This window comes from Actinoplanes solisilvae (assembly GCF_003999975.1).
GTDB lineage: Bacteria > Actinomycetota > Actinomycetes > Mycobacteriales > Micromonosporaceae > Actinoplanes > Actinoplanes solisilvae.
The window spans coordinates 1-55,672 of the sequence record NZ_RJAC01000029.1 but is presented as its reverse complement, the minus strand read 5'-3'; the positions used below and the strand labels follow the sequence as shown (position 1 = coordinate 55,672).

The following is a 55,672-nucleotide window of genomic DNA, read 5'->3' as shown; positions in this document are numbered from 1 at the left end:
CAACGTCTCGAAGGGCCGCGAAGTCGCCTTCGTCCACTCGGTGCTTGGGCTAGCGGTGAATGTGACAAAAGAGCCGCTTGACTGGGGCGGCGGGCACCATATGAACATTCGGTCGGCGTTGCCGAACGACGACGGTCATGACTGCCGGCCGGGAGCCGTACCGGGCACCTGTACTGGGTCAAGCGGATCTGGACACCGGTGTCACCAGGATGGAGCAGTTGCGTCGCCAACGGCCGCCTCATCACTATCGGGCCGCCCGAGACCGCCACGAGCCGTCGCCTGATCGCCCTCGACCCGGCATGCGCTGCACGAGTATCCGCGGCGCATTCATCTGCCGCGATCCGAGCGCGGGCATAGGGACTCTGCGGCCTGCGGCGACCCGCGCCTGCTTCGCGAACCCGCAGATGTGGCGCGATGTTCTCGTCTTGCGCAACCTTTGGGACCAGCTGGAAAGTTAGTCGGTATGGCCGTTCGATTGTCCGCCGTGGAGACGGTTGTCTCGCCCTCCTTCCGTACCTTCTGGCTGCATGCGCGAGCCGACGGGTACCTCGCCGATATGCAGGCGGCCGGCCAGATGGCCGACGCCGACGACGTCGGTTTCGCCGGTTCGGCGGTGGCCGTGCGCACGGTGGCCGATCCGGGCAGCGTACGCGCCGCGGTCGAGATCTGGTCGCGTCGGCCGCTGCTCACCGGCGACGAGGCGCCGTTCGACTATGCGGTGGAGGGTGAGATCGACCTGAGCACCGGGCAATGGTGCATCGACGAGTCGCAGGACTCGGCGGTCCAGGCCGGGATGCCGCTGCCTTCTGGGGCCGGGGAGTATGGCGTCCGGGTCACCGCCTATCACGAGCCGGGCGAACAGTACCGCCTGCAGATCTGGCCATCGGGGCGACGCCGTTGACGGCGCCGCCCCACGAAGGCGTTGAAAGATCGGTCCCCCGCTGTCCCGGGCTGACCGCGAAGCGGCTGGGCCGCGGACCCACGCTGCTGGCTGTCCGGGCCGGTTGATCAGCGGCAAAGCCGCCGGTCCCGCCCGGCCTGCTGACCCGACCCGGCCCGGTGCGCTGTCCGGGCCGGGCCGGGCCGGGCGGTCAGCGGTCGACGCGGACCAGGAACTGGTCTTGGTCGAGGACGCGGTTCGTCTTGTAGAAATTGTTTTCCAACAGATCCCGGCCGACGTGGACGTTGTCGTTGCCGTCGATCACCCGCACCGAATAACGCTGCAGGTCGCTGGGATTCGGGGCGCCGGTCGCGGCGCCCTGGTAGGTGCTGGCGAATGGGTATTCGTCGCACTGCTGGACCGAGCCGTCGTAATCACCCCAGACGTTCTTGCACATCGCGATGGACTTGGTCCGGTTGGATTCCTTCAACTGGCCGTCCGGGGTGTAGAGGCGGGTCAGCGGTTCCGTCTTGCCCGGCACGCTCTTGCCCACCCAGCTCGGGAAGGTGCGTTCTGGGTGCTCCTGCGCGTCCAGGATGTGCCGGGCGCTCTCGTCCTGCGTCGGATCGTTGAGGTCCACCGGGAACACCATCTGGTAGTCGGTGAACACCGCGCCCCGCGACGCACCGACGTAGGTGGCCGAGTCGTATCGCGACCGTGAGGTGCTGGAGTCGAACGGCGGGTCGAAGACAAAGTCGGGCTGCGGGCTGTGCGCCCACAACCGCAGGTAGAGCGTCTGCGGCACCCGCTGCTCGCCACCACCAGCCACCTCCGGCGAGGTGAAGCTGACCGACCAGTCGTCCTGCAGCCTCCATGCCGTGACCGGCGCGTCCCGCCCGGTCAGCAGCGGGCAGTCGACCTGGGGCGAGGAGCATCCGGCGAAGTTGACCTGTATCTGCAGGGTCTCCAGGATCAAATTCGGCGCGGCGGTCTTCTTGATGTCGTCGACGTACACGACGTAGCGGATCTCCCGGGACCCGTTACTGCCGTACCCCAGCATGGTTATCTTGGAGGTGACGTCGCCGACCGGTACGCCGTTGAGCAGAACCAAGATGATCCAGGTACGGCGGGTGCATTGCGAGAAACGGTCACGGAACCAGCCGGACTCGTCGAGCGCGGCGTCCTGGCCCTCGCACTGTTGCTTGAACGCCTCGTCCTCCGGGGTGTCGCGACGCTGCGGGGCCGATTGCTGCGGCGCCGGCGGGGTGGAGCTCTGGCGACTCTTCCCGGGCACGTAGGTAGCTGTCGACCGCACCACTCCCCGCTCCGGGGAGGCCGGCTCGGCGTCGGCCGGCAGGGCTGGGACGGACAACGCCGCCGCTGCGGTCAGCACGACGATCACGGCTCGGAACAATCGCATCAGCGGTTCCCCCTTCACTGCGCGGCCGGGCAGTCGCGGCCCAGGCAGGCGTAGACGAGCGCCCCTGTGGCGCCGTCGAGGACGGTCAGATGGCCCTGGTAGACGCGGTCCTTGCCGGCGCTGAGCCCGTGCACCTCACCGTTGCCGGTGACCACGGTGACCGGCGCGGTGGTGGCGAGCGTCGCGGGCAGCTTCGCGCGTAACGCGGAGGGAAGATCAGAAGCTCGATTTGCGGCTGAGGAAATCTTCGTACGGTCGGTGAGCCGCAGCCGAGTCGCCACCCTTTCCTTGGCCTGTCCGCCGGTGATCCGCCCGGCCGTGGCATCGCCGACCGCAGCCGCCGCCGCGTTGCAAACCAGGCGCGCGTCCACACAGGCCCGTAGTCCCGGCACCTGATCGAAGCAGGGCGACTCGCCCTGGGCCACACAGGCACGCAGTTTTGCCTGATCGACGCCGTTGAGGACGTCCGGAGCGGAGGACGGCACCGGGGCGGCAACCGCCGGCGCCTTGGCCAGACTGGTGTTCGGCTTGGACACCCGCATGTACTGCACCTCGTTGCCGGTCACACCGAGCGATGTCGTCAGGCACCACGGGGCGACATTGATCTCATCCCAGAGCGGGTCAACGTCGGTCGGCAGCGCGCCGCAGGTCTTCGGCTCGGAGCGGCTGACCTGGCCGGTGCCGGGTTTGAAATAGATTCCGTTGCCGTTCTGCATCTGGAGCCGGTTCTCGAACGCGGCGGGGAACGAGACCGTGTTCGGGTTCTGCACGGTCGTCATCGCGAACGCGTCGCGATACCGGCCACCCTCCTGCAGCCGGGTAGTGCCGACCGGGTTGTAGTCATAGAGCACGTCGTACTGCCCGCTCCCGCCCGAGGTGGTGACCAGCACATAGTGGTGCTGACGGTCGTCGGGCAGCGTGCCGTATGGCGTGTTCGTGATCGGATGGGTCTCCTCGGTGTCGTTTCCCCACTCCGTCCAGTACGGCAGGTAGCCCTGCGTGCCGGCCTCCGGGTCGAACGACGCCATCAGGCCGAACTCGACCCCGTCGTCGGAATGCGGTGAAGCACTCGCCGGGTGCACCGATAGACATCCGCCTCGCCATCGAGGACGATGCTCAGTGCGTCACCGTGACCACGGCCGGCGCCGTGGACGCGGACACCGCCGGTTGGTCCGGCCTGGCCCGGTTGGAGCGGCGCGCGCGAGTGCTCAACGGCGAGCTGTCCGTCAGTGGCGCCGACGGCTCGCGTGTGACGTTCGCCCGCATTCCCCTTGCTGGCTCGTCAGCTGGAAACCCGCCGATGATCGACGCTGGACCGGCGAGTCGGCGGCCTGGCACGGCGGCACTGCGCTGGATGCTCGGACCGGCGCTCGCGGTGCTCGGTATGCTCCTCGCCTTCCACACCTGGGCCCACGTACGCAACGGTGGTCGAACCGGACCGGTTCGAGAGCCTGGCGGTTGGACAGCCGGTCGCATCCGTGCAAGACCTACCGCGGCGGCAGGCCCCGATCCGCCTCATCCCGACCGGGCCGGTCGCCGCAACCTGGCATTGTCGCTACTTCACCGACGGCAACCTTCGGACGATCCTGACGAGCGACCGCGCGGTGCAGATCGTGGGCGAGGCGATCGACGGGAACCAAGCGGTCGAACAGGTGGGGCGCTGCGTACCGGATGTCGTCCTGCTCGACATCCGTATGCCCGGTGGTGACGGACTCACGGCAGCGGCCGAGATTCGTCGAAGGTGGCCGGGCCAGCGCCTTATCCTGCTCACGACCTTCGGAGAAAGCGAATACGTCCGCCGCGCTGTGAGTCTGGGCGTCAACGGGTTCCTTCTGAAAGCAGGAGATCCGCGCGACCTGCTCGCTGGTCTTCGGGCGGTCATGGCGGGCGGGGCGTGCCTCGCCTGCCGTGGCTGCCATGGTCATCGGCGACGCCCGCTCGGCCGCCGGTGAGCGCGCAACTGTCAATACCATCGGGCAAACGCTCGCAAGCTTGCCCCCCAGAGAACGCGACGTGCTTCACCTGGTCGCCGAAGGGCGGTCCAACGCGGAGATCGGGGAGGCGCTGCACCTCAGCGAAGCTACCGTGAAGGGCTATCTGACATCCGCCTTCGTACGGCTCGGCGTGCGCAATCGGGTAGAGGCGGCCCTGCTCGTCTGGAAAGCCAGGTGAGGCGACGGCCCAGCGCCGTCGATGACGACGGCGCCGCGGCCAACCAGGTCGGCCCGCGAAGCGGTACTCGGCACCGCGCCGGGCCAGCGCCGGTTCAATGGACTCTTCCGCCGGGTGCCGGGCCGACTCATCGGCAGAACAGTCATGGCAACCCCTGGTGACGCAGACGGCGACCGGGCTCCGACGAATGTGACAAAAGAACCGCTTGACTGGGGCGGCGGGCACCATTTGAACATTTGGCCGACGCCTGCACGACCGGGTCGGTGCTGGTTCCCCTGCGGCAGGCCGCGCGGAACGAGTGCAGGGTGACGTCGTACCTGATTGCTGTTCATGTCTGAGTTGGGCCTTCGGATGGGCCGTAGCCAGACCGGCCCAGGGCAAGCGACAGGATGTGCCGCAGAAGACCGAATCAAGGCCGCCGGCCAAGAGTTGTCACGTGCTGTGGCCGACCTCTTGCGCGATCGGCGACCGGATCTAGCCGATGAGAGAGCGCCACGAGTCGCAAAAATGAGGGTTGCTCTCGTCTTAGCTATGGGCGGCCGGTGCGCCGCCTTGGGAAATGCCATGAGGTCGCTGCGCGCAACCTGTAGCTTCGATGCCGTGCGGGACTGGATGCGTGAGCGTGAGCGCCTTCTCAAGCGCGCCGAAGGCAACTTCGAGCGCTCCCTCGAGCTCATGCGCAGCCGAGACCCGCAGCTCAAGGAAGATGGTTTCAGCCTTCTCGGGCCGTTGGCCTGTGCGCACGTGGAAGACCTCATGGCCGAGTATCGGCATCCCGATACCATTGACCGCTATTGGCTCCTTGAGCTGATCGCCGACTCCGCCTCCGACCAGGCTTTTGAACTGCTGGTCGAGGCGCTGGACCACGAGCGCGAGGATTTCCGGTGGCGTGCTGCGCGCGCGCTGCAAAACCTCAAAGAGGGGCGTCGGCTGCTCGTCGAGCGCGGGCTCCTGCGGGATGGACGGCTCGTGATGGACCGTGAGGGCTGGTAGCCAGCTTCTACAGGCCCGCGCATGCGACCGGTTTGGTCTTCTTCGCCAACTCGTACTCCTCCGTGACGGGTCGGCTCCCATGCCTCGTGCGGAGATATCGACCAGTTAGTTCTGTGCTCCGTCCGCCTATGTCTTGGCTTTGCAGGGCTGACGGCGATGCAGTCCGCTCCAGGCGGCCCCGCGCATGGTCAGTGCACGGATCTGCGGTCCGCGCTGAGATTGGCGTCGTGCGGAGGATGCTGGCTTGCTGTCGCGACCTCAAGACACGTCGGGTGGTCTTCCCGATCTACGATGCCTCCGTGACGTACGTCAGTGAGATGCGCGCGTTCGTGGGGCACCGGCCGATGCTACTCGCCGCGGCCGGCATCGTCGTCGTGGATGATGAGGGCCGCTGGTTGCTCCAGCGGCGCGTCGACGACGGCCTCTGGGGCCTCATCGGTGGCGTTGTGGAGCTCGGCGAGTCCTTCGAAGACGCCGCCCGTCGCGAGCTCTTCGACGAGAGCGGCCTGACCGCCGGGTCGCTCCGGCAGCTCGACGTGTATTCGGGTCCGGACTTCCGACTCACCTATCCCAACGGAGACCAGGCGTACGTCGTTGGCGTGACGTTCTTGGCCGGCAGTGTGGTCGGTATTGCTGTGCCCGACGGCGAGGAGGGGTTCGAACTGGGCTGGTTCGACCCGGACCATCTGCCCGTTCTCAGCGGATACAACGCTCTGCTGACGACTCGAGCCCTGGCGGCACTCGCGAGACCCAGGAAATGAGCTCACGCCCCGGCAACCGACATCCTCATTGCCGCGATCCGGTCGCTACGCCGCGTGGCGGTGCGTCGTGGCAGCCGGCTCACGGACATGCCGAGTTGAGTGCATCTACGCGGCTGACAAGATAACTGCCGCAGCCTCCACCCGGGGCTTTTCACGCCCCGCCGAACAGTCGAGGGATATGGGATGTCCGGACATCTTCGCGCCGACGATGTCAGTGTCGCCGCCCGGAAGGACTTGGCGAAAAAGGTCTGCGCGGCGCTTGGCTATGCCGGTGTCCGCGTCCTCGCCGGTGACCGACTGCCGGTGGAGGGCGGCGCGCTAGTCGAGGTCGACGCGGCCAACGACGAGGCCGGAGGTGTTTACGTCAACTGGGAACCGTCGCCCGAACTTTCGAAGACTGTCCGGGACAGCCTGATGGCCGGGCACCGACATGGTCCGGTGTTCGATCTCTACGGCTCGATCTCACTGTCCATGCGTAACGCACTGACGGAGGTACTTCGGCACTCAGGTTTCCGGGTCGACCCGGTCGATGACGCCGGCGGGGAACCGACAATTCTCGTGCTCGGGTTGAACAGTGAGATGCAAGATCCCCTGGCCTGAACCGACCTCGACCCAAGCGACGTGATCAGCGGCCAACATCCGGATTTGCCGCGATGCCGTCGCAACGCAGCGTCACGGTGCGCAGTGACGGCTGGCTCACGGACAGCCGATGAGCGCGCGGTGGATCAAGCAGGCCGGATATCGAGAAGGTGCGGCGAAGGGAACGTGTTTGGATTCGTCTCCCCGACGCCGACCCACTCGATGCCGCCGAGGATCTCACCTCGCTCGAGATCTTCGATCGTGTACAGGAACAGCCCGTCGTAAGAGTCCGTGACGTCCGCATTGACTCGTACGTTCATCCCGAAAACGCGACCATGCTGGAAGTCGACGGATGGGCAGCCACAGCCGCACGTGTCGACGACAACCACCTCCGACGCCTGGCACAGCAAGGCTTCGGCGCCCTCGATGTCGACGGATAGCAGTGCATCAAGCACCGCACGCTCCCGCTCAGTCAACTGCCTTGCGCGCATGCTGATCATGGTCTCATCGACGCAACGGATCCAGCATCCGATATTGCCGGCCGATCGTGCGCACCCACCAGCGGCGGCCCGTCACGCTCCGTGGTTGTCAGCGTCCCCCAGTTGACGTGCTGAACTGCCGATGAACGGATGGCTCGGTCCATCCTGCAAGTCATGATTGTCGACTGTCACGCAGGACTGAGCGGCGAATTCCATCCCCGTTAGGTGCCGCACCCGCGGCTCCGAAAGGGGGAACTATGTCTCGCACGGACAGAGACGGTCCGCATCACCCGCGAACTGGCCTGCGACTGCTCGTCGGTGGCGGTGGCCCGCCTCGCTGGTTCATCCAACATGTCTGGACCAGTCGAGAGCGGCAGGCAGCCCATGTCGCATGCCGAAATGCCATCAAGGAGCACCGCGGCGACGGAAGCGTCGACACGATCCCCACCATCCAGCAGCATCGCCACAACGCCCAGTGGCTCTGGTGGTGATCCCAAGTCCGGATCTGCCGCCGATAGTGCTCGGCGTACGAGTGCGCTTGCCTTCGCGTTCGTCAGCTCATCGATCGAGGTGGTCACGTGGCGGCGGCACGGAGGTCTGCAGTTGGGCGACTGCGATCGGTGTGGGTCACGCCATCTGGCAACCGGTGTGGTCGTCGGGCCGCACCGTCTCCGCTTGGCCGAGCTGGACGTCGAACGAACTATGCGAGTACCAGCTGTCCGAGTTCTTGGGTGCAGCGGGTGAGTGCGACGTAGAGGCCGTTCCAGCCGCGTGGTTCGGCGGTGATGCCCTCGGGGTCGACGAGGAGTGTCGCGTCCCATTCGAGGCCCTTGGACTGGGCCGCGGACAGCACCGGCACGTCGTCATCCAGTGCGGCCTGCAATTCGGCGATACGGCCGGCCGGGGTGATGACGCCGACCGTGCCGCCGTACCACCGTTCGCGCAGCTGCCGTACAGCTTCGGCGGCGGCGTCGCCGAGCTCGGCGGGCGTGACGGGGCGCACCCAGGGAGCGATGCCGGAGGCGCGTACGGCCCGCGGTGGCGCGTTGTGCCACGCTGATCCCGGGCAGCAGGGTGTCGCAGGTCGCCGCGACGACCGCGGTCTCGCCGAGCGCGGGCAGCACCTGGCCGATGTATTCGAGGAACCGCGGGGAGGGGCCGAGGACCAGGACAGCTTGGTCGGCCATCGTCTGGTGGGCGAAGAGCAGGTAGGAGACGCGGTGCAGCGCCACCACGGTCTTGCCGGTGCCGGGACCGCCCTGCACGATCAGTGGGCCGGTCGCCTCGGCCCGGATGATGTCGTCCTGTTCGCGCTGCAGCGTGGAGATCGCCGTGGACATGCGGCCGGTGCGCCGCTCGTCCAGTGCGGCCAGGAGGGCGCCTTCGCCGACGAGATCCGTCGTGATGGTCCCGTCGAGCGGCTCGTCGTCCACGCCGACGACGGCCGATCCCGTCGTGCGGATGTGCCGGCGCCGGGCCAGACCTTGAGGGTCGACGGCCGTCGCGGTGTAGAACGGCCGGGCCGCGGGAGCGCGCCAGTCCACCAGCAGCGGCTCGTCGTCCTCGTCGTCGCGGAGGCCGACCCGGCCGATGTGCCGCACGGTGCCATCGACGCCGTCGATGCGGCCGAAGACCAGCCCCTCGGTTGCCCGGAGCAGCTCCTCGTACTGCTGGCGGAGCATGCGCAGCCGCGCCCGCTCCAACGCGTCCAGAGCTTCCACCGAGAGCTCGGCCTGCAGGTGGTCGGCAAGCTTGTCGCGCCGGACCGTGGCCTGGTCGAGAAACACCTGTTCCTCGCCGATCGCGGCGACGGCCGTGCGGCTGTCCAGAGCAGAATTCCGGCGCATTCGCGAATCCTCGTATCGGGATCGGATCGTAGGTATTTCGGCGGCCAGCATAGGGGCAGTTTCTCCTGGCCGCCCGGGCTCGCTGCCGGCGGAGACAAGAGTCTCATCGCCTTGCAGTCCGGACCCGATCGTGGCCTCGCCCAATGGTGATTCACTTCCCGGCCGTACGGCGGGTGTACTGAACGGCTACCCCGATCGAGCGGCCGTTGTGGCCACTCGAACGATCTACTAATTACGTCAATCGCATGCGGAAACTTGAGCGTCAGTCGCTATTGACGGCGACCGACAGGAAGGAAGTCCCATGAGCGCGCCTGAGCACTGGTGGAGTGTGAGTAAGAGTTAAGGATCGAGATCATCTCAATGGCTACGTACCCGGTCCGACGCCCAATTAGAATGGCAATCTGCCTTCGACGCACGGCGCGACAATGACGACCGTGAGGCATTTCTGACCCGACGTCCATGGCGTGCGCCCGCCCGCATCTGCTCGACTTCGTGCAGCATCTCTCCGCGACCCGCGAACCAGCCAATACGTATCGGCGCGCACATTTGCCTCATGCACTCGGCCCTGCCGTGCGCTCCGGCGGTGCCGGACCTGCCGCCCGGCCGGCTCCAGTTGCTCATCGCCCGGGAGCTGCACCGGCTCGCCACGCGCCGCGACCGAGGACTTGTGACGCAGGCGGGCGATGGCCGCATCGCGCGATCGGCGGTCTGCGTCCGCTGACGTCTCTCCTACGCGCCCCGCACACGGTGGTTGCCGGCAGGCGCAAGGCTGTGGCTGACGTCAAGCCATGCGCGCCTCACACGATGAAGAAGCCCGGTGCACTGCCGCGATCCGCTGTTTTCGGGAGGGTTGACGTTGGCGTCACCCGTCGGCGACCAGGACCTGGACGGAGTTGAGGTCGCGGTGGGCGGCGTGGACGCGATCCACGCGACGGCCTGCGCCGGGTCGTTCTTGAAGGCATCCAGGCGGATAGCGGAGGAATCTGCCTGTGGGTCTCCGCTCTCGGATGGCAACTGCGGCAGCAACGACGTCGCGAGCTAGGACCTCGGTGCCGAATCCGCCCGGGGCAACCCGTCCTGGCGTAACGCCTCCTCGTCGTCGGCGGTGAACCATTCGATGGCCTCGATCGGCGGACTGACACGGTCGACTTCGGGGGTGGACCGGGTCAGCCGTGCCGGTCAGCAAAGCGGTCGCGACCGGGAGCATCGGCTTCAGAGCGTCGCCCAGCCTGTCAATGTCGGAGGGATGCGTCGACGGGGATCGGCCGTCGCCGGCCAGGATGGTGTGCAGAGCGTCGAGCACCGCCTGGGGGTTGCCGGTCAGTCGCAATACGGCCAGGGCGGCTCGAAGGTCACCGGTCCGCGCATTCGCCTCCCAATGGCGGACGGCTCGGGGATCGTCATGGCCCAGCGCGAGAAGGGTTTCGGCAATGCGTGGACCGGCGTGGTCGAAGGCGGCCAGCAGATCCGGAAGCAGAGGTTCGGCGTTCGCGCCCCAATGGCTCACCGATCCGGCCAGGGTTTCGGCGGTTGCTGGATCGGTCTTCAAACGGGCCTGAATCGCGTTCAACACCGCTGGCGTGAATCGGACCGCTCCGGACGAGAAACGGGGCTGGTGGCCGCGGGTGGCGGCTTCGCACACCGGGCTCACCCAGCGAGGGTCGCCGAGCCGGTGGAGGGTCTCGACCGCTCGGTATTCGACGGTGAAGCCTCGGTTTCCGGCTGTTTCCGGGAAACGGGCCGCGACGGCGGCCACCGCGTTGGCGAACTGTGCGGCTGCGGCACCCGCGCGACGCAAGACGTTCATGGCCGCCTCGTGAACGGCGGGATCCGGGTCGTCCAGGAGCGGCGTGATCAGAGGCACGAAGATCGGTGGTGCTGAACGCAGAGCGTCGCACCGGGCGCTCAAGGCCCAGAGCCCAGCCGTACGGGTTCTCGCCGCGTCAGACCGCAGCATGTGCTCGATAAGTGCGCGCGCCAGCGGGGTCGATGCCGAGACGGCGACCTCCACCGGCCACTCCGGACCCCGTACCCAGGGGTGCGCGATGGACGCGCCGATGTCGATCGCGGAGACCAGGGCGGGAACCGTGCCCGCCGGCCAGTCGAACCCCGCGCGGAGTAGTGCCACGGCGGAGGCGACACGTACGCGAGGTTCGCCTCGGACGGCGCTTTCTTCGAGCGGTTGCCGGGCGGCGGCGGGAGAGGTCTCGGCCAACGCCAAGGCCAGCGACGCCCGTACGGCCGGGTCGTTCTCCACTGGCCAGCGCCGCCACAGCACGTCGGGGGTCACACCCGCGGTCGCCGTGGCGTAGGCCGCCGCTGCGCGGACCGAAGGCTCGGGGTCGTCGAGCAGGCCGGCCAGGAGCCCAGACTGGGCTGCGACTGCGGAACGGACGTCGGCGAACTCGTCGCCGTACGCGTGGTGGTCGTCGGCCAGCATGCCCAGCATCAGGGCGAATTCGTGGCGGCGGCGGGGCGCGTGGGCGGCGAACTCGGCGAGGAAGGGCACCGCGGCCACCGTAGCCGGGTAAACCGTGCCCTGGTGGAAGAGGCTGCCGTGCAGGTCGGAGATCGCCTTGGCGGCTGTCGCGCCGTCTTCGGAGGCTGCCCGGCGGAGCAAATCGGGCGTGTCTTGGGCGCTGCCGTAGGCGTGGGACAGGTCTTTCCAGACGATCTCGTCGAGGCCGTTGAGCACGGGGGCAGCCTACGGACCGGTTCGCCGGGCTCGTTTTGCGGAATCAGCAAGGTTTCTGGTGATGCTCGACGAGGGTTGTGATGCTGGGCCGGGTCGGGTCGAGCGACCGGGAGAGGGGTGGCGACGGATGGACACGACGGCGAACGAGCGGGTTGTGCGCAGGCGACGTGCCAAGGACACCGGGCCGCCGTGGACCGGGGGTGATGAGAAGGCGACCCTGCTCGGGTTCCTCGACTATCTGCGGGAGTCGATCGCGGGCAAAGTTGTCGACGTGCCGGAACCGCAGGTGCGGGCGGGCGGCGTGGCCTCGGGAACGAACCTGCTCGGGCTGATCAAGCATTTGACGTGCGTGGAGCGCTTCTACTTTCTGGGCGAGCCGATGGGCAATATGCGCAGCAGCATGCGGCCACGGCGTGACGAGACGGCCGACGGGTTGTTGGCCGCCTATCGGGAGACAAATGAGCAGGTCAACCGGGTGATCGAGAGCTGCGTGGATCTGGCGGCGGACGCGCCTCGGGTGCCGGGGCGCGGGTTAGCACCGTCGATGCGCTGGGCGCTGGTGCACCTGATCGAGGAGACCGGGCGGCACGCGGGTCACGCCGACATTCTGCGCGAACAGATCGACGGCGCGACCGGGCGTTGAAGCGCGCCAGATCGACGGCGTCACCGGACGTTGGGGCGCGAACGCCCCGCGAGGGCGCAACGGGTACGAGCGGCTCGCAGCCGCTAGGCGAGGGCGTAGGACACCTTCGTGAGTTCCTCGGAGATCTGCCAGACGCGCTCGGCCTCCTCGGGGTCGCGCAGGCGGGAGTAGAGCTTCTGTTCGGCGGGCGGGCCGCCGAGGTGGGCCGGGCCGCTCGGGCCGTAGAACGGGGCCGCGTCGGGGGTCGTGGCTGCCAGGAGCGCGGGCAATAGAGCTGTTTCGACCGTGCCGACCAGGACGCCTAGGGACGAAAGCGCCCGAATGATTCGTACGCCCACGGTGTCTTTGGCTCGGTTGACCTCGGGACGGGCGGCCAGCAGGTTGGTGGGAGCGACGCCGGGGTGGGAGAGGTTGCTGGTGATGCCCCAGCCGTCCTCCTGGCTGCGGCGGGCCAGTTCGAGGGCGAAGAGGCCGAACGCGATCTTGGACTGGCTGTAGGCGCGGGAGCCGTTGTAGGAACGTTCCCAGTTCAGATCGGGCCAGTTGATGGCGCCCTGGTTCGCGGCGATGCTGATCTGTGAGGTGACGCGGGCGTGGCCGGCGCGCAACAGGGGGAGCAGGTGGGCGACGAGCGCGAAATGACCGAGGTGGTTGGTGCCGAACTGCAGCTCGAAGCCGTCGGCGGTCGTCTGGCGGTCGGGCGGGGTCATGACGCCGGCGTTGTTGACGAGGATGTGGATCGGGCGGCCCTCGGCGCGCAGCGTCTCGCCGAGGGCCGCCACCGAGTCGAGCGACGAGAGGTCGAGCGCTCGGAGTGACACGTTGGGGCTTCCGATGCGTTCGAGGGCCTCTTCGCCCTTTCGAGGGTTGCGAACCGGGAGCACGACGTCGGCGCCGGCCGCGGCCAGTCGCGCGGCGAGGCGCAGCCCGACGCCGTCGCTCGCGCCGGTGACGACCGCCCGCTTGCCGGACAGGTCGGGAACGGTGATGTCGAATGATCCTCGTGGCATGGGCTCGCCTCTCCTGCGCTGAACGGGTGTGTCTTCGAGGTTCGGGCTTGGCGGCGATGGCAACAACGGCCTGGTGATCCGAGGATGAGAAGGGGGGATTCTCAGGTCCTGGCTGCGGGGCTGAGCAGGGGATAGAAACGAGCCAGCACCGAAGGAAAGGGGCGTGGCGTGATCGATCGGACCGGGCTGGCGGAGTTCCTGCGACGCCGGCGAGAGGTGCTGCAACCCGAGGATGTCGGGCTTCCGCGTGGGCGCCGGCGGCGGACGGCCGGGCTGCGCCGCGAGGAGGTGGCGTCGCTGTGCCACATGTCGACCGACTACTACGCGCGGCTCGAACGCGAGCGCGGGCCGCAGCCGTCCGCGCAGATGCTGGCGTCGATCGCGCAGGGGCTGCACCTGTCACTCGACGAACGCGACCATCTGTTCCGGCTGGCCGGGCACGAGCCACCCATACGTACGGCCGTGGGGGAGCACATCAGCCCGGGGATGCTGCGGGTCTTCGACCGCCTCGACGACACGCCGGCCGAGATCGTGACCGAGCTGGGGGAGACGCTGCGGCAGAACGCGCTGAGTGTCGCGCTCACCGGCGACGCGACCCGGTTCAGTGGACCGGCCCGCAGCATCGGCTACCGGTGGTTCACCGACCCGGCGACCCGCGCGCTCTACGCGCCCGAGGACCACGCCTTCCTCTCGCGGATGTTCGCGTCGGGGGCGCGGGCGGTCGCCACCCGGCACGGGCTGGGCTCCCGGGCCGCGCACCTGGCCGACCTGCTGCTGGCGGGCAGCGACGAGTTCCGGGCGCTGTGGGAGGAGCACGAGATCGGTCTCTATCCACACGAGGTCAAACGTTTCCTGCACCCGGAGGTCGGGCTGCTGGAGCTGAACTGTCAGGCGCTGATCGACCCGGTGCAGTCGCACCTGCTGCTGGTCTACACCGCGGTGCCGGGCACCGACAGCTACGAGAAACTGCGACTGCTGTCGATCATCGGGGCGCCGGCTCTGGCATGATGGCGCGGTCAGCGAACGACGATGAGGAGGGAGGAGCGCCGTGTTCAGCTCAACGGTTTCTGCCTGGAGGTTTCGTTGTTGTTCCGCACCATGGTCGAGTCCGATCTCGACCGCGTTCTGACCTGTCTTTCCGAGCCGTCCGTCGACACCACGACCCGGGAACGGTTCGTCGACTTCCTGCGCGACGGCAGCTATCGGCACGAGTGGACGTGGCTCGCCCTCGAGGGTGACACGCTCGCCGGACTTGCCGTTTGGTGGGGATTCCCGGATGGGGAAAGGCCGTTGGCCCTCGACCGCCTGTGGGCGGCGGTTCCCGACCCGGTTCCGCTGTGGGCCGAGCTCATCCGGAAAGTGCCGCCACCGGCCGAGTACCACATCTTCACCCAGCCCGAACGCCGCCACGACCCCGCGATCACCATCCGCTTGGCGGCGGCCGCCGAGGCCGGGCTCACAACCGTCACCGAGCGTCCCCGGTACGAATGGACGAGCGCCTCGCCGTTGCCGGCACGCTCGGAACGCCTGACGTTCACGCCGGCCGACGACGAAGCGTTCGTCGACATCTTCGAGCAGATCTCGGTCGGCAGTCTCGACGTGGCCACCCGGGAAGGCGTGGCCCGGGTCGGCGCCCGCGCGCACGCCGTCGAGGATGTGGCCGGATACCGGTCGATGCCGGGTCCGCGCGAGCGGTGGCGGCTCGCCCACGACAAGACGGGCGCGCTGGTCGGGTGCGCCCTGCCATCGGCCAACGCGGGCGGGCCGGTGGTCGGTTACCTCGGCGTGGTGCCGGCACAGCGCGGGCATGGGTACTCCGACGACCTGCTCGCCGAGATCACCCATCTGCTGGCCGAGGACGGCGCGGCCACGATCCGGGCCGACACCGACAGCACGAACACGCCGATGGCGGCCGCTTTCGAACGACTCGGCTATCACCAGTTCGCCTTGCGGGTGGTCGCGTCCTGACGCGGACCGAGTTCGCCTTGCGGGTGGTCGCGTCCTGACGCGGACCGGGGCCCGTCCAACCTTTCGGTGCGGGCCCCGGTCGATTGCCCGGCCCGGAAAACGTTTGACCGCGGTGATAGACAAAGCGGGTGACGATGACGCTCGAGTTCGACGACCTACTGCGCTTGATTGACGAGAGGTCGGCCGCGTTCCGAGCTGCCATCGGCTCGGCGCCCAGCCTCGACGCGCAGGTGCCGACGTGCCCCGAGTGGACGCTGTTCGACCTGGCGGAACACCTGGGTGAAGGCCGCCGCGCCTGGGCCGCCACCGTGGCCGCCGGGCCCGCCGACGCCAAGGCCGCGCCCGTAGACGTCGCGCCCGCGCCGCGGGAACGGGAGGCGTTGCTGGCCTGGCTGGCCGAGTCGACCGAGCTGCTGCAGGACGCGTTGCGCGAGGCCGGGCCGGACCGCGGCTGCTGGACCTGGTGGGGTGGGTCGCAGTCGCCGCAGACGGCCGGCGCGGTCGCCCGCCATCAGCTTCAGCAGGTCGCGGTCCACACGTACGACGCCCAGCTCACCGCCGGCGCCCCGCAGCCGCTGCCCGAGGACGTGGCGCTCGACGGCGTCGACGAGTTCCTGTCGACGTGCTGCGCGGGGCCGTACAGATGGCCGTACGAACCTGCGGTTGTCGTCTACGACGCTGTCGAGGCGCCGTCCTGGCGGCTTTCGCTCGCCGCTGACGGGGTGCGGGTCACCCGCGGCGGCGACGAACGGGCCGACGCCTCGTTCCGTGGCACGGCCGGTGAGCTGGTACTGGCGCTCTACGGCCGGGTCCCGGCCACGTCGCTGAAAATCGAGGGTGACGCGGGCATCTTCGACCTGCTCGCGGCCTGGGAGCCCGAGGTCATCTGAGGAGAACCCGGGCCCCGAGGCCGATGGTCAGTTACGCCACGAGTCGTTCACGGTGAGGGTGCAGGCCGTGCCCGTGTTCAGGGTCCGGTTGCCGCCCGACTCCCAGGCGACCACCGAGCCGTTCTTCTTGACGTACTTGTATTCGACCGCGGTGTTCGCGGGCAGGTTCACCGTGCCGCGCCACACCGGGTAGGTGGCCGACGACAGGGCCAGGCCGCCGCTGGTGTTCCAGTTCGACAGCTCGGCGCGGTTGCCGAGGACGAAGACGTTCTCGCCCCAGACCGTGGTGGCGTTGGCGGCGAAGGTGACAGCCACTGTGGTGCAGCCGTTGCCGCCGCCGGTCGTGCGCGCGTTGATGTGCAGCGCGAGCATGCCGTTGGCCGGGACGGTCGCGGTGAACTGGCCCGACGCGTTGACCGTGTACGCCGTACCCGTGCAGGTCTGGCCGTTGACGTCGCCGTTCGCCACGTCGCAGTAGGTGCCCGCCGGCAGTGACGTGCTGAACGTGCGGCTCAGCGAACCGCCGCGGTTGAAGACGGCGTACGCGTTCGAGCCGCGCCCGAATGCGATCTGGTTCCCGCCGTTCGACCACCAGTTCGTCACGCCCGTGCCGTGTGCCGCAGTGCGGAACCCGACCAGGTTGGCCGTCGTACGCCAGCGGTGTTCGCAGGCCCAGCCGGACGAACAGTTCACCGCGGTCGTCGTGCCGTTCGAGGTCGCGGGCGGCCCCGCCTCCGGGTTGCTGAACGTGAACGACGACATGACCGCGGGCGTCCCGTACGGGTAGGCCAGCAGGAACGCCTCGGACAGCGCGTAGTTGGTGCCGTCCTTGTAGGTCAGCTTCGCCCTTCCGTTGCGCTGCGTGTCGTGGTTGTCGATGAACGCCACCGCGTCGCCGCCGGCGAGCAGCATCTGCGACGGCAGGTTGTTCAGGTTCGCCAGGTTGCCGTCACGGAACGCGGTGCCGACGACATCGCCGTACCGGAACTCGGTCACGTCACCGATTCCCGTGTACTCCGTCGGGCTCGGCTCGCCGGCGCCGCCCTCGATCGTCTCCTGGAAGACGTACGGCGTGTCGTTCAGCCGCGAGTAGATGTTCTGCAGGTCGGCGACCGGAACGTGCTTGGCCGCGTCGACCCGGAAACCGTCCACGCCGAGCGAGATCAGATCATTGAGGTACGCGACCAGCTTGCCCCGCACGTACTCGGCTTCGGTCTTGAGGTCGGAAAGGTCGACCAGTTCGCAGTTCTGGATCTCCCATCGGTCGCCCCAGTTGGCGATGTCGTCGTTGCCGTTGCGCCCGCAGTGGTGGAAATCGTTCGTCCCGAAAGGCACAGCCGGGTACGAGTAGTGGCTGTACGACGATCCGGCGGTGCCGTTGCCCGTGGACGCCCCGCCCGCCATGTGGTTGATCACCGCGTCGACGTAGATCTTCACGCCGGCCGCGTGGCAGGTGCTGACCATGTTCGCGAACGCGGCCCGGTCGCCGCGCCTGGTCACGAGCTGATAGCTGACCGGCTGATAGTCCTGCCACCACGGGTAGCCGGCGCCCGGCAGCACGACGTGCTCCTGCGGCGGCGACACCTGCACGCCGCCGAAACCCTTGGGGCCCAGCACGTTGGTGCATTCCGAGGCGATCGACGCCCACGGCCACTCGAAGAGGTGGACGATCACGTCGCGCGGCCCGGGGTTCGCGTCGGGTTTGGCGGCGGCCTGCCGGGGCGGGCCGAGGACCAGCGCCGCGAGGACCGCGGCGAGCACGGCCGACATGAGCTTTCTCATCGGTTCTCCTTGCGTCGGATGGGGGCCGTTGTCTCGGTGTGGGCTGCCGCGTGGGTAGGCCGGCTGAGAAGCGACACGCTGACGGGGACGGCGAGCAGCCGTCGTGGTGGGGGCACGGGGTTCCTCCAACGACCTGGTGTTTCTTTCAACGACAGGTTTCGCTGCATGGGAACCGCGGCACGTCAAACCACCAGGGACGAAGCCGGTGACAGGGACGTAATCCCGCGTTCACATGGGAACGGACCTTAGCAAGTACTTGCAGTGACTGGAAGGCTTTGCCGCCATCTTGCAAGTGAATGCATATACATGTATCGATCAGTTGGGGCGGGGTGGTCCGGCTGCCTGTGCCCCGCCCCCGTCGGCCGGCTCGGTCGTCCGCGGACCGGGTCTCAGGCGGCCCGGCCGGATCCGATGATCAGAAAGGTGGCGTCGGGCCAGCCGTCGCGGTTCTCCGTCGCCGGTGGTGGGCGCATCATGGTGAGCCGGACCTCGCGCGGCCACCAGCGGGTCGGCTCACGCCACGCGCACTCGACGATGCGGGCCTGGCGATCGTCGGCGCAGGAGCCGACCTGCTCCCAGTGATCGAGCTGCGTGGCGACGATCTTGCGGGACTGCAGCCACGGCGAGTCCGGCGGCAGGGCGTACGTGCGAACGGTGGGCGCACCCCGGTCGCTGCGCAGGCCGAGGGCGATGATGTGGGCCCGGTCGGCGACGACGGTCTCATATCGGCCGCCGTCGGAGAGCTGGGCGACCGCTCCCGCAGGCGGGGCGATGTCGTGGGCGGTGCCGGCGGCCCTCCACCGCACGAAGGCAGTCGCGCTCAAGGCTGAGAACGAGACCAGCAGGAGTATCGCGAGGGCGAAGCCCAGGCGCCGTCGACCGATCCGCACAGGCGGAGTGTAGGCAACGTGCACCAGGCGGTTTCGTCGTGAGGCGGGCCGAACGCAAGACGGCCGGTAGATTCGGCCGCATGCTGGATGGGGACGAGGGGCCGCGCGGGGAAGTCGCCTCCGCGATGGCCGGGGCGGCACGGGCGTGGCTGAACTCGCTCGACGCGGAGCAGCGTGACGCCGCCGTGGGGCAGGCGCCCTCGGACGCGCGGACCGACGGTGAGCGGCGGCGCTGGTTCTACACGCCGACCGATCACGGCGGGCTGACCTTTCACCAGCAGCGGCCGGCTCAGCAGCGGGCGGCGATGCGACTGGTCTCCACGGGTCTGTCGCGGGCCGGCTATGTCACGGTGGCCACGACCATCGGGCTCGAGAACGTCCTCGACCACGCCGAGGGGTTCGTGGCCCGGTTCGACCGTGAGCGCGGGCGGGACCCGGGCCTCTACTATCTGCGCGTCTTCGGGGAACCCGGTGTCGATGCCGTGTGGGGGTGGCGGTTCGGCGGGCACCACGTGTCGCTGAACAACCTGGTCGTCGACGGCTTGCTGGTCGCGACGACGCCGTGCTTCATGGGGGCGGACCCGGCGTCCTCCGAGCTTCTCGGCGGGGCGGTCAACCGGCCGCTGGCCCGCGTGGAAGACCTGGCCCGCGAACTGGTCCGGTCGCTGAGCCCGGAGCTGGCCCTCGGGGCGATCCTGTCGTCGAAGGCGCCCTCCGACCTCGTCACCGGAAACCGCAGCACGATCGCCGAGGGTGACCGGGTCATCCCGCTGGCCGGCATCTGGCGCTCGCCGTTCTCCGACTCGGCCCAGCAGAGCGCGCTGCAGGCGGCCAGCGACGCGATCGACGCGGCGGCCGGCTACGGGGAGGACGACCACGGCGCGCTGGAATACACCGGCCGGCCCAAGGGCGTCGCCGGCGCCGACCTCGACGCCGGGCAGCGTGCCCTGCTGCGCTCCTTGTTGGGCACCTACTTCGACCGGGTGCCGGAGGCCGTCGCGCCGAAGTACGACGACGCGGCCCTCGACGCCGTCCACTTCGCCTGGGCCGGCCCGACCGAGCCCGGCAGACCGCACTACTACCGCGTGCAGGGCCCCCGCTTACTCCTGGAGTGGGACAACACCCAGCGCGCCGCCAACCACGCCCATTCGGTCTGGCGCGATCCGGAGAACGACTTCGGCCTCGACGTGCTCGCCGCCCATCAGCGGCACCATCACCGGTGATCGCCGTGCGACGATGCCGCGATGACACATATCGATCTCGGTCTGGACGAGAAGATCGCGCCGGGAATTCGGGGCTTGCTCCGCTATCGGCCCGAGACCGGGCGTCCGCTCAGTGAGCTCGCCGAGGTGTTGCTGCGCGGTGACAGCAGTCTGAGCCGCGGCGAGCGCGAATACATCGCGGCCCACGTCTCCCGCTTGAACGACTGTTCCTACTGCGCCCAGTCGCACGGGGCCGTGGCCGCCGCCGAGGGCATGCCGGTCTCCGCGTCACTCGGGCCGAAGATGCGGGCCTTGCTGGAAGTGGCGGCCGCGACGCGCATCGGTGGCCACGAGGTGACTGCCACCTTGATCGAGGAGGCGCGGTCGGCGGGAGCGACCGACCTCGAGATCCACGACACGGTTCTGCTCGCCGCCGCCTTCAGCATGTTCAACCGCTACGTCGACGCTCTCGGCACGTTCGCTCCGGAAGACGCTCGGGCCTACGAGGCTGGGGCGGCTCGCATCGTCGAGCACGGTTACCTGACGCCGCCGCCGTCCTGAGACGTTGGGCGGAAACGGGCGACTGCCTCCTGGATCTCGTCGAAGGTCCGGTCCAGGTTCGCCGACATCACGGCAATCGGGGTGCCGTAGCGGGCGATGCCCGCGCGGCCCTCCGCCCGCAACCAGGGACGCGCCTGTTGGAGGACGGCCTGCGGGTCGCTCGGCACGATCAGCAGGATGTTCCCGTGAGCATCGGACGCCTGTCGTACGCGCGCGATATCGGTCCACGAGAGATGGACGCGCATCAGCGGCAGTCGCACACCGTCGGCGTTCACGACCAGTGCGGGTATCCGGCAGATTGTGCTGAACACGATCGGGATCAGGAATATGCCGAGGGCAAGGGCGGAGGGGACGCCGATGACGACCCTCAACACGGTGTTGTCGACCGTGGTGATCGCGCCGATCGCGACGACGAGGACGATGGCGGGGATGCGAAGCCAGCTGAAGGTGGGACGGAAGCGGACCTGGAAATTCACGGCGGGAGCGTACCGGCATGATCAATTTTGGCTGGTGAGGAACACGACGGGGCGAGAGACGTCACAGGCCGATCCGGATCGGTGCGGGAGGCCGCCGCGGCTGACGTAGCTTTGCCGGTGTGACGGTCAAGGCGCTGGTTTTCGACTTCGACGGGCTGCTCATGGACACGGAGACGACGCTGCTGGAGAGTTGGCGCTGGGAGTGGCGCCGGCACGGGCTCGAGCTCGATCCGGCCGGGTTCTTCGCTGACCACGGGGGCGACGCGAACGAGTCGCGGTATGTCGCGCTGGCCGCGGCGGTCGGGGCGGGGTACGACCGCGACGCCAGCCACGCGCTGCGGATGGAGCATCGGGCCGGGCTGAACGCCGCGTTGACGCCGTTGCCGGGAGTGGAAGCCTGGCTCGACCGGGCCGCCGAGCTGGGGTTGCGGCTCGCGGTGGCCAGCAGTTCGGCCCGCGGGCACGTCGACGGGATGCTGCGGCAGGCAGGCCTGCGCGAGCGCTTCGAAGTGCTCGCGACCGGCGACGAGGTGGCCGCGCACAAACCCGACCCGGCCGTCTACCTGCTCGCTCTGGAACGGCTCGGGCTGCCGGCCGACGAGGCGGTCGCGTTCGAGGACACTCCGCACGGCGTCGATGCGGCCCACGCGGCCGGGTTGCGATGTGTGGCCGTCCCGAATCCGCACGCCGAGCCGGCCCGATTCGCCGCCGCGGACGTCCTGCTGCGGAGTGCGGCGGAGATGCCGTTGAACGCTGTCCTGCGACACGTCAGCGTTTGATTCGGCCGCGTGAACGTCGACTCGGCCGGGTGAGTGGTGGTTCTGCCGCGCGTGTCGACCATTGCCGCTTCGGTTGATCAGCCCGGGGAGGGCAGCAGCGTGGCGTGCAGGTCGGCTGGTGGGAGCGGGGTGTGCGGGAGGGCGGCCAGCCAGGCGGCCCCAGCGGCCGGGTCTCGGCTGGTGGAGTGCGGGACGCCTCGCTCGCGCAGGGTCGAGAGGACGCCCTCGCGGACGGGGGTTTCCGAGGTGAGCAGGCTTCCGGACAGGACGACCGGGCCTTCGACGGCCAGATCGTCGAGGGAGCGGATCAGCTCGGCGGCGGCCCCGACGGTGATGGAGCGCGCCGCGGGGTCGCCCGCGGCGGCCAGAGTGCAGACCAGTGGGGCCAGGGCGTCGATCTCGGCGAACGGCAGGCGCTGAGCCCAGGCGATCAACGCGTCGGCCGACGGGATGTCGAGCTCTGCGGCGACCGTGGCAGCGAAGGGTGTGGACCAGTCGCGGGCGGCGACACGCAGGGCGGCCAGGCCGATCCAGCGCCCTGAGCCGCAGTCGCCGAGCAGCCAGCCGTTGCCGTCGACCGCACGCACCACAAGTGAACCCGTCACGTGGGCGGCCACCGCGCCAGTGCCGGCGATCAGTACGACCCCGGACGGCGCGGGGCTCCCGGCTGCGAAGGCCGTCACCGCGTCGCCGACGACCACGAGCGGGCCGGTCAGACCCAGCGCTTTCCATTCGATGTCGTACGGGGAATGGCCGCTGGGCAAACCGCTGACGCCGGCCAGCCCGATCACGCCCCGCACCACCAGTGACGGCGGCAGGGCACCGAGGGCTGTCCGCACTGCGTGACCCATGGCGGCAGCCGCAGCGGGAGCGCCGACCGTCAGCGGGTTGCCCGGGCCGGCCGAGCCGCGTCCGAGCACCTCACCGTTCACGGTGGCCACCACCGCGCGCGTAGCGGTGCCCCCGGCGTCGACGCCGATCACCAGGTTCATGCCGGAAATCGAAACATGTAAAACAGTTATTGACTAGAGGTCGTGGCGGTCGTAATTTTCATCGGCAACAGCCATCGATGAAAAGGATGTCCGACGTGACCGGTGAGAGCGGAGGCCTGCTCGGGCGGCTGCGCATCGAGGGGCCGCAGATGCCCGAGGCCCTGGCGCGCATCGCCGAGACGATCCTGGCCGACCCCGAGAACGCGGCGCACGCGAGCATCGTCGACCTGGCCGAGCGGTCGGGGACCTCGACGGCGACCGTCACGCGGTTCAGCCGCACGCTGGGGTTCAAGGGCTACGCCAACCTGCGGGTCGCGATCGCCACCGAGACCGGGCGCGCCGAGCAGGCCCGGTGGGAGACCGACATCAGCGGCGACATCGCGCCCGGCGACCCGCTGCCCGACGTGCTCGGGGTGGTGACCGCAGCCGACACGCGGGCCATTCAGGACACCGCCGCGGGCCTCGACGTGGCCGCGGTCGAGCGGGTCGCGGCGACGATCGCGGGCGCCGGCCGGGTGGAGATCTTCGGGCTGGGGTCCAGCGGCACGGCGGCGCGGGAGATGGCGTTCCGGCTCGAACGCATCCGGGTGCCGGTATGGCACCGCACGGATTCGCACACCGCGCTGACGAACGCGGCCCTGCTGCTGCCCGGCGACGTCGCCATCGGGTTGAGCCACTCCGGGCGTACGCGGGAAGTGATCGAAACGCTCGCCGAGGCGGCTGACCATGGCGCGTTGACGGTGGCCGTCACGAGTTTCAGCCGGTCGCCGCTGGCCGAGGTCGCCGACGTCGTGTTCACCACGGCGGTGCAGGAGACGACGTTCCGGCTGGCCGCGCTCTCCGCGCTGCACTCCCAGCTGCTGGTGCTCGACCTGATCTATGTGGCGGTCGCGCAGCGCACCTACGAGCGTACGGCCGAGGCGCTCGAGCTCACCGTGCGCGCGGTCGACGCCCACCGACTGCCCGAGAAGATCCCGACCCGCAAGCGCGGGCGTGCGAAAGGACAGCCGTGAGCGTCACCAGCAATGACTACCTCGAACAGGTCCGGGCCGTCGTCGACCGGGTCGGCCGCCAGGACGAGGCCACAAACCAAGCCGCCGACCTGCTCGCCGAGGCCGTACGCAACGGGGGAGTGATCCAGGCCTTCGGGTGCGGGCACTCCGAGGCCCTGGCCATGGAGATCGCCGGCCGCGCGGGGGGTCTGGTGCCCACCAACCGGATCGCCCTGCGCGACATCGTCCTCTACGGCGGGGAACCCCTCGAGGTGCTCGCCGACCCGGCCGTGGAACGGCGGACCGACATCGCGCACCGGCTCTACGAACTCGCGCCGATCAAACCCGACGACGTGTTCGTCATCGCGTCCAACTCCGGCATCAACGGCGCCGTCGTCGAGATGGCGCTGCTGGTCAAGGAGCGCGGCCACGGCCTGGTCGCGATCACGTCGGCGCGGCACTCGGCCGGGGTCGCGTCGCGGCATCCGAGCGGGCGCAAGCTCGGCGAGATCGCCGACGTCGTGCTGGACAACGGGGCCCCGTACGGCGATGCCACGCTCGCGCTGCCCTGGTCCTGAATTTCTCACACTCTCAGGCAATTGACAGGAAGGAGATTACAATCGATCGCCCAACCCCAAATCCCTCGCCTTGCTTTGTGCCCTCGCTACTCGTGTAGCAGCCCCATAAACCCTCGGCATGCGAGACCCATCGGACCAGCCGTAAAGAGGTTCCATCAAACTGTCCGATATCCCCGCCGCCGACGCACGGCTAGCTGTCGCATGGCGGAAGAGGTGAGGGAACACCGATCCCTGAATGCCAGCAGCAAGGGCACGGCGGCTTATAAGATCCCGGACAGCTTGTTTGCTTATCGGCCCGCGTGTACTAAGCCAGAAGGAATCGAGATTTGAAAGGCGATGCTTGGCCCGCATCCACATATACCGGTCAAGAACATGAGCGCACTTATCTCCGATCGGAATGAATCGCTTGCCGGTTTTCCCGTTCAATTCAAGTAGGTCGTGACCAAAGTCCACCGACTCCATGCGCATATTCAGCAGTTCGCCGAGTCGTGGCGTGCCGACTTCACAAAGGATGCGGATGATGGCGCGGTCGCGAATATCGATGTAGCGAGTGCCCTTGCACGCGTCAATGAGTGCTCGCATTTCTTTTGCATCAAGCACACGTCGCGGAGGGACTTCAACTTTTCGTGATTCGATTTTCTTCATGGGATCATTGCTGATCCATTCTTCAGCCACCGCCCATTTGAAGAATATCTTCAAGTTCTGGATATTCTGCGCGACAGTCGTTGCTGCTACTTTTTCCTGCCTTTCGATAATCCATTCTTCAATTTCGGCACGCTTGCATTCAGCAGCAGGATGTTCCGCCCACCGAGTCAACAATCGATATGTGCGCTCGTAAGCATCGATTGTTTCTGGGGACAATTTCCTGAGTCTCATTGATCTCGCATATGCGGACCAAACTAGGTCCCGTGATATAGCCACGTCGTTTCCTCCCATGATGGATGATCGGGAAGAAACCCCAGCTCAGAGCGGGCCTGGACGGCGGCCAGCATCGGGCGGTACTTCTTCAACAGCCTGATCGTCGTCGGGGGAGCGTTGCTGCTGACCATGCTGCTCGGCTCCCTGGTGGCGTACGCCCTGGCCCGTTATGAATTCCGCGGCAACCGGCTGATCTATTACGTATTCGTCGCCGCCATGTTCTTCCCCGTGTTCCTGGCCCTGGTGCCACTCTTCTTCGTGGTGCAGCAACTGGGACTGCTGGGCACCTATCCCGGGCTGATCCTCGTCTATGCCGCGTACGCCGTGCCGTTCACGGTCTTCTTCCTGCACTCGTTCTTCCGCACCCTGCCGAGCGAGATCGCGGAGGCCGCCTTCCTCGACGGCTGCTCGCACAGCGCGGTGTTCTTCCGCGTCATGCTGCCGCTGGCCCGCCCGGGGCTGGTCGCGGTCGGCATCTTCAATTTCCTCGGGCTCTGGAACCAGTACCTGTTGCCGCTGGTTCTCAATCCCGACCCGGACCGGTACGTCCTGGCGCAGGGTCTGGCCGCCCTGTCGGTCAGCCAGGGGTATCGCAGCGACTGGAGCGGCCTGTTCGCCGGATTGACCATCGCCATGCTCCCGGTGCTGGTCGCCTACGTCGCGTTCCAACGGCACATCCGCGCCGGAATGACCGCCGGCGCGGTCAAGTAACTCCCTTTCATCCCCGTTCCTCTTGGGAGGAGTCTGCTCGTGAAGATCGACAGACGTAAATGTGCGGCGGTCCTGGTGGCCGCGCTGGCCGGAGTGGGCGCCGTTGCCCTCTCCTCCTCATCGGCTGCCGCGGCGGATTGCGGCTACCTGTTCGACGACTTCCACTACACCTCGTCCGCCGACCCGGCGCTGACGGCCAACGGCTGGACGCCGCGCAGCTACCAGGGCGGCCCCGGCGTGCCCGGCGCGAACTGGTCGGCGAACAGCATCACGTTCCCGACCAACGGCGGGCAGAAGGTCATGCAGCTGACCGCCTCGACCGACGGCACCGCGGCCGGGACGAAGCACGCCGAGCTCTACTCGACGCAGAAGCGCTACCTCGAGGGCACCTACGCCAGCCGGGTGCGGTTCACCGACACACCGGTCAGCGGCAGCGACGGCGATCACATCAACCAGACGTTCTTCACGATCAGCCCGCTCAACGGCGATCTCGACCCGACGTACAGCGAGCTCGACATCTCCGAATACCTGCCCAACGGCGGGTGGGGCGAGACCGGGCCGATCAACTACCAGACGACCTGGTACACCTATCGCAACGAGCCCTGGTTCGCCGACAACGTGCACTCGTCACAGCGCTCGTCGCTGGACGGGTGGCACGACCTGGTGGCTACAGTCGCCAACGGGCACGTCATCTACTACATCGACGGCGTGCAGGTGGGGGACCACTCGGGCAAGTTCTACCCGCGCCAGACGATGACGATCAACTGGAACCTGTGGTTCATCGACACCGCCACCCACACCGGCGGCCTCTCGACGTACATCGAGCAGGTTGACTGGGTCTTGTTCGCCAAGAACCAGGTGCTGACGCCGGCTCAGGTGGGATCGCGAACGGCCGGATACCGTACGGCGGGGAGCACGTTCGTCGATACGGTGGCGACCACGGGTGGGTGCACAACCACCCCGCCACCCACTACGCCGCCGACGACCCCGCCCACGACCACGCCGCCGCCGGCCACTTCTTGTAGTGACTCGCCGAACTGGGCGTTCAGCACGGTTTACACCGGGGGGAATCTGGTGAAGCACGAGAGAAGCAAGTTCGGCGACCCGAGCGGGCCCAAGTCCGGCGACGGCGTGCACCTGTGGCGCGCCCGCTACTGGACGCAAGGCTCCGAACCGGGCTGGACCGAGCAGTGGCAGGACCTCGGCCGCTGCTGACACACCACCGCGTTAATCTGGGGGAAGCGGGGCGGTCACGTCCCGCTTCCTCACAAGATCTTGACCCGTTCCCCCGCACGTCGCTACCTTGCGGGGACAACTGCACAATTGCCGCAGGCCGCCGCGGGAGAGTCCCCGTTTCGAGCGGGGCGCCGAAGGAGCAACTTCTCCCTCAGAATCTCTCAGGCACCCGTACCGCAGTGGCCAGGCAACTCTGGAAAGCCGGACGTGAACGCCCGCGTCCGCGCCCAAGGTGCAAATCGTCCGGCTCGCCGGGCGGTGAAGCTCTCAGGCCCCATGACAGAGCGGGGGAGGCCCAACCGCCTTTCGAAGGAGCCTCCCGATGGCCGTGTCCGTCTTCGACCTGTTCTCGGTGGGCATCGGCCCGTCCAGCAGCCACACGGTCGGTCCGATGCGCGCCGCCCGGCTCTTCGCCGGCCTGCTCGACAGCTCCGCCACGCTCGTGCGCGCCGAACTGTTCGGCTCGCTCGGCGCAACCGGGCACGGGCACGGCACCCCCAAGGCGGTGCTGCTCGGCCTCGAGGGCGCGGACCCCGAGACCGTCGACGTCGCGACCGCCGACGCGCGGGCGGCCCGCATCCACAGCACCGGGCTGCTCACCCTGCCCGGCGGGTCCGAGGTCGAGGTCGACGTGGTGCTGCACCGGCGCCGCACGCTCCCCGGGCACCCCAACGGCATGACCTTCACCGCGTACGACACCACGGGCGCTGAGTTGCTGCGCAAGACCTACTTCTCCGTCGGTGGAGGCTTCGTAGTCGACGAGAACGGATCGGTGCGCGCCGACACGACGCCGCTGACGCACCCGTTCGCGAGCGGCGGTGAGCTGCTGGCCCTCACGTCGTCGACCGGGCTGTCGATCTCGCGGCTGATGCTGGCCAACGAGGCCGCGTGGCGCCCCGCCGCCGAGACGCGCGAAGGGCTGCTGAACATCTGGCGGGTCATGCGCGAATGCGTAAGCGCCGGGCTCGACACCGAGGGGGTGCTGCCGGGCGGGCTGAAGGTGCGCCGGCGGGCGGCGGCCACGGCGCGGCAGCTTCGGGCGGCGGGCAACCCTCTGGAGCACTCGATGGAGTGGCTCACGGCGTACGCGATGGCGGTGAACGAGGAGAACGCCGCCGGTGGGAGGGTCGTCACCGCCCCGACCAACGGCGCGGCCGGCATCATCCCGGCGGTTCTGCACTATTACACGCGGTTCGTCCCGGGCGCGGATGATGAGGGCGTGGTCCGGTTCCTGCTGACGGCGGGGGCGATCGGGATGCTGTTCAAGGAGAACGCGTCGATCTCGGGGGCCGAGGTGGGCTGCCAGGGCGAGGTCGGCTCGGCGTGCGCGATGGCCGCGGCGGGACTCGCCGAGGTCATGGGCGGCACCCCCGAACAGGTGGAGAACGCGGCCGAGATCGGCATGGAGCACAACCTGGGCCTGACCTGCGACCCGGTCGGCGGGCTGGTGCAGATCCCGTGCATCGAGCGCAACGGCATGGCCGCCGTGAAGGCCGTGACCGCCGCCCGGATGGCGCTGCGCGGCGACGGCCGGCACCACGTCTCCCTCGACAAGGTCATCAAGACCATGAAGGAGACCGGCGCCGACATGAAGGTCAAGTACAAGGAGACAGCCCGCGGCGGACTGGCCGTGAACGTCATCGAGTGCTGACTTTCCGTGACATTCGTCGGCTTCCCACTTCTCGAAGATCACAGCAGGTAGCCGAGGCTTGATCGCGTTTGCCAGGATCACGGACGTGTCGCTTCCCCGGTCAGAGCTACGGCAGCCGTCACCCGCCGCCGCTTCGGCCCGCCGGTGGTGGCCGCGCCTGCGCCTCCCACTGATCATCGTCGTCGCGGTGGCGCTGGCCGTGGTCGGTCTGCGCGGCCGCTATCCCGACCCGCGTGAGTTCCTCGGCGCGCTGACCGGCTCCGACTACCGCTGGATCACCCTGGCCGTGGCCCTGCAGGCGCTCTCGATAGCGGCCTTCGCCTGGCAGCAACGGCAGATCCTCAAGGCCTTCGGCGTACGCATCAGCCTGCCCTTCGCCACCGCGGTCACCCTCGCCCGCACGGCGATCTCCATCTCGATGCCGGTCGGCTCGGCGGTCTCGGCCGGTTACGCGGGCAAGCAATACCTGCGCGTCGGCGCCACGAAGGAGATCGCCGCCGCCTCGATGATCGTCTCCGGCCTGGCGTCGATCGGCGGCCTGGCCGTCCTCTACGTCGGCGGCGGCGCGGCGCTGCTGACCCGCGACCCGACCCTGCTGTCCGGCGCGCAGCCGCTGGCCGTCGTCGCGGGGCTGGCCGCCCTGACCACGGGTGCCGTGCTGCTCGGCCGCCGCCTGATGCGCCGCCCGGTTCCCGCCGCCGCGACCGCCGAGGCCCGCCCGAAGCCGGACAACCGCATCGCCGCGTTCCTGCGCCGCACCCTCGCCTCGGCCCGCGAGGCGTGGCAGGCCGGCGCCGCGCTGCGCGCCCGCGAATGGATCGTCGGCACCCTCTACTACGCCGTCAACTGGCTGACCGACCTCCTCTGCCTCGCTGCGACCTGCCACGCCGTGGGTCTTCCCGTCGGCATCACCACGCTCGCCGGCATCTACCTGGGAGTGCAGATCGTCCGTCAGGTCCCGCTGACCCCCGGCGGCGTCGGCGTGATCGACACCGCCCTGGTCGCGGGCCTGACCGCCGCGGGCGCCACGGCCGTGACCGCGGCCGCCGCGGTCCTCATCTACCGCCTCATCTCGTGCTGGGTCCTCATCCCCGCGGGTGGCCTGGCCGCCCTCTGGCTGCGCCGCGACCCCGCGACCCGCTGAGCCGTCCGGCTTCGTCGCGACCCCGCCACCCGCTGAGCTCGCGCCGGTGCCCAGTTCTCAGGCGTTGTCCTTGCGGCGGGCCGTCTCGCGGCGGCGTTCGTGGTGGGACTTGTGGTCGGGCTGCTTGCTCGCGCCCTGCGTGACCCGGGCCTCGCTGGCTGACTCCCCGTGCTCGTGAGCCTCGCGTGCCGCTTCGCGCATCTCGTTCTGGTCGGGCTTTTTCGACATCGCTGCCGCCTTCCTCCACCGTCGGAACCCGTTCGGTACCCGGACCGTTGCTCGCGGCAACGAACGCGGCCCGTGGCGACCGGCACAGTCCGCCCACCGCCGCACATGTGCCGGCGGTCACGGCTGTTTCCGGCGCCGGTGGGCGGCCTTGCCGCGCGACCCGTCGGCTCGAGGCATGCCGCCCATGCGCAGCAGGACGCCACGGCGCGTCTCGGCGGCCACCCGGGTCTGCGGATGGCTCTGGCCGAGGACGCTGACCAGCCGGTCGACCGTGTCGTCGAGCAGCTTGCGGGCGGGCAGCAGAGCCCCGGCCGCGACCAGCGACCGGGCCAGCTCGTGGGCGCAGCGCAGCGTGTCGGGATGGTCGGCGCCGAGCGTCTCGAGCCAGCCGTCGTGCAGTTGAGCCGCGATCGTGCGGGCCGGCCGTGCCTTTCCACGGTGCAGCAGGCTCACCACCAGCCGGCAGGCCGCCGCCCGCAGTGCCGGGTCGGCGCTGTGGGCCGCGTCGGCCGCCACCAGGTGCGGGGCGAGCGCCGCCCAGCGCGGCCAGGTCGAGGGCGCGGCGACGTCGTCGGGAACCGCCGCCCCGACCAGCACCCCCGCGTAGGCGCGGCAGACACCAGCGGCCTCGTCACCCAGATCGTCGCGGACCGCCGCGCGCACCGGCGCCGGCACTCGCAACCCGTCGGCGCCCCGATGGGCGAGGCCCGGCTCGACCAGCGCCGCGACCAGCCCGGAGAACTGCAGCGGCGCGACCCCGCCGAGCGGGCGTGGCATGCGGTCGAGCGACCGTGTGAAAACGTCGACGGGGACCGGCGCCGCGTGCAGCACCGAACACAGGCACAGCAACTGAGCAGCGGCGGGGTGCTGCTCGCCGAGCGACTCGAGCGCCCCGCCGATGTCGTCGGGCACCGGCACCGGATCACGCTGTTTCGGCACCGTGGGCGACGGCACCGCCGGCCGTACGGTGGGCAGCGGGCCGAGCGTGGTGGTGCCGGCCTGGTGGGCCCTGAGCTGCTCCCCGAGCGACGCTGACGACCCCGCCGCCGACGACGGCGGTGCGTCGTCGGGCGCGCGGGGCGACGGCACGGCGGGCCGGGCTGCCGCTGATGAGGCGGCGGGCGGCTGGTCGGATGGCGATGGGACGGCGGCTTGCCGCTCGGTGGCCGGGACGGAGTCTGGCGTCCCCATGACGGCGACCTCCTCGGGCGCTATGGGATCCGCGGACGCGTACGTCTTCGGTTTATAGCGGCCGGTCAAAGCGCGCGACGCACCACGGCCGTGCGGCGCGGCGGCGCTCGGCGAGCCGGGCGGGCGGAAGCTTTCGCAGGTCCGCGACAGATCGGGGGAGCCCGCCCTGATCGCGGCGCGATGCGGAGCCGGGACGCCCGATGATCGCCGGTGCGACGTCGTCCACCGTTCGAGTGACAACAAAGCCCTGTTCGAGGGATCGGCCTTCATGCCCCGCGACGGTAGCGGAATGGGCCGGTCGGCCAGCGGTTATCCACAATTGACCACTATCGATGCCGTCTGTCCACAGGGCCTTCCCATCGGCGCTCACTGATGGTTTCGTGTCCGCATGAGACGGAGAGGCGCGTTCATCACACTGATGGTCGCCGTGCTGGTCGGGGCTTCCGCCACCCCCGCCGGCGCTGCGGCTCCCGCATACCGCTACCACTTCCTGACACCCGGCGGTCAGCCCCGGCTGACCGAGACCGTGCCGGTGAACGTGGTCTTCCTCGGCTACGAGCCGGGCAACGTCGGCAAGCCCGCCTTCACGCGCGAGCTCGCCAAGACCTACGAGCCCGTCGTGCGCTCCCGCCTCACCTACGACGTGGTGGAGAAGCTCGGCATCACCTACAAATATGACTACCGGTTCAAATACACCGACCGGGCGTACGAGGACAGGTTTTTCAAGCAGCTCGCCAAGCTGGCCAAGCCGGCGCCGCTGACGGAGTATCAGACCGCCTACAACGCGCAGGCCGGCGTCCTCGACATCGCGAAGAACCACGCGATCGACGCGCCCAGCGTGGAGAAGTGGCTCGCCTTCAACCCGCCCAGCGGCGTCGACACCCGGCGCAACACGATCTTCTTCATCAACTGGTACGGCCGCTCCGACTTCAAGTTCCACGTCTACACCAAGATCGGTGAGCCCGATCCCGACACCGGCTACGACTTCGGCGCCAACCGCGACAGTCGCAAGATGATCGCCTGGGGCGGCACCACAGCCGACGACGAGGAGACCGGCCTGCGGTCCACCCGCCGCGTGTGGTTCCACGACCTGTCGGCCGGCCCCGAGTCGTGGACCCAGAACTACGACGTGACCAACGCCGACGTGGACGGCGACGGCGTGCCCGACTACCGCATGCCGCCCTCCTGGGAGTACGCGGCGAACGGCTACCGCGCGCCGAGCGCCCTGGCCGGTGACCTCGGCAAGATCACGCGGTATGTGGCGCTGAACCTGCTGATGACGACCTCGCCGCTCTACCCGGCCGAACTGCCCACGACCGAGCCACCCCGCTCGATCAACATCGACGGGAACACGTACGAGGGGTGGCCCGGGGTCAACGCCGACGGGCAATACCTGACGCCGCGCCTGCTGCTCAAAGAGCTGGGCGAGCTGCGCTGGCGCAACCAGCTCAGCTACGACAACCAGGACTTCACCTTCGACGCGAAGAACCAGGAGTGCTACGTCGGGCTGCTCAAGGGGGAGAGCTGCTACCCCGAGACCGGCCTGCCCGCCGACGCCAACCTGTTCCTGTACAACCGCGAGAACCTCGACCGTACGAAGGACGACGCCGGCCGGGTCGACTACGAGCTGCCGATGTTCAACTACGCGGTGCCCGAGGGTGTCGGCTCGCCCGCGCTGGGCTACGCCGACGACGACTGGGAGACCGGCGACCAGTCGTACGTCTTCAACTTCATCTCGCCCGAGATCGTCGAGAGCGGGTACGGGCTGACCACCACCGTGATCCACGAGGTCGGCCACCACCTGGGCATGTCGCACCCGCACGACGGCTACGACAGCGAGACGGGCGTCGACTACGGCCCGTCCGGTGAGACGTTCTTCGCGTGGGCCGGCGACGAGAACAACTCGATGATGAGCTACATCGACGTCAACTGGGACTTCTCGCAGTTCGACCGGGACAACAGCGACCGGTTCCTGACCGCCGCCTACTGGGAGGCCGCGAACACGCTGGCCGCCCGTGTCCCGTCCGGTGGCAAGGGCCGCGCCGACCTGCTCGCCGCGGACGCGCTGCTCGGGCTGGCCAAGGCGGCCTTCGCCAAGCATGAGTACCGGGCGGCCTACGCGCTGGCCGAGGGCGCCTACTACAAGGTCGTGGCTGCGGCCAAGAAGTCGGGGGTCGACCCGGCGTCGGCGGCGAAGTCGATGGCGGCCGAGGCGAAGGCGGCCCGCGCGGGCACTGACCTGCACAGTCCGCACGAGTTCGTCGACACGCTCGACCCGGAAGGGCCGCGCGCCCAGCCGTAGGACCGTGGCGTCGTGCCGCCCGGGAAGCGTCCCGGGCGGCGGGGCGCCTCAGCGAACGTTCTGGGCGGCGGGGCGCCTCGGCGAACGGTGACAGGCGGGGCACGCTCGGTATTGTCGAGCTATGTCGATGGCCTCCGCGGGGCGGCACGCACCGGTGCCGTTCGCAGTCGTTGTCGAAGTGGTGCTGGTCCTGGTCGTGGTCCTGGGCGCGTTGCTGATCCAGCGCGCGGACGAGCGGTTCTACACCACGATGGACGACGCCGCGCTCGTGCCAGTCGCCGCTCCGGCGGTCGCGGGGGCGGCGACCGGCTCGTACACGTGGGACTGTGGACGCAACGAGAGGGGGCATCGGAACACCGCGAACATCGTGGTCACGCCGGGGCGGCCGGGGCCGTCGCACCACGTGCACGACTATGTCGGCAACCTCGGTGTGCGGGCCGAGTCGACCGTCGACAGCCTGATCGGGCAGGCCACCACCTGCGGTAACGGCGATCGGTCGACGTACTACTGGCCGGTGTTGCGGCACGCGGATCACAGTGGTCCGGCGCAGGTGCCGGCGTCGCTGACGATGACCTATCTGGGGAACCCGCGAGGGCCGGTCGTCGCGATGCCGTGGCTGCTGCGGGCCGGTGTCGGGGATGCGTACGCGCGAACCAACGGTGGCGCCAACGCCCGCGCGTGGTGGAGCTGCACGGACACTCCCGACCGGCGGACCATGAAGTATCCGCTGTGTGGAGGCGGCACGCGGGTGGTGCGGATCTTCGAGTTCCCGAGCTGCTGGGACGGTTCACGGCTGGACAGTCCCGACCATCGCGGCCATGTCGTCTTCCCGGCCGACGGCGGTGGCTGCCCGGTCGGCACGTTCGCGGTGCCCCGCCTGCGCATCACCATGACGTACGTGGTTCCGGCCGGCACCCGATATCAGATCGACGCGTTCGCCGAGCAGCGCAACGATCCCGCCACCGACCACGGGTTCCTGGTCAACCTCATGCCGGCGCCGCTCATGAACAGGGTGGTGAGCTGCCTGAACGACGGGGTAGCCTGCGACGACACGACCACGAAACGGTCCGCCTCATGACGACACCCGAGCACGTCGACCTAGCCGGCTACCTGGTGGACACCCTCACGCCCGAACAGCGGCGCGCGGCCGACGCGCACCTGACCACCTGCGACGAGTGCCGCGCCGAGGTCGACTCGCTGCGCGAGTGGACGGCCGCCCTGCAAGCCGTGCCCGAGCCGATGCTGCTCGAGGGCCCGCCCGACGGCTGCGACCTGCTGCTGCAGCGCACGCTGCGCCAGGTGCGCACCGAGTCGAGCGGCCGCCGTCGCCGTCACCTGGGCCTGATCTCGGCCGCGGCCGCGCTCGCCGCCCTGGCCGCGATCGGCGGCGGCATCTACGCGGGCCGTTCCACCGCGCCCACCGAGCAACTCGCCCAGCCCGCCCCGGCCAGCCAGCCGACCGCCGTCCCCGGCACCCGCACCGGCACCGCGGTCGACCCGACCACCGGCGCCCGCATCACCGTCGCGGTCGCCCCGGCGGCCGGCTGGGTGCGCGTCAACGCCGCCGTCTCCGGCATCCCGGCGGGCGAGCGCTGCGTCCTCGAGGTCGTCGGCCGCGACGGCTACACGGTGCAGGCCGGCAGCTGGCTGGTGTCCCCGGCGGGCGAGACCGGCGGCACCACCCTCAACGGCAGCGCCCTGATCGATCCGGCCGACGTCCGCTCGGTCCGCGTCGTCACCACCACCGGCAAACAGTTCGCCAGCGTCGACGTCTGAGAGCCCTAGCCGTCGCCCCAGGCCGCGAGCTCGCCCCCGGCCAGGCACACGGTCAGCAGGCCGTCCGGACCGGTCACCGCCCACGACTCGGTTTCCGCGTCGACCCCGACCAGCAGTTTCGTGCCGCTCGTGAAGGCCAGCGTCAGCTCGCCCGCGTCGCTCACCGAGGCCGCGTGGACGACGTCGCCCAGCAGGGCCTCGCCCTCGACGGCCGTTTCGATGACGACCTGGCTGCCGCCCGAGAAGGTCAGGACCGTGGCCGGCTCGAGGCGTACGTTGCGCAGGGTCTGACCGATGAGCAGGGTGATGGGACGTGCGCCTTTGGCTGGCAGCATGGGAACCTCGATCGGCTGGCGGGAGCTGATCGCAGGAAGCTAGCCGTTACCGCCATAAGAGAGCCTTAAGGATTCCGTAAACAGTGTTTCCAGGGCAAGCACGACGCCCCGAGGAGCAGCACGACCCCCAGCACGATCATGGCGGTGCGGGCGCTCGTCACCGCGGCGAGGGCGCCCGCCGCGGCAATGCAGACAGGTTGGACGATTTTGTTCGTCACGGACCAGGCCATCACGACGCGCGACATGTAGGCGTCCCCGGTGGCGTTCATGCGGTAGGTCGCGAACGTCGGGCTGAACATGCCGGCGAAGAACACCAGCAGGAACTCCGCCGTACTGATCATGACGAGACCGGTCGTCGAGGCGGGCGCGAACGGGATGAGCAGCAGCCACAGGTTGCGGCCCACGCCGGACAGCAGCAGCAGACGGTGCTCGCCGAGGCGCCGGCCGAGAGGGCGGGCCAGCATCGAACCGGCCACCCCCGCTACCCCGGCCACGCCGGTGATCACGCCGTACTGCCAGGCCGGGAAGCCGAGATCGCGCAGCACGAAGACGGTCAGCAGCGGGGTCAGGGCCAGGACGCACCCGCCGAAGATCATCGAGTTCCAGAACAGGGCGGTCAGCCCGCGATGGGCGAAGATGTGCCGCCACCCCGCGGTGATCTCGCGGGCCCAATGGTGCCGTTCGATCGGGGCACTCGGTGGCGAGGAGACGCGGCGCAGCAGCAGCGCCGACCCGAGGAAGCTGACCGCGTCCACCGCCATCACGACGGTCGGGCCGAGCCAAGAGATGAGTACGCCCCCGAGCGGCGGCCCGGCCGTGTTGGCGCTCCACAGCGTCGTCTCGAACCGGCCGTTGGCCGCCGCGCGATGCTCCGGCGGCACCAGCGTGCGCAACTGCGCGACCCCGGCCGCGTCGAACGCCAGCCGCCCGGCCATCACCACGACCGCGACCACGCACAGGTGCCAGTAGGTCAGCCGGTCGAGCAGGGCCGCCACCGGAACCGACGCGACCGCGGCGAACCGCAGCAGGTCGGACGCGACCATCACGGGAATCTTGCGGTGGTGCTCGATCCACGGCGCGAGCGGCAGCGCCAGCACGGCGCTCACCACCCCGGCCAGCACGTTCAGCAGCGACACCTGGAAGTCGGAGACCCCGAGCACGAGCACGGCCACGATCGGCAGGGCCGCGTACCCCAGCGCACTGCCGGCCTCGCTGACCGCGTACGCCCCCCACCGCCGCCGGAAGTCCGCGCGCCACCCCTGCCCGGTCCCGACGTCGGCTGCCACGCCGGGACCCTATCGGTCAGGCCGCGGCGCAGCGTGTTCCGGGCGGGGGCACGATCAGGTCGATCAGGTAGCGGTCGACGACCGCCTCCGTGCAGGGCGTGTTCCGGTAGGCCCCGTGGCCGGAACCCTCGTAGGTGACCAGCCGGCCGTGCGGGCCGAGCTGCCGCGCGACGTTCGTGGCCCACGCGTAGCCGGTGCGCACGTCGTGCACGGAGTTGAGCAGCAGCAGCGGGGTCCTCGTCCGCACGTGCAACGCCCGCGGCGGGTTGGCGACCGGGTTCGGCCAGCCCAGGCAGGTGCGGATCGCGAGCAGGCCTGCGCCGTAGCGGACGTCGGGGGCCACCGCTCGGGCGTCGCGCGCCAGGGACTCGTACGCCCGGAAGTCTTTGACGTCGGCGGGCCAGTCGGCACAGAAGACCGACGACACCAGCGGCGGCAGTTTGAGATCCAGAGTCCCGCCGGCGCGCAGGGAAGCGATGTCTTTCGCCAGCCCGGCGCGGTCGGGGGAGCCGAGGCGGGCGATCGGCAGGAACGCCGTCTCGGGGGCGGAACGGTCGAGCACGTCGTTCCAGATGGCGCGGACGTCCTCGCCGTGCAGCACGCACTCCTCGGTGCGGTCACACCAGGTGACGAACTCGTCGAACGCGTCCTGCGCGGCGGCGGCCTGCGTCCGGACAAAAGAGCGCACGTCGAGGCTGTGGTCGAAGACGCTCTCGAGCACGATCGCCCGCACCCGCTGGGGGTAACGCTCCGCATATTGTGCCCCGAGCAGCGTGCCGTAGGAGCTGCCGTGGAACGTGAGTTTCGGCAGACCCAGGGCCGACCGAAGGGCTTCCAGATCCCGTACGGCGTTCAGGGTGTTCGCGTGGTCCCACAGGGGACTCGTCCCACGGCACGCGTCCCAGGTCGCCCGGTTCGCGGCGGCCGCTCGATCGAAGTCGTCCTGGCTGGTCAGCACCCACGGTTTGGCCGGGGAGAGATCGCACGAGGGCCCGCCGCTGCGGCCGACGCCGCGCGGGTCGAAGCTGACCGTGTCGAACCGTTCGAGGATCTCGGGGGAGAACCGGTTGCCGGCCAGGATGCGGTCGTAGCCCGAGTCACCCGGCCCGCCCGGCCCGAACACCAGCGTGCCGGCCCGCCGCGAAGGCGCACCGGTGGCGTGGCGCCGGGCGACCGCGAGCTCGAAGGTCTCGCCGCGTGGCCGCTCCCAGTCGACCGGCAGCCGCAGCTTCCCGCACTGCACGCCGTCGGCGCAGTCGGTCCAGGTCACCGTCGGTTTTTCGTGGGCCGCCGCGGGTGGTGAGGCGGCCAGCACCAGGCCCGTGGCGATGGTGGTCAGGGACGCGACGAGGCTGCGGATCATGGGGTTCATCCTCGTTGGACCGACCCCCTGAACGGCATCCGGTGATCCCCTGAAAGGGACCCTGCACTTTGATGCCCGCGCAATGGACAATCTCACAGGTATCGATTTGTGATCTTGGTGAGCGTAGGTTTCCCCGCCAAGACGCCGATCGGCGTTCATGCAAAGGAGAACCATGCGAAAGGTCCGCATCACGTCGGTGCTGGCCCTGGCGGGAGTGACGGCGTGGGCCGCACTGCCCGGCGGGGCTGTCGCCGCCGCGACGCCCACCGGGCCGGCTGCCGCCACCGCGGTGACGACCCCGGCGTTCGCCGCCGACCCCCAGGCGGTCACCCTCATCACCGGCGACACCGTACGAGTCAGCAGCGTCGACGGCCAGACCGCCATCGACGTCACGCCCGCTCCCGGCCGCGAGAAGATCCCCTTCATCACCTCGAGCGCCGGCAAGAACGTGCGGGTCATCCCGGCCGACGCGGCCCGGCTGCTCGCCGAGGGGCGTCTCGACCAGCGGCTGTTCGACGTGTCGACCCTGCTCAGCTTCGGCTACGGCGACACCCGCCGTACGCTGCCGCTGCTGATCCAGGGCAGCGCGGTCCCCGACGGCGGCCAGCGTACGAAGGCTCTGCCGGGCATCGGCGTCTCCGCCTACGAGCAGGACCGCAACGCGCCCGCGACCCTGTGGAAGAGCCTCACGAACGCCGGCAACCTGCGCTCGGGCATCTCCAAGGTGTGGCTCGACGGCCTGCGCAAGCCGACCCTCGACGTCAGCGTCCCCCTGATCGGCGCGCCCGCCGCCTGGCAGGCCGGCCTCACCGGCGCCGGCGTCAAGGTCGCCGTCATCGACTCCGGCGTCGACCTCACCCACCCCGACTTCGCGGGCCAGGTCGCCGACGCGGCCGACTTCACCGGCACCAACCTGGTCGACTACAACGGCCACGGCACGCACGTCGCCTCGACGATCCTCGGCACCGGCGCCGCGTCGTCCGGCCGATACAAGGGCGTCGCCCCGGGCGCCAAGCTGCTCAGCGCCAAGGTCTGCGACGCCGAGGCCTGCCCCGAGTCGTCGATCCTGGCCGGCATGACGTGGGCCGCCCAGCAGGGCGCCACGGTCGCCAACATCAGCCTCGGCGGCTCGGACACCCCCGAGATCGACCCGCTCGAGGCCGCCGTCAACGAGCTGACCGCCCAGTACGGCATGCTCTTCGTGATCGCGGCCGGCAACAGCGGCCCGGGCGACGTCACCATCGACTCGCCGGGCAGCGCCGACGCCGCGCTCACCGTCGGCGCGGTCACCAAGACCAAGGAGCTTATCGACTTCTCCGGTCGCGGCCCGCGCATCGCCGACGCCGCGATCAAGCCGGACATCACCGCGCCGGGCGTGAACATCGTCGCGGCCCGCGCGTCCGAGGGCGTCCTGCCGCCGATCGACGACAACGACGCGTACGCCTCGATCTCCGGCACCTCGATGGCCACGCCGCACGTCGCCGGGGCCGTCGCCCTGCTCGCGCAGCAGCACCCCGACTGGCGGGCCGGCAAGCTCAAGGCCACGCTGACCGCGGCGGCCGACCCCAACGCCGAGCTCACGCCGTATCAGCAGGGCGCCGGCTTCGTCGACGTCAAGCGGGCCCTCACCCAGTCGGTCACGGCCGACCCGGTCAGCCTCGGCATCGCGCGCCTCACCACGACCCAGACCAAGACCATCTCGTACGCCAACTCAGGCTCGACGGCCGTCACGCTGAACCTGGCCCTCACCTCGGACGCGCCCGCGGGCCTGTTCAAGCTGAACGCCACGACGGTGACCGTGCCCGCCGGCAAGACGGCCGCCGTCACGCTGACCGTGCAGCCCGGCGCGGGCCTGGCCGACCAGCAGTTCGGCGGGCAGGTCACCGCGACCGCGAACGGCGTGCGGGTGGTGACGCCGATCGCGATGGACATCGCCCGGCACACCCTCACGGTCCGTACGCCCGGTCTCGGCGACGAGCCGCACGAGTGGATCACGCTGCTGACCGACCTCGGCCGCGAGAGCGTGACCGCGTTCGCGCACTACGGCGAGAGCACCGCGGTGCGGGTGCAGCCCGGCCGCTACGTCGTGCAGTCCTACCTGCTGACCGGCGACTACGAGAACCCCGACATCACCTCGCTGGTCGACCCGGCGCTGGTCGTCGACGCGGACGAGACGGTCACGATGGACCGGCGGCAGGCCAAGCCGGTCAACGTCACCGTCGACGACAAGAACGCCGTGGCCAACGACGGCGAGGTCGGCTGGACCATCCGTACGAAGGCCCCGCAGATCTGGGGCAGCAACGACCCGTACAGCGCGATGATGAACGTGCAGCTGGCCAAGCTGAGCACCGGCCGGGCGGCCGGCAGTGGCAAGGCGACCGGCTTCGCGGGCTACGTCGCCGGAACGTGGGGCTACCGCGACGCCGACGGCACGCCGTTCAACAGCTCGTCGGTCTACCACACCTACTTCAACGAGCAGGGCCGCATGCCGGTCGGCGCGGTGAAGAAACTGTCCAAGAAGGACTTCGCCAAGGTCACCACGCAGATGGGCGTGGACGTGGCCGACGTGATGGTGTCGCGGCTGTCGGTGCCGCGGACGGTCGGCAACTCGCCGGTCACCCGCAGCGACCTCAACCGGAACACGCCGATGAGCTACCACTACGACGCGGTCCCGCGCACGATGACCGAGTACTTCTACAGCAGCGGGAAGGCGCAGTGGCGCACGACCAGCGCCCAGCGTGGCTACACCTTCTATCAGGGCGACTGGAAGACGTACGAGAACGGTCGCTCGTACACGGACAAGTGGGCCACCGGCGTGAACGGCCCGGTCTTCCCGCAGCCGGACTTCGCCCAGCAGTTCGCCGCCCGCTACTTCGGCGACACGATGGGCGGCCCGGCCCCGCTGCACGGCGACAGCGCCGGACACGAGGGCCAGCGCAGCGTCGGCGAGGGCAGCGTCGACGTGTGGATCTACCGCAACGGCAAGGAGGTCGCCCACAGCACGCAGACCCCGCAGGCGTCCGAGGTGCCGGCCGCGGCCGGTGACTACCGCATGCGGGCCCTGTTCCGCAGCGACCCGGCGTTCACCCTGTCGACGGTCGTCGACGCCGAGTGGACGTTCCGCTCCGGCCACGTACCCGACGGCAAGGCGGTCAACCTGCCGATGACCGCGATCCGCTTCGACCCGGCCGTGGACATCAACCACTACGCGCCGGCCGGCCGCCTGTTCACCCTGCCGATCTCACTCGACCGCCAGGTGAACTCGGCCAAGGCGACCACGCGGTCGCTGACCGTCGAGGCGTCCTTCGACGACGGCAAGACGTGGAAGCGCATCCCGGCCCTGCGCCTGGGTGAGAAAGCCACCGCGGTGCTCCAGCACCCGCGCGGCACGGGCTTCGTCTCCCTGCGCGCCGCCGCGACCGACTCCGCCGGCAACACTGTGCGGCAGACGATCGTGCGGGCGTACCGCTACCACTAAATCCCCACGACACATCCCGGGGGCGCGCTTCGGCCGGCCCCGGTCCGGCCGGCGGCACCATGGACACCCCACGGTGCCGCCGGCCTCGTCTGTCAGCCAAGCTCGGGCCGGCCGCCGCGCTGCCCAGCGCGCGAGGCCGATACGAACCGGCACGATGTCGGGGTGGTCGGCTCCCAGCGGCCGCACCTGATCGTCCAATCACCAGCTGCCGAGGGCAGCGAAATCGCCGGCCGGGCCTCCCGCTCGACCGCGCCAAAGAGCCAGAGTTCCGTAGGTGGCCAGGGTCGGGACATCGTCGATGTCCCGTCGCATCAGATCGGCCCAGCGGCGCCATCGGGCAACGCGGCGGCGGACGAGCTCACGGCTCGGCCACCCAGCAACGACCGACTGCAGACAGTCAGGTTGATCGCCCCAACATTATCCGGATCTGCTTGATATGCAGGTAATCCTTGGTGATCCACGGCCATCCCCTGATGAGGCACCGGCGCCGGTCAGTCTTCCTCGGCGTCGCGCAGCATGCGGCGAGCAAGCGCATCGCGCTGTGCGTTGTGAAGCAGCTCAATCGGCGCAAACCCCGGACCGCACAGGGCTTCGAGCGAGTCCTCCCAACGTCGGCGTTCTGCCGGCGGCAAGCGATAACTTTGGCCGACGGTGAACTGGTACGCCCACCGCAGGTGCTGGCTGTCGGGGTTGGACAGACTGGAGAGCAGGTACGGCAGGGTAACCCTGACACTGAGGGGGTGGACGGTCAGCACTGGCGCCACCGGTCGGTGCCAGCCATCCTTGCCCTGCGTCATGCCCCCGCCCCACTGGCCGGCCCAAAAATCGCTCTCGTCGAACAGGAGCGCGCACAACCATCTCGCAAACTCGGCACATGTCTCCGCACCCGAGTCGTTGAGTGAATCGACGAAGCGGTTCGCGGCGGCCCGAGCGTCGTTGCGGGTTCCTTGCCGCCAAAACGCCAGGTACGAGCCCCACGCGTCATTCACCCGGCCAGGCGGCAGCGGCGCGGCGGCGACATCGCCCTCGGTAAGTTGGCGCATGAATTGATTGTCAGGCGGTGGACGGGAAACCACATCTCAATTCCGGCTGTGCGTGGCGCAAGATTTCGTGCACTGTTCTGCCGCATACAACGCGCGTTTGGTCGCGTAGCTTGCCGTAGCCGGCACGCCAGCCGTGACTCATCGTAGTTGCCCTGATGGCATAGTGGGTTCGCCGCCCGGCGACACGGGGGCTCGGCCGGAGAGGTTGAACGGCAAGCTTGGTGCCTGTCCTCAAAGGCTCAGTAACTGCTCGGCGGTCAGGTCGTCGAGGCCCAAAGAACTCATCGTGCGGGCACCTTCCGCACGCAGGTCACGCGCGAGGACGACGGAGGTGATCTCGATGATCGCGTCCATCGTCGGGGTTGGCACCGCGAGTCGACGTGCCAGGTCGGTGAAGAAGACCAGGCTGTAGCCGACGTCCTCGGTGAGGTACCGCGAGTCGATGCGGGTTGGTGCCTTGATGCCGCGGAAGCCGGGTGCGCGGGAGTACCCGGTCGTGTAGTTACTCTCGGTCATGTAGCTCTGCTTCACACCGATATCCGGCTCGGACAGGATCGTCACGCCGAGCGCCACCGCGATAGCGAGACGCTCGGAGTCGACAGCCTCCATCAGACGGCCCGCAGCTTCGGTGACACCCTCCTCGTAGAAGAGGAAGTCGCCACCGGTCCGCTCCAGCAGGGCGGCGTTCATGAGTGTCACCGCGGGGTGGATGACAGGGTTGCCGTTCTGCAAAGACGTCTGGAAGACCGTGGCCGCCTCGATGGTCGAGGGATAGACCTGCCTGAGGATCTCCAGCAGCTTGCCGTTGCCGGACCGAGGAACGGCCGAGGCGAAGAGACCCGTGTCGAACCTGTGGAATACGTGGACGTTGCCGTCGCCGTCGGCCCGGCACGCGTACGGGAGGGTGCTGGTCTCCCCGACAAGGATGCTGTCGTCGTGCACCGCCAAACCCGCGGCTCGCTTGAAGGCGAGCGCGCCGCCGCAGGAGCCGGGACAGATCACCACGGTCATCCCGGTACGCAGGTGAGGTGCGAGGTCGTGACCGAAGGGCTCGGTGGCGAACGCCGGCCCAACCACGAAGACGGTCTCGGCGCCCTCCATGGCGGGTGCGATGTCCGTACCGGAGTACGCAACCGGGGCGAAGCCCTCCAGCCGTCCCTGGCTGTTGATACCGCCCTTTGCCCGAACTGCCTCAATGTTTTCGTGAGCGTGTGAGGCTCGGGAGTACAGCGAGACCCGGTGGCCATGCTGAGCCCAGTCGAAGGCGACAGCCATGCCTCCGTTGCCAGAACCAACAACGGTGACGTTCATGGTCGCTCCCCAATCCCTGTGGCGTCATGGCAGACGCCGCCTCCACCACCGGCCCCGTCGTACGAGGTCGAACGCAAATGGCGGGGCCGCCGAGCCATTCTTGAGATCCTCGCACAACAAATGGTGCTGAACCTCAACGTCGACGCGGCGGAGTGGCTTAGCCTCGATCCACCGACGCGGTTGGCGTCGGCACGGTGACGCCACGTCCGAACATAGGTCCACTCGGTGCTCGGGGCCGTTGCCAGCATCCTCAAGCTGCCGGCCGTCGTTTCCAGCACTGAATCCAAGTTGTCAGCAGTAGTTACATGTAGCGCCCCCAATAGGCGCACTGTTCTGCCGCCGAGAAGGCGCGGCGTTCAAGGCCGGGTCCGTCTCGTTGTCCGGCTGCCGTCGCCCGACGCGCGGAGCCGGCGGGTGGTTGCGGGTACAGCGCCGCCAGCGAATCAAGGGTACGAGGCGAGCCTGGCCAGAGCATCGCAACCGCCCACGAGCAATGGGCATCAAGCCGGGATCAACGCTCGCCGCCGACAAATGTCGTGCCAGATCGAGGCCCGCGCCATGACGTGAGGCCTTGCAACACGATCCTGCCACCGAGGTCGCGGGAGCCGGAGTGCTCAATCACGCATCCGGATCTGCCGCAGTCCGCGCCTCAGTCTGGGTCGTCGCATCTGATGCCGACGCTGGTGATGTCGCCGCTCCGGACCAGTTCCCGGACCGCCGCGGTCATCGCCGTAAGGCCCGGTTCAGGCACGATGAGCTGGTCCACAGCCCAGAAGTAGCTGCCATTGGCCACCTCGCCAGTCTCCTTCCACAGCGCCAGCAGGCGCGTGACCTCGTCGACGGTGAAAATCGTCAGAGCCCAGGTGCTGTCCGGAAGGTCGACGAACGCGTCGACGTTGGCCACCGATTCCACGGTGTCCGCGTGGGGATCGAGAAGGAACCGGGCCACGAACGTCGGCTCGGTGATAGTCGTGTACGGATCGCCGTTGGCCATGACGTCAATCATGAGGGACAGCCTGCATCGTCCTGATCTGCCGCTGTCAGCGTGCTGCGTACCTACGAACGGTCACTCTGTTGGCCGTTGGTCGGCCGGCGCGCCCCATACTGTAGTGGTGCAGTCGATCGATGGTTGGGTGTCCGAGGACAACGTGGTTCGGTTCCTGGAGTACGTCAGCAGGTATGTTGGATACGACTATGGCGAACTGGACGAGGTCGCGCTCACCGGTGCAGTGGATCACACCGACGATGAGTCGGTCGACGGATGGTTCAGCTATCCGTTGGAAGGAGTACCGCCGCTCACAGTCTCGTTGGCCCGTACCGTCGGCGGGAGCGTGGTGAGCGTCCGGGTGCAGGGACAGATCGAGGGCGCTCTGGCCGCCCGGTTGGAGACCCTTCTCGATTTGCTGTAGTCGGCAGTTGCATCGTTCTGCGTCATTTAATCGTGGCGGGAGCCCCAAGAGCGCACTCTCATAGCCGGGATCCGGTCGCTACGCAGCGTCACGGTTCGTAGCGGCGGTCGCTCATGTGGCCGATGTGAGTGAACCGAAGGACGCCCATCCTGGAGTGCAGGCAATCGCGAACGGGGGTGAAGGAAGGCGGCTGGCATTCTGATGGGATGCACAGATTTACTGACGACGAGTTCAAAGCCACGGCCGTGCCGGAAGCGGAACGCGTCGGCTTAGACCAGGAGCCGCCGTTCGGCTTCTGGGAGTACTTCGAGGCGATTCCTCGGGAGGACTTCGGCGAGCATGACTTCTCAGAAGGACGGGTGTCCCACGCCTGGAACATGCGCGGAACCGCGTATCAGCACGTGCTCGTGGAATGCGAGACACCCAACGTGTTCCTGCCGCTGGTGCTCGACTTGCCTGGTCGCTCGGTTGCCGGGCACCATCTTCTGGCCTGAACCGGCCTTACGGCCTGACGTGAGCGGGTCGAGGCGCCCAAAAGTTTACGCGAACACCTCGCCGAGCGGCGCCCTGATCTGCCGCAGTCCGCTCTCGCCGGCACCGCTGGAGCGCGTACGGCCCGTGTAGGTCGGGGGACGGGCGGTGTAAGTCAGCCGTGTTCGCCTCCATCTCGGGCCCGCCGCCACACCTCCTCGAAATCCTGCGCACCGGTCTCCCACTGCGCCAGGTCAGGATCGTAAAGGTCATTCGGCGGATTGAACGACCAGTCTTCAGGACCAGTCCTGACCGCGGTTCCGTCGGCGTACATCTCGACCTGTCGCAGCCGGCGCCCGTCCGGCCCGAGGTGCTCGTAGTAGATCTGCGGTTCGGTCTCGTCGGCCTCGTCCCACGGACGCCGTAGGAAGACGGCCTCGCGCCCGGCGAGAGCCCCGAACCCGGGTCGATCGCGCTGCGCACGCCGTTGTTCACGCAGGCCGTCCAGGCCAGCCGGCATGGTTGCGGCGTCGATGTCGACCTCGGCCAGCTCGCCATCGGGGAACCGTGTCAACGCGTCGGGATCGGTGACGACCTCCACCTCTGCGAACGTCTGCGCAATTTCCCACTCAGAGCGGGCGTGGATCCACCACCACAGACCGCCCATGCCGTAGTCGTGGAGGACCAAGAAGCGCTTCTTGAAATGCTCAGCCACGAAGGCGATCATGCCAGTGCGGCTAGTCCCCTTCAGAACGGCGCCGCAGTGGGCGTGCGCCGTTGCTGGAAACGCGGGATTCAGCGCCCGAAACAGACGACACTCGCCGAGAACTCTTCAAGATCAAGCGCACTCTCATCCCGCTGTCCGCGCTCGGGCCAGCGCCGCCGCCCGTCACGGTCGGTGGTCGGGGTGACGGCCCGTCTACTGTGTCGTGCCGATGAGAGCGCGTTGAGTCGCTCTGTCCGGGCGCCGACGCTATGAGTTGTCAGGTGCTCGACTCATCGCTCGGCGCCGTGGACACCGCGGCGTTGGGCAAGGCGGCGTGGATGCAGATTGATTCGTGGCGACCGGCCAGCGTGGGCGAAACGGTGTTCAACTCTTGGGACTGAGCTCTGAAAACTGACTTACTCTCTTGCCGCGAAGAGGTCAGTTGGGTATGCCCGTTGCGGCCGTGGGGCCGGGCTGGTCGAGGTAGCCGACGTCCGCCGAGCTCGACGCGATTCTGTTGAGCGAGACTGGTGGTATGCGGGCGGCGGCGAAGCTCGACGACGGAACTTCGTTCGGAGCGACCACCCGCCTATCGGTGGAAGCGCGAGAAGGTTCGCGCCGATCGTGAAGTGGTCCTCGCGATGATTGTCGATCGAGAAGGCTGTGCATCGAGTAGATGGTCGGTGCGTGGCCTTAGCATCGGAGGATCCCTGACCGGAAGGAGATCCGGCGATGCTGAGCCGCGTCAATCGAGAAACCGTCGACCTGTCCTCATATCCCGATCTGGTGGTGGTCTATCTGGGTATGCGCGTCAACCGGCTCTACGGCCTGCGCACCCTTGTAGCCCGCGGCCCGCGAATCAAACGGTCGGATGAGAAGCCGGAGGGGCTGCTCGCGCACGAGCAGTTCTTCTGGTCGTTGTTCCCCATGCACCTCGGCATCCGCCAGTACTGGCGGGACCTGCCCGCGCTGCTGGCCTGGGCCCGCTCCGAGCCGCACCGCCTGTGGTGGCGCGACTTCCTGCGCGACAGCGGCGGCACCGGCTTCTGGCACGAGACCTACCTGCTTCGCGGCGGCATGGAGGCGGTCTACGACGACATCCCGCAGCGCCGCGGCTTCGCATCCTTCGCCCCGGTGCACCCGGCCCGCGGCGCGATGTTCGGCTCGGCCGCGCGGGTCGGCCGCCCGGAGGACGACCTCGCTCCGGTCGTCACCGAGGACGACCTCTACACCCCCGGGGCCGGCGGCTAGGTTCTCGCTCTCGGATCATCCCGTCCGGAAGCGTCCAGGCCGCGGTGTCCTACCAAATCCGTCGGGAGTAGACAGTCAGCACTCGCCGACCCTCGGACACGGGGTCTACCCACGCGCTAAGGGCCCACGACGGGGCACGGCACAATCGGCGGATGCCTGAGATCTTCGTCGACCTGGGTTCAGTCGATGCGCCGTCCGGTGTGCTGGTGCTCGGCATGGCCGGGTGGATCGACCACTGGCCGGAACTGGGCCAACCCCTGTCCGAGCGCGCGCGGAAGGCAGCGTTGTCGGGAGGAGGCCATCTCCGGGAGTGGCTGTGTGAGGCGGTCGCGGTCCCGGCCGCGGCTGACCGGCCGTTGACGGTGAGAGCGAGCACTTCGCCGTCCCCGTTCGACGAGGAGCCGTCGATCGCGACCTTGGAGATCGAACTTGGACTTCCGTGGCACGGGAACCCGGTTCGGCTCGGGGACCTGCCCGTCGACCGCTGCGGCATGGTCATCGGCGACGCCGTGGCGCTGGACTCGTGGACGGGACTGGACGGCGACCCGGCCGACGGGCTCGCCGACGTCACCTACTGGGGCCGGTACGGGGACGACGCTCACGCGCAGTTCGGCGGCGAACGCATCGCACGGCACGGCGGCGACGGCCCGTACGGTTGGCTCGACCTGCCGTTGGCCGAGGCGACCGCGCGTGCGGCCGAACTCGCCGCCTGGTGCGACCGCCTTCACGGTAAAGGCCTCATGGTCTCGGTCGACGAGCATACCGACTTCCACCGCGCCTATCGGGCCGGATGGCATCATCCGCTCCGCGCCGGCGCGATCGAGGTCGGCGGTTGTCAGGTGCTCGGCCTCGGATGGGGACCGGGCGACCACTCGATGCGGCACAACGGCGAACGGGTCACCGGCCAGGTCTATCCGGTCACGCTCGAAGCCGGCGAGACGGGCGAGACGGGCGAGATGCTGATGCGATGGACGATTCCGCCCTATGAGACCGAGGACGAGTGACGAGGGCTCTGACACGCGAGATCCCGCCACCGGCCATGGTGGCGGGATTCGCGGTGGGTGGTCAGACGGCGGCCCGGCGGCGCGCTCGGACGGCCATGATGAGGCCGGCGACGGAGATCAGGAAGGCCAGGCCCTCGGCGACCGCTGAGGGGATCTTGCCGGCGGCGTGCCACGTGTGTTCGTACAGGTTCGGGATCGGGCCGAGCTGGCCGACGTTCACGTAGGTGTAGAGGATGACCGCGCCGACGGCACTGCCCGCCACCAGCAGGGACACGATCCAGGTGGTGATGCTCGGCCAGAGCAGGACGGCCAGCGCCACCACGATCGCGACGACGCCCTGGATGCGGAACAGGGTGCCCTCGCTCATGACCGACGAGCGGAAGGAGTCGTACTGGGAGGCGTCGTTCAGGTGGACGAAGGCGTCGATGCCCAGCAGGGCCCCCGTGGCAACGCCCATGATCCGCTGGGTCAGGGAGATGTCTCGCCAGGCAACGCTGGCGCCGACGTGCTGCATGGCATGTTGACTCATCGGTTCGGTCCCTTCCGGAAGGCCCCGCCTCGGCGGGCTCTGTCACCTCTGAGGTTTCTCCGATCGGCCGAGGCGCACATTGCCGCCACCGGGAAATCCCGCCTACCAGCCAGCCGGTAGGGCCGGACGTCTGCCCGAGGTTGCCCTCGGCATGAACGGGGGCACTGGACGGGCGTACAAAGGGGGTATGCGAGCCATCGTCGCCACCGACCAGAGCGCCGGTGTTCAAGGGTTGCGACTGACCGAGATCGACCACCCGCACGCCGCCGAGAACGACGTGGTTGTCGAGGTGCACGCGGCCGGGTTCACGCGCGGCGAGCTGACCTGGCCGGGCACCTGGACCGACCGGGCCGGCCGCGACCGCACCCCGAGCGTCCCCGGTCACGAGGTGGCGGGGGTCGTCGCCGAGCTGGGCTACGGCACGAGCGGGCTCACCGTCGGGCAGCGCGTCTACGGCCTGGCCGACTGGACCCGCAACGGCACCCTGGCCGAATACGTCGCCGTCGAGGCCCGCAACCTGGCCCCACTGCCGATCTCCGTCGACTTCACGACCGCCGCGGCCGTGCCGATCTCGGGCCTGACCGCGTGGGAGGCCCTTTTCGATCACGCCCGGCTCCAGGTCGGTCAGACGGTCCTCGTGCACGGCGCCGGCGGTGGCGTCGGCGCGCTCGCCGTCCAGCTCGCCCACCACGCCGGCGCCCGGGTGATCGGCACCGGCCGCGCCGCCGACCGTGACACCGTCCTCGATCTCGGCGCCGACGCATTCGTCGACCTGCAGAACGACCAGCTCGGGGACGCGGGCCCGGCCGATGTGGTCCTCGACGTGATCGGCGGCGACACGTACAGGCGGTCCCTCGACGTGCTGCGGCCCGGCGGCTGCATCGTCACCGTGCCGGAGCCGCCGCCGGTGCGGCCCGAGAACGGGCGGGCGATCTTCTTCGTCGTCGAGGTCGACCGCGGCCGGCTCGCCGAACTGGCTTCCCGCGTCGGCGCCGGCACCCTCAATCCGGTCATCGGAGCCGTACGCCCCCTCGACGAGGCGATCGACGCCTTCGCCCCCGCCGTCCGGGTGAAGGGCCGCACGATCATCAAGGTGCGCTGAACGCCGCCGGGATACGCGGCGTCGACGTGGTGTGGACGGTCAGCCTGGTGGTCAGGCCACGTGCCGCGCGGGGCGCAGCATGGTCAGCGCCCGCAACGCCTCGGCCCGCGAGATCGGCTCGTCGTCGTCGGCCTGAACGGCGAGGGCCATCTCGATCGCCTGCCGGATCCAGGTCGTCTTGGGCACCTCGGCCGCCTTGGCCGCGGCCGCGACGGCCTGATCGAGCTCGGCCGGCAGCCGCAACGAGCGCACGACCATGACGGCCGACCCGGCCGGCGGCAGCGAGCTCAACAGGGCCTGCTCGTCCTGCGGGGTCGGCGGTGCGTCGAAGGAGAGCCCGTTCATGAACGCGGTGACCTGTTCCGGCGTCCGCGGTACGTCGTCGTCGTGACTCATCGGTTCTCCTCCCACCGGCCGAACTCGATCAGTTCCTCATCCGTCATGTCCCGCGCACCGATGATCTTCCAGGTGAGCCCGGCGGTGTGGTAGACCGCGACGATCAACGGTCGGCCAGCCGCCGTACGGCTCCACACGGTCAGCACGGGAACCCCGTTGGCGCTCACCGCCTGTCGCGGCCACCGCCGTCGTGCCCCCAGCACATGCCGAACCTCGTAGGGCTCGATGCCGAGCAGAGCGGCCAGAGCCCAGTCCTCCCACTCGTACGGCACGCCCCCAGCGTACTACGCGCGTGATACGAATCAGCGGGGCGCGAGCAGCTCGCGCACGCTGGCGAGCAGGTCCTCCGTGGTGATCGGGTCGACGCGGCCGCCCGTACGGGCGTCTTGCATGGCTTTGGCCAGCTGGACGCGGCGCAGGATCTCTTTGATGTCGGCGCCGGTCAGGCCGTGGCTGGCGGTGGCGAGGGCGGCCAGGTCGAGATCGTCGGCGAACATCTGGAAGCCGGGCGCCTCGTGGGTGGCGATCAGGCCGCGGATCATCTTGCGGAAGATCTCGGCCCGGGAGGCGTCGTCGGGCTTCGGGACGCTGATCTTCACGTCGAAGCGGCCCGAGCGGATCAGCGAGTCGTCGACGCGGTGCGGGAAGTTCGTCGTGGCCACCACGATCACGTTCGGGTTGGCCTCGATCAGATCGTTCATCTCCTGCTTGAAGATGCCCGCGACCGCGTTGATGGCCTGGCTGGCCGCGTCGCCGCCGGACCCGGCGTAGCTGATGATCGAGTCGAACTCGTCGAACAGCATCAGCGTGGGCACGCGGTAGCGCCGGGCGTCGCGGAAGATCTGCTTGATGTTGCGTTCCGAGCCGCCGAGCCATTTGTCGAGGATCTCCGGCGTACGGATCTCGCGGAAGTCGGCGCCGATCTCGTTGGCCAGTGCCCGCGAGAGCATCGTCTTGCCGGTTCCCGGGGGTCCGTACATCAGAATGCCCTGGGGCCGGCGCGCACCCCAGCGGGCCATCGCCTCGGGGTGCCGGAACGACACCGCGATCTCGCGCAGCTCGGACACGACGTCGGCCAGCCCGCCCACCATGTCGAGCGTCACCGTCTGTGTCGTCTGCGGCACCTTCGACACCGTTTCGCGGCTGACCACGAACCGGCGCCCGGTCAGCGAGTCGGGCCCGGTCAGCTCGATCACCGCCTGCAACGTCAGCCCCACGAACGCCTGCAGATGCGCGGGCGTGACCTCGTCCCGCGGCACCTCGGCGTGCAGGCGCACCACCGTGCCCGTCTCGTCGTACGTCATCTCGGCCTGCAACCCGACCACCGCGTCGGCCAGCGTGCCCGGCTCGCGGTTGGTCACCGGTTGTGACTGACGGTCAAGACCAAGCTTCTTGTACGCCGCTGCGGCCGCGGCCCCCACCCCGTCGACGATGCGGGTCGCGATCGGGTCGCCGGCCTCGATGCGCTTGGCCAGCAGCAGCCCGACCGGGTCGTTGCCCAGCACCAGCTTGCGGATGCGTTCCTTCGACAGCGGCTCCTCCGCGGTGCTGATCGCGGCCGAGAACGTGTGCACCGAGGTCATCTTGCGGTTCGCGCTCGACACCGTCAGGTCGACGCGGTTCACCGGGGCGGGCCAGGAGGCGCGGCGCATCAGCTCGACGGGGTTGACCCTGGCCGCGGCCAGCACCGTCGCCGCGTCGACCAGCACGACGGTCGCACCCGCGTACTCGAAGGTCTCGTCCTTGGATCGCGCGTCGGTCATGTCTGCCTCCAGGGGTCGGCTCCCTACCAGAGTGACACGGGCGCACACCGGTTGCCGTTCGTTGCCGTCCCGCAAGCCGCCGAGGCGGGGGCCGATCGGTGCGGGCATGTCAGCTGAGCCGATCGAAGACATCTGGGTGTACGAGCGTGTCCCCGGGGACCCGTGGTGGCGTGACGCCGTCGTCTACCAGGTCTACCTGCGTTCGTTCGCGGACGGCAACGGCGACGGGATCGGCGACTTCGCGGGTCTGCGGGCGCGGCTGCCCTACCTCGCTGAGCTGGGCGTCGACGCGGTCTGGGTGACCCCGCACTACGTGTCGGGCGGTGCTGACGGCGGCTACGACGTCGTCGACTTCACGGCCGTCGACCCGTCCTACGGCACCGTCGAGGACGTGCGGCTGCTGGTCGAGGACGCGCACGCTCTCGGGCTGCGGATCCTGCTCGACATCGTCCCGAACCACACGAGCGACCAGCACGCCTGGTTCCGCAAGGCGCTCGAGGACCCCGACTCACCCGAGGCCGGTTTCTACCACTTCCTGCCCGCGAGCTCCTCGCCGCCCAACAACTGGCAGAGCATGTTCGGCGGCTCGGCCTGGTCGCGCACCCCGGACGGTCGCTGGTACCTGCACCTGTTCACGCCGCAGCAGCCCGACCTGAACTGGGACAACCCCGCGGTGGCGGACGCGTTCGACGACGTGCTGCGGTTCTGGTTCGACCTCGGCGTCGACGGATTCCGGGTCGACGTGGCGTACGGGCTCTTCAAAGACCCGGCCTACCGCGACAATCCGGGCACCTACTCGCCGACGCTGTTCGGGCACGGCCCCGAGCAGGCCATGACCACCAACCAGCCCCGGGTGCACCAGATCTGGCGCCGCTGGCGAGCGATCTGCGACTCGTACGCCGGCGACCGCATGCTCGTCGGCGAGGTGTCGCTGGCCGACCTGGACGAGGTGGGCCTCTACGCGCGCCCCGACGAGCTGCACCACGCCTTCCAGTTCCGCCTGCTCAAGAGCGACTGGGACGCCGGCGCCTTCGCCTTCGCCGACACGATCGACGAGGCGCTGACCGCGTTCGAGGCCGTCGGCGCACCCGCCCCATGGGTCCTCGGCAACCACGACAAGGCCCGCCAGGTCACCCGCTACGGCAGCGAGGCCCGGGCGCGCGCGGCGGCGCTGCTGATGCTCGCCCTCCCCGGCTCCGCTTATCTGTACGCCGGGGAGGAACTCGGTCTGCCCGAGGCCTCGGTCCCCGACGAGGCCCGCCGCGACCCGATCTTCTTCCGCTCATCCGGCAAACGCCTCGGCCGTGACGGCTGCCGAATCCCCATGCCGTGGACGGCTTCCGCGCCGAGCACCGGCTTCAGCGGCTCTTTGGCGGCCGAGCCGTGGCTGCCGATCCCCGCCGAGTGGCCCGACTACGCCGTCGATCGCCAGGTGGCCGACCCCGGCTCGACGCTGAGCCTCTACCAGCAGGCGATCATGCTGCGCGCCCTGCACCCCGCGCTCGGCTCGGGCCACGCCGCCGTGACCCAGGACGGCGACGTGATCCGCGTGGACCTGGTGGCCCGCCACGGCGACGCCACCCCGGTCACGTGCTGGATCAACATGGGCGAGGCCCCCGTCGTCATCCCCGCCGAACGACTGCTGCTCTCATCGTCCCCGGAGACCGACGCCCCGAACGGCGGCGTCCTGAAGCTGACCCCCGACACCACAGTCTGGATCACCAGCTGAAGCGATTCGGCTACGCAATTGCCGGTATCCATCGCTCGCCGCGGTCTATGACGGCGATCGACCGCTGCAACCTGCGCCGAGCACGTACGTCGTCGACGTGCTCGGCAAGTCGGCGGACCGCATCGCGCAGCGGCGCTCCCATGACGGGAAACGCGTCGGCCAAAGCCTCCGCAGCCCACCGTCGCTGATCAAGGCTCACGCTTTCGTCCTCGACGACGGTCCAGATCCGGCCGGCGCACTCCTCGGCGGCAGTGAAGTCCACGGTGGGGATCGCCGCGAGGGCCTTCCAGCGCAGATAGGGGTGGACCATCCGATCCGTCGTTAGCCGCCTGAACGCCTCCGCCGCGGCTTTCCGGTCTTCGGGGTCGCCGGTCACTGCGAGCCGCCAAGCACCGGCCAGCAAGGCATGCGGGGTCAGCCGCGGATCACGAAGCCGCTCGCGGACCGAGGCATTGGCCGGCTTCCGCACGCTGAGCACCTGCACAGCCGGGGCGGGCCCGTCCGCTCGTAACACCGTGAGGGCCGCCGCGAGCGCCCCGTCGGCGTCCACCTTGAGGTTCAACAGCTCCTCGCGAACCGCCTGCGCGTGCGGCCCGGGCAGATCTAAGCGCCTGATCAGAAGTTCTGTACCTAACTCACTCGGGAAGAGGGACGTAGCGACGTAAAAACCTCGTCGTGGGTTCGGATCGAGTTACCACACACGACCGAAACCCCCGACGAGGTCACCGCCAGTATGCGCCCTGCGCACGT

The 55,672-nt window shown here is 69.1% G+C and carries 54 protein-coding genes, 2 pseudogenes and 2 riboswitches; of the genes and pseudogenes, 30 read left to right on the top strand and 26 right to left on the bottom strand.

Annotation, left to right across the window (positions count from 1 at the left end):
- Positions 1–484 precede the first annotated feature (484 nt).
- Complete coding sequence (locus EER30_RS40485; RefSeq protein ID WP_127507089.1) at positions 485–901, top strand: hypothetical protein; 417 nt, start codon at positions 485–487, stop codon at positions 899–901.
- A gap of 190 nt (positions 902–1,091) precedes the next feature.
- Here the strand turns inward: EER30_RS40485 and EER30_RS40480 are convergent, their stop codons facing one another.
- A complete protein-coding gene (locus EER30_RS40480) occupies positions 1,092–2,300 on the bottom strand; it encodes a NucA/NucB deoxyribonuclease domain-containing protein (protein WP_127507087.1) in 1,209 nt (402 codons plus the stop codon).
- A 14-nt stretch (positions 2,301–2,314) separates the two neighbouring features.
- The gene (locus EER30_RS40475) at positions 2,315–3,382 is read right to left on the bottom strand and encodes a hypothetical protein (protein WP_127507086.1); all 1,068 of its coding nucleotides are present in this window, start codon (positions 3,380–3,382) and stop codon (positions 2,315–2,317) included.
- A 342-nt stretch (positions 3,383–3,724) separates the two neighbouring features.
- Here EER30_RS40475 and EER30_RS49115 point away from each other — a divergent pair, with 342 nt between their 5' ends.
- The 5 genes from EER30_RS49115 to EER30_RS40455 all read left to right on the top strand — a co-directional run bounded on the left by EER30_RS49115 (position 3,725) and on the right by EER30_RS40455 (position 6,826).
- Positions 3,725–4,252 carry a response regulator gene (locus EER30_RS49115; RefSeq protein WP_240670617.1) on the top strand — a complete coding sequence of 176 codons (528 nt, stop codon included), beginning with the start codon at positions 3,725–3,727 and terminating at the stop codon, positions 4,250–4,252.
- Entirely contained in the window at positions 4,218–4,472 is a 255-nt protein-coding gene (locus tag EER30_RS49110) for a response regulator transcription factor (protein ID WP_240670616.1), read from the top strand. The genes EER30_RS49115 and EER30_RS49110 overlap by 35 nt, the downstream gene beginning before the upstream one ends.
- A 600-nt stretch (positions 4,473–5,072) precedes the next feature.
- Complete coding sequence (locus EER30_RS40465) at positions 5,073–5,465, top strand: HEAT repeat domain-containing protein (RefSeq protein ID WP_240670615.1); 393 nt, start codon at positions 5,073–5,075, stop codon at positions 5,463–5,465.
- 236 nt (positions 5,466–5,701) lie between these two features.
- Complete coding sequence (locus EER30_RS40460; RefSeq protein WP_240670619.1) at positions 5,702–6,226, top strand: NUDIX hydrolase; 525 nt, start codon at positions 5,702–5,704, stop codon at positions 6,224–6,226.
- 234 nt (positions 6,227–6,460) lie between these two features.
- Positions 6,461–6,826 (top strand): hypothetical protein, encoded by a 366-nt coding sequence (locus EER30_RS40455; RefSeq protein ID WP_127507082.1) that lies wholly within the window; start codon positions 6,461–6,463, stop codon positions 6,824–6,826.
- 125 nt (positions 6,827–6,951) lie between these two features.
- Here the strand turns inward: EER30_RS40455 and EER30_RS40450 are convergent, their stop codons facing one another.
- The 3 genes from EER30_RS40450 to EER30_RS40445 all read right to left on the bottom strand — a co-directional run bounded on the left by EER30_RS40450 (position 6,952) and on the right by EER30_RS40445 (position 9,131).
- Complete coding sequence (locus EER30_RS40450; RefSeq protein WP_127507080.1) at positions 6,952–7,296, bottom strand: hypothetical protein; 345 nt, start codon at positions 7,294–7,296, stop codon at positions 6,952–6,954.
- Between the two features lie 688 nt (positions 7,297–7,984).
- On the bottom strand, positions 7,985–8,143 hold the full coding sequence (locus tag EER30_RS49105; protein WP_240670614.1) for an ATP-binding domain-containing protein: 159 nt from the start codon (positions 8,141–8,143) through the stop codon (positions 7,985–7,987).
- A gap of 4 nt (positions 8,144–8,147) precedes the next feature.
- Positions 8,148–9,131 carry a UvrD-helicase domain-containing protein gene (locus tag EER30_RS40445; RefSeq protein WP_240670613.1) on the bottom strand — a complete coding sequence of 328 codons (984 nt, stop codon included), beginning with the start codon at positions 9,129–9,131 and terminating at the stop codon, positions 8,148–8,150.
- Positions 9,132–9,684: 553 nt separating this feature from the next.
- Here EER30_RS40445 and EER30_RS47630 point away from each other — a divergent pair.
- Positions 9,685–9,852: a hypothetical protein gene (locus EER30_RS47630; RefSeq protein WP_164842665.1), complete on the top strand. Its 168-nt coding sequence runs from the start codon at positions 9,685–9,687 to the stop codon at positions 9,850–9,852.
- A gap of 141 nt (positions 9,853–9,993) precedes the next feature.
- Here EER30_RS47630 and EER30_RS40440 read toward each other — a convergent pair whose 3' ends face one another.
- Entirely contained in the window at positions 9,994–11,826 is a 1,833-nt protein-coding gene (locus EER30_RS40440) for a HEAT repeat domain-containing protein (protein WP_127507078.1), read from the bottom strand.
- Between the two features lie 154 nt (positions 11,827–11,980).
- Here EER30_RS40440 and EER30_RS40435 point away from each other — a divergent pair, with 154 nt between their 5' ends.
- Complete coding sequence (locus EER30_RS40435; protein WP_164842664.1) at positions 11,981–12,469, top strand: DinB family protein; 489 nt, start codon at positions 11,981–11,983, stop codon at positions 12,467–12,469.
- Positions 12,470–12,552: 83 nt separating this feature from the next.
- On the opposite strand, the gene EER30_RS40430 is transcribed toward EER30_RS40435, so the two are convergent.
- Positions 12,553–13,479 (bottom strand): SDR family oxidoreductase, encoded by a 927-nt coding sequence (locus tag EER30_RS40430; protein ID WP_127507074.1) that lies wholly within the window; start codon positions 13,477–13,479, stop codon positions 12,553–12,555.
- 168 nt (positions 13,480–13,647) lie between these two features.
- Between EER30_RS40430 and EER30_RS40425 the strand changes: the two genes are divergently transcribed.
- The 3 genes from EER30_RS40425 to EER30_RS40415 all read left to right on the top strand — a co-directional run bounded on the left by EER30_RS40425 (position 13,648) and on the right by EER30_RS40415 (position 16,337).
- Positions 13,648–14,487: a helix-turn-helix transcriptional regulator gene (locus EER30_RS40425; RefSeq protein ID WP_127507073.1), complete on the top strand. Its 840-nt coding sequence runs from the start codon at positions 13,648–13,650 to the stop codon at positions 14,485–14,487.
- A gap of 21 nt (positions 14,488–14,508) precedes the next feature.
- Positions 14,509–15,447 carry a GNAT family N-acetyltransferase gene (locus EER30_RS40420; RefSeq protein WP_205650635.1) on the top strand — a complete coding sequence of 313 codons (939 nt, stop codon included), beginning with the start codon at positions 14,509–14,511 and terminating at the stop codon, positions 15,445–15,447.
- A 134-nt stretch (positions 15,448–15,581) separates the two neighbouring features.
- A complete protein-coding gene (locus EER30_RS40415) occupies positions 15,582–16,337 on the top strand; it encodes a maleylpyruvate isomerase family mycothiol-dependent enzyme (RefSeq protein ID WP_127507166.1) in 756 nt (251 codons plus the stop codon).
- A 27-nt stretch (positions 16,338–16,364) separates the two neighbouring features.
- Here the strand turns inward: EER30_RS40415 and EER30_RS40410 are convergent, their stop codons facing one another.
- Positions 16,365–18,119, bottom strand: coding sequence for a carbohydrate-binding module family 20 domain-containing protein (locus EER30_RS40410; protein WP_164842663.1), 1,755 nt, complete (start codon positions 18,117–18,119; stop codon positions 16,365–16,367).
- Between the two features lie 389 nt (positions 18,120–18,508).
- A complete protein-coding gene (locus tag EER30_RS40405) occupies positions 18,509–19,009 on the bottom strand; it encodes a hypothetical protein (RefSeq protein ID WP_127507071.1) in 501 nt (166 codons plus the stop codon).
- An 80-nt stretch (positions 19,010–19,089) separates the two neighbouring features.
- On the opposite strand from EER30_RS40405, the gene EER30_RS40400 reads away from it, so the two are divergent.
- Complete coding sequence (locus tag EER30_RS40400; protein WP_205650634.1) at positions 19,090–20,232, top strand: DUF3500 domain-containing protein; 1,143 nt, start codon at positions 19,090–19,092, stop codon at positions 20,230–20,232.
- 21 nt (positions 20,233–20,253) lie between these two features.
- Positions 20,254–20,772: a carboxymuconolactone decarboxylase family protein gene (locus EER30_RS40395; protein ID WP_127507069.1), complete on the top strand. Its 519-nt coding sequence runs from the start codon at positions 20,254–20,256 to the stop codon at positions 20,770–20,772.
- Here the strand turns inward: EER30_RS40395 and EER30_RS40390 are convergent.
- A complete protein-coding gene (locus EER30_RS40390) occupies positions 20,748–21,248 on the bottom strand; it encodes an STM3941 family protein (RefSeq protein ID WP_127507067.1) in 501 nt (166 codons plus the stop codon). The genes EER30_RS40395 and EER30_RS40390 overlap by 25 nt on opposite strands.
- 119 nt (positions 21,249–21,367) lie before the next feature.
- Between EER30_RS40390 and EER30_RS40385 the strand changes: the two genes are divergently transcribed.
- The gene (locus tag EER30_RS40385) at positions 21,368–22,027 is read left to right on the top strand and encodes an HAD family hydrolase (RefSeq protein WP_127507064.1); all 660 of its coding nucleotides are present in this window, start codon (positions 21,368–21,370) and stop codon (positions 22,025–22,027) included.
- A 77-nt stretch (positions 22,028–22,104) separates the two neighbouring features.
- On the opposite strand, the gene EER30_RS40380 is transcribed toward EER30_RS40385, so the two are convergent.
- Positions 22,105–23,019 (bottom strand): N-acetylglucosamine kinase, encoded by a 915-nt coding sequence (locus EER30_RS40380; protein WP_127507062.1) that lies wholly within the window; start codon positions 23,017–23,019, stop codon positions 22,105–22,107.
- 86 nt (positions 23,020–23,105) lie between these two features.
- Between EER30_RS40380 and EER30_RS40375 the strand changes: the two genes are divergently transcribed.
- Together EER30_RS40375 and EER30_RS40370 are read left to right on the top strand one after the other, a co-directional pair.
- Complete coding sequence (locus EER30_RS40375) at positions 23,106–24,032, top strand: MurR/RpiR family transcriptional regulator (protein ID WP_432417591.1); 927 nt, start codon at positions 23,106–23,108, stop codon at positions 24,030–24,032.
- Positions 24,029–24,580: pseudogene (locus EER30_RS40370) on the top strand (sugar isomerase domain-containing protein); the annotation flags it as partial. The gene EER30_RS40375 and the pseudogene EER30_RS40370, both read left to right, overlap by 4 nt.
- Before the next feature lie 45 nt (positions 24,581–24,625).
- On the opposite strand, the gene EER30_RS40365 reads toward EER30_RS40370, so the two are convergent.
- Positions 24,626–25,465, bottom strand: coding sequence for a tyrosine-type recombinase/integrase (locus tag EER30_RS40365; RefSeq protein ID WP_164842662.1), 840 nt, complete (start codon positions 25,463–25,465; stop codon positions 24,626–24,628).
- A 93-nt stretch (positions 25,466–25,558) separates the two neighbouring features.
- Here EER30_RS40365 and EER30_RS40360 point away from each other — a divergent pair.
- The 4 genes and pseudogenes from EER30_RS40360 to EER30_RS40345 form a co-directional block, all read left to right on the top strand.
- Positions 25,559–26,218: pseudogene (locus EER30_RS40360) on the top strand (carbohydrate ABC transporter permease); the annotation flags it as partial.
- 39 nt (positions 26,219–26,257) lie between these two features.
- Positions 26,258–27,433: a glycosyl hydrolase gene (locus EER30_RS40355; RefSeq protein WP_127507056.1), complete on the top strand. Its 1,176-nt coding sequence runs from the start codon at positions 26,258–26,260 to the stop codon at positions 27,431–27,433.
- Positions 27,434–27,547: 114 nt separating this feature from the next.
- Positions 27,548–27,641, top strand: a riboswitch (glycine riboswitch).
- A riboswitch (glycine riboswitch) is annotated at positions 27,642–27,747 on the top strand.
- Between the two features lie 29 nt (positions 27,748–27,776).
- The gene (locus tag EER30_RS40350) at positions 27,777–29,105 is read left to right on the top strand and encodes an L-serine ammonia-lyase (RefSeq protein WP_127507054.1); all 1,329 of its coding nucleotides are present in this window, start codon (positions 27,777–27,779) and stop codon (positions 29,103–29,105) included.
- An 85-nt stretch (positions 29,106–29,190) separates the two neighbouring features.
- Positions 29,191–30,249 (top strand): lysylphosphatidylglycerol synthase transmembrane domain-containing protein, encoded by a 1,059-nt coding sequence (locus tag EER30_RS40345; RefSeq protein ID WP_240670612.1) that lies wholly within the window; start codon positions 29,191–29,193, stop codon positions 30,247–30,249.
- A 57-nt stretch (positions 30,250–30,306) separates the two neighbouring features.
- Here EER30_RS40345 and EER30_RS47625 read toward each other — a convergent pair whose 3' ends face one another.
- Both EER30_RS47625 and EER30_RS40340 read right to left on the bottom strand, forming a co-directional pair.
- Positions 30,307–30,477: a hypothetical protein gene (locus EER30_RS47625; protein ID WP_164842661.1), complete on the bottom strand. Its 171-nt coding sequence runs from the start codon at positions 30,475–30,477 to the stop codon at positions 30,307–30,309.
- Positions 30,478–30,594: 117 nt separating this feature from the next.
- Positions 30,595–31,668: a tetratricopeptide repeat protein gene (locus EER30_RS40340; protein ID WP_127507052.1), complete on the bottom strand. Its 1,074-nt coding sequence runs from the start codon at positions 31,666–31,668 to the stop codon at positions 30,595–30,597.
- A gap of 388 nt (positions 31,669–32,056) precedes the next feature.
- Between EER30_RS40340 and EER30_RS40335 the strand changes: the two genes are divergently transcribed.
- From EER30_RS40335 to EER30_RS40325, 3 genes are all read left to right on the top strand, one after another.
- Positions 32,057–33,970, top strand: a complete 1,914-nt coding sequence (locus EER30_RS40335) for a zinc metalloprotease (protein WP_127507050.1) — start codon at positions 32,057–32,059, stop codon at positions 33,968–33,970.
- 121 nt (positions 33,971–34,091) lie between these two features.
- Positions 34,092–35,048 (top strand): DUF1996 domain-containing protein, encoded by a 957-nt coding sequence (locus EER30_RS40330; protein ID WP_240670611.1) that lies wholly within the window; start codon positions 34,092–34,094, stop codon positions 35,046–35,048.
- A complete protein-coding gene (locus EER30_RS40325) occupies positions 35,045–35,746 on the top strand; it encodes an anti-sigma factor family protein (protein WP_127507048.1) in 702 nt (233 codons plus the stop codon). Before EER30_RS40330 ends, EER30_RS40325 begins: the two co-directional genes overlap by 4 nt.
- Before the next feature lie 5 nt (positions 35,747–35,751).
- On the opposite strand, the gene EER30_RS40320 is transcribed toward EER30_RS40325, so the two are convergent.
- The 3 genes from EER30_RS40320 to EER30_RS40310 form a co-directional block, all read right to left on the bottom strand.
- Positions 35,752–36,081, bottom strand: coding sequence for a DUF6188 family protein (locus tag EER30_RS40320; protein WP_127507046.1), 330 nt, complete (start codon positions 36,079–36,081; stop codon positions 35,752–35,754).
- A 65-nt stretch (positions 36,082–36,146) separates the two neighbouring features.
- A complete protein-coding gene (locus tag EER30_RS40315) occupies positions 36,147–37,367 on the bottom strand; it encodes an MFS transporter (RefSeq protein ID WP_127507044.1) in 1,221 nt (406 codons plus the stop codon).
- A gap of 16 nt (positions 37,368–37,383) precedes the next feature.
- Positions 37,384–38,730 carry an alpha/beta hydrolase gene (locus EER30_RS40310; protein ID WP_205650633.1) on the bottom strand — a complete coding sequence of 449 codons (1,347 nt, stop codon included), beginning with the start codon at positions 38,728–38,730 and terminating at the stop codon, positions 37,384–37,386.
- Positions 38,731–38,902: 172 nt separating this feature from the next.
- Between EER30_RS40310 and EER30_RS40305 the strand changes: the two genes are divergently transcribed.
- The gene (locus EER30_RS40305) at positions 38,903–42,208 is read left to right on the top strand and encodes a S8 family serine peptidase (RefSeq protein ID WP_127507040.1); all 3,306 of its coding nucleotides are present in this window, start codon (positions 38,903–38,905) and stop codon (positions 42,206–42,208) included.
- Positions 42,209–42,699: 491 nt separating this feature from the next.
- Here EER30_RS40305 and EER30_RS40300 read toward each other — a convergent pair whose 3' ends face one another.
- The 3 genes from EER30_RS40300 to EER30_RS40290 form a co-directional block, all read right to left on the bottom strand.
- On the bottom strand, positions 42,700–43,251 hold the full coding sequence (locus EER30_RS40300; protein WP_127507038.1) for a hypothetical protein: 552 nt from the start codon (positions 43,249–43,251) through the stop codon (positions 42,700–42,702).
- Positions 43,252–43,482: 231 nt separating this feature from the next.
- Positions 43,483–44,562: an NAD/NADP octopine/nopaline dehydrogenase family protein gene (locus EER30_RS40295; RefSeq protein WP_127507036.1), complete on the bottom strand. Its 1,080-nt coding sequence runs from the start codon at positions 44,560–44,562 to the stop codon at positions 43,483–43,485.
- A 649-nt stretch (positions 44,563–45,211) separates the two neighbouring features.
- Positions 45,212–45,556, bottom strand: a complete 345-nt coding sequence (locus EER30_RS40290) for a hypothetical protein (RefSeq protein WP_127507034.1) — start codon at positions 45,554–45,556, stop codon at positions 45,212–45,214.
- Between the two features lie 118 nt (positions 45,557–45,674).
- On the opposite strand from EER30_RS40290, the gene EER30_RS40285 reads away from it, so the two are divergent.
- Both EER30_RS40285 and EER30_RS40280 read left to right on the top strand, forming a co-directional pair.
- Positions 45,675–45,971 carry a hypothetical protein gene (locus EER30_RS40285; protein ID WP_127507032.1) on the top strand — a complete coding sequence of 99 codons (297 nt, stop codon included), beginning with the start codon at positions 45,675–45,677 and terminating at the stop codon, positions 45,969–45,971.
- A gap of 176 nt (positions 45,972–46,147) precedes the next feature.
- Positions 46,148–46,465 carry a hypothetical protein gene (locus EER30_RS40280; protein ID WP_127507030.1) on the top strand — a complete coding sequence of 106 codons (318 nt, stop codon included), beginning with the start codon at positions 46,148–46,150 and terminating at the stop codon, positions 46,463–46,465.
- A 152-nt stretch (positions 46,466–46,617) separates the two neighbouring features.
- Here the strand turns inward: EER30_RS40280 and EER30_RS40275 are convergent, their stop codons facing one another.
- A complete protein-coding gene (locus EER30_RS40275; protein ID WP_127507028.1) occupies positions 46,618–47,169 on the bottom strand; it encodes a hypothetical protein in 552 nt (183 codons plus the stop codon).
- A gap of 711 nt (positions 47,170–47,880) precedes the next feature.
- Here EER30_RS40275 and EER30_RS40270 point away from each other — a divergent pair.
- Both EER30_RS40270 and EER30_RS40265 read left to right on the top strand, forming a co-directional pair.
- Positions 47,881–48,399: a monooxygenase family protein gene (locus tag EER30_RS40270; protein ID WP_127507026.1), complete on the top strand. Its 519-nt coding sequence runs from the start codon at positions 47,881–47,883 to the stop codon at positions 48,397–48,399.
- Between the two features lie 152 nt (positions 48,400–48,551).
- Complete coding sequence (locus tag EER30_RS40265; RefSeq protein WP_127507024.1) at positions 48,552–49,403, top strand: hypothetical protein; 852 nt, start codon at positions 48,552–48,554, stop codon at positions 49,401–49,403.
- Between the two features lie 61 nt (positions 49,404–49,464).
- Here EER30_RS40265 and EER30_RS40260 read toward each other — a convergent pair whose 3' ends face one another.
- Positions 49,465–49,932 carry a hypothetical protein gene (locus tag EER30_RS40260; RefSeq protein ID WP_127507022.1) on the bottom strand — a complete coding sequence of 156 codons (468 nt, stop codon included), beginning with the start codon at positions 49,930–49,932 and terminating at the stop codon, positions 49,465–49,467.
- 187 nt (positions 49,933–50,119) lie between these two features.
- On the opposite strand from EER30_RS40260, the gene EER30_RS40255 reads away from it, so the two are divergent.
- Positions 50,120–51,034, top strand: a complete 915-nt coding sequence (locus tag EER30_RS40255) for an NADP-dependent oxidoreductase (protein ID WP_127507020.1) — start codon at positions 50,120–50,122, stop codon at positions 51,032–51,034.
- Between the two features lie 51 nt (positions 51,035–51,085).
- Here EER30_RS40255 and EER30_RS40250 read toward each other — a convergent pair whose 3' ends face one another.
- From EER30_RS40250 to EER30_RS40240, 3 genes are read right to left on the bottom strand one after another with little or no spacing between them, the layout of a single operon-like run.
- Entirely contained in the window at positions 51,086–51,430 is a 345-nt protein-coding gene (locus EER30_RS40250; protein ID WP_127507018.1) for a hypothetical protein, read from the bottom strand.
- Complete coding sequence (locus EER30_RS40245; RefSeq protein ID WP_127507016.1) at positions 51,427–51,702, bottom strand: hypothetical protein; 276 nt, start codon at positions 51,700–51,702, stop codon at positions 51,427–51,429. Before EER30_RS40245 ends, EER30_RS40250 begins: the two co-directional genes overlap by 4 nt.
- Before the next feature lie 30 nt (positions 51,703–51,732).
- Positions 51,733–53,193: an ATP-binding protein gene (locus tag EER30_RS40240; RefSeq protein ID WP_127507014.1), complete on the bottom strand. Its 1,461-nt coding sequence runs from the start codon at positions 53,191–53,193 to the stop codon at positions 51,733–51,735.
- 106 nt (positions 53,194–53,299) lie between these two features.
- Here EER30_RS40240 and EER30_RS40235 point away from each other — a divergent pair, with 106 nt between their 5' ends.
- Positions 53,300–54,922, top strand: a complete 1,623-nt coding sequence (locus EER30_RS40235) for a glycoside hydrolase family 13 protein (protein ID WP_127507012.1) — start codon at positions 53,300–53,302, stop codon at positions 54,920–54,922.
- 10 nt (positions 54,923–54,932) lie between these two features.
- On the opposite strand, the gene EER30_RS40230 is transcribed toward EER30_RS40235, so the two are convergent.
- Positions 54,933–55,484, bottom strand: a complete 552-nt coding sequence (locus EER30_RS40230) for a hypothetical protein (protein WP_127507010.1) — start codon at positions 55,482–55,484, stop codon at positions 54,933–54,935.
- Positions 55,485–55,672 lie beyond the last annotated feature (188 nt).

Bases quoted from the DNA above. Each gene is read 5' to 3' on its own strand.
- EER30_RS40320 (WP_127507046.1), bottom strand. From the start codon at position 36,081: ATGCTGCCAGCCAAAGGCGCACGTCCCATCACCCTGCTCATCGGTCAG.
- EER30_RS40235 (WP_127507012.1), top strand. From the start codon at position 53,300: ATGTCAGCTGAGCCGATCGAAGACATCTGGGTGTACGAGCGTGTCCCC.
- EER30_RS40450 (WP_127507080.1), bottom strand. From the start codon at position 7,296: ATGCGCGCAAGGCAGTTGACTGAGCGGGAGCGTGCGGTGCTTGATGCA.
- EER30_RS40420 (WP_205650635.1), top strand. From the start codon at position 14,509: ATGAGGAGGGAGGAGCGCCGTGTTCAGCTCAACGGTTTCTGCCTGGAG.
- EER30_RS40250 (WP_127507018.1), bottom strand. From the start codon at position 51,430: ATGAGTCACGACGACGACGTACCGCGGACGCCGGAACAGGTCACCGCG.
- EER30_RS40295 (WP_127507036.1), bottom strand. From the start codon at position 44,562: ATGAACGTCACCGTTGTTGGTTCTGGCAACGGAGGCATGGCTGTCGCC.
- EER30_RS40325 (WP_127507048.1), top strand. From the start codon at position 35,045: ATGACGACACCCGAGCACGTCGACCTAGCCGGCTACCTGGTGGACACC.
- EER30_RS40275 (WP_127507028.1), bottom strand. From the start codon at position 47,169: ATGATCGCCTTCGTGGCTGAGCATTTCAAGAAGCGCTTCTTGGTCCTC.
- EER30_RS40340 (WP_127507052.1), bottom strand. From the start codon at position 31,668: ATGGGGACGCCAGACTCCGTCCCGGCCACCGAGCGGCAAGCCGCCGTC.
- EER30_RS40265 (WP_127507024.1), top strand. From the start codon at position 48,552: ATGCCTGAGATCTTCGTCGACCTGGGTTCAGTCGATGCGCCGTCCGGT.
- EER30_RS40375 (WP_432417591.1), top strand. From the start codon at position 23,106: ATGTCCGACGTGACCGGTGAGAGCGGAGGCCTGCTCGGGCGGCTGCGC.
- EER30_RS40300 (WP_127507038.1), bottom strand. From the start codon at position 43,251: ATGCGCCAACTTACCGAGGGCGATGTCGCCGCCGCGCCGCTGCCGCCT.
- EER30_RS40445 (WP_240670613.1), bottom strand. From the start codon at position 9,131: ATGCGCCGGAATTCTGCTCTGGACAGCCGCACGGCCGTCGCCGCGATC.
- EER30_RS40310 (WP_205650633.1), bottom strand. From the start codon at position 38,730: ATGATCCGCAGCCTCGTCGCGTCCCTGACCACCATCGCCACGGGCCTG.
- EER30_RS40395 (WP_127507069.1), top strand. From the start codon at position 20,254: ATGACACATATCGATCTCGGTCTGGACGAGAAGATCGCGCCGGGAATT.
- EER30_RS40335 (WP_127507050.1), top strand. From the start codon at position 32,057: ATGAGACGGAGAGGCGCGTTCATCACACTGATGGTCGCCGTGCTGGTC.
- EER30_RS40330 (WP_240670611.1), top strand. From the start codon at position 34,092: ATGTCGATGGCCTCCGCGGGGCGGCACGCACCGGTGCCGTTCGCAGTC.
- EER30_RS40480 (WP_127507087.1), bottom strand. From the start codon at position 2,300: ATGCGATTGTTCCGAGCCGTGATCGTCGTGCTGACCGCAGCGGCGGCG.
- EER30_RS40260 (WP_127507022.1), bottom strand. From the start codon at position 49,932: ATGAGTCAACATGCCATGCAGCACGTCGGCGCCAGCGTTGCCTGGCGA.
- EER30_RS40365 (WP_164842662.1), bottom strand. From the start codon at position 25,465: ATGAGACTCAGGAAATTGTCCCCAGAAACAATCGATGCTTACGAGCGC.
- EER30_RS47625 (WP_164842661.1), bottom strand. From the start codon at position 30,477: ATGTCGAAAAAGCCCGACCAGAACGAGATGCGCGAAGCGGCACGCGAG.
- EER30_RS40415 (WP_127507166.1), top strand. From the start codon at position 15,582: ATGACGCTCGAGTTCGACGACCTACTGCGCTTGATTGACGAGAGGTCG.
- EER30_RS40350 (WP_127507054.1), top strand. From the start codon at position 27,777: ATGGCCGTGTCCGTCTTCGACCTGTTCTCGGTGGGCATCGGCCCGTCC.
- EER30_RS40400 (WP_205650634.1), top strand. From the start codon at position 19,090: ATGCTGGATGGGGACGAGGGGCCGCGCGGGGAAGTCGCCTCCGCGATG.
- EER30_RS40240 (WP_127507014.1), bottom strand. From the start codon at position 53,193: ATGACCGACGCGCGATCCAAGGACGAGACCTTCGAGTACGCGGGTGCG.
- EER30_RS49110 (WP_240670616.1), top strand. From the start codon at position 4,218: ATGGTCATCGGCGACGCCCGCTCGGCCGCCGGTGAGCGCGCAACTGTC.
- EER30_RS40430 (WP_127507074.1), bottom strand. From the start codon at position 13,479: ATGCCACGAGGATCATTCGACATCACCGTTCCCGACCTGTCCGGCAAG.
- EER30_RS40270 (WP_127507026.1), top strand. From the start codon at position 47,881: ATGCTGAGCCGCGTCAATCGAGAAACCGTCGACCTGTCCTCATATCCC.
- EER30_RS40305 (WP_127507040.1), top strand. From the start codon at position 38,903: ATGCGAAAGGTCCGCATCACGTCGGTGCTGGCCCTGGCGGGAGTGACG.
- EER30_RS40410 (WP_164842663.1), bottom strand. From the start codon at position 18,119: ATGAGAAAGCTCATGTCGGCCGTGCTCGCCGCGGTCCTCGCGGCGCTG.
- EER30_RS40460 (WP_240670619.1), top strand. From the start codon at position 5,702: ATGCTGGCTTGCTGTCGCGACCTCAAGACACGTCGGGTGGTCTTCCCG.
- EER30_RS40380 (WP_127507062.1), bottom strand. From the start codon at position 23,019: ATGAACCTGGTGATCGGCGTCGACGCCGGGGGCACCGCTACGCGCGCG.
- EER30_RS40290 (WP_127507034.1), bottom strand. From the start codon at position 45,556: ATGGCCAACGGCGATCCGTACACGACTATCACCGAGCCGACGTTCGTG.
- EER30_RS47630 (WP_164842665.1), top strand. From the start codon at position 9,685: ATGCACTCGGCCCTGCCGTGCGCTCCGGCGGTGCCGGACCTGCCGCCC.
- EER30_RS40255 (WP_127507020.1), top strand. From the start codon at position 50,120: ATGCGAGCCATCGTCGCCACCGACCAGAGCGCCGGTGTTCAAGGGTTG.